Origin of the sequence: Streptomyces sp. NPDC014861, assembly GCF_043081625.1 — a bacterium.
Lineage (GTDB): Bacteria > Actinomycetota > Actinomycetes > Streptomycetales > Streptomycetaceae > Streptomyces.
Genome location: NZ_JBIBWV010000006.1, coordinates 55,595 through 109,213, shown reverse-complemented (window position 1 = coordinate 109,213; position 53,619 = coordinate 55,595). Strand labels below are relative to the sequence as shown.

Here is a 53,619-nt window from a genome sequence, read left to right as displayed (position 1 = left end):
CCAGCATCATGCCCATGGACGGGGCCACCGGCTTCAGCCGCTGGAAGTCCGTCCAGGACAGCACGCCCGGGTTGAGGTGCGGCAGGAGCCCGGTCTCCTCCAGGATCCGCACCGACATGGCCCGTACGTAGGCGAGCGTGTCGTCGTAGCCGTGCGCGTCCAGCCACTCGCGCGCCTCGGGCCACCGGTCCTCCGGCTTGTCGCCGAGGGTGATCAGGGCTTCCTTGCAGCCGAGCGCGGCGCCCTTGCGCGCGATGTCCAGCACCTCGTCCGGCGACAGGAACATGCCGTGGCCCTCGCGCCGCAGCTTCCCCGGCACGGTCACGAAGGTGCAGTAGTGGCACTTGTCCCGGCAGAGACGGGTGAGAGGTATGAACACGCTCTTCGAGTACGTGATCACTCCCGGCCGCCCGGCGGCTTCGAGCCCGGCGTCCCGGACCCGCCCCGCGACGGCCACGAGCTCCGCCAGGTCCTCCCCGCGCGCCCGCAGCAGCACGGCCGCCTCGCCGACGTCGAGCGCGACGCCGTCCCTGGCCCGCCGCAGCGCCCGCCGCATCGCGTTCCTGGTCGGGGCCGCCCCGCTCTGCCCGTCGCCCTGCCCCTGGTCCCGGTCGCCCACCTGCTGGTCCGTCATCCCACGAGCATACGAGCGCGGCCCGCGCGCCGGAGCGGGGTCCCCGCAGCTCGTCGCGGGCCCGTCACCCCAGGTACTCCGCGTAGGCGTCCAGGACGCGCAGGACCTCGGACTCGCCGGAGGGCGGGAGCTGGAGGACGGTCTCCTCGCAGCCGAGTTCGGCGTAGTGGGCGAGCTTGCCGGGGGTGGGGAGGACGGCGTACGGGACGATCTGGAGCGCCTCGGGGTCGCGGCCGGCCTCCTCCCAGGCGGTGCGGAGCGGCGGCAGGGACTCCGAGAGGCCGGCGCCGCCGATCGGCATCCAGCCGTCCGTCTGCTCGGCGATCGCCCCGAAGAGCTTCGGTCCCGCGGCGCCGCCGAGGAGGATCCGCGGGGCGCCGCCGGCCGGCTTGGGCCACACCTCGGAGGGGCGCGCCGAGAACCCGTACCCGCCCTCGTACGCCGTCGGTTCCGGTGCCCACAGGGCCCGCATGAGCGCCAGCCGGTCGCGGACGAGCTCCCGGCGGGTGGGCCAGGCGACCCCGTGGTCGGCGGCCTCCTCGCGGTTCCAGCCGTAGCCGAGACCGAGGGTGAAGCGGCCGCCGGAGAGGTGGTCGAGGGTGGCGATCTGCTTGGCCAGCGCGATCGGGTCGTGCTGCGCGAGCAGCGTGATGCCGGTGCCGAGCGCGAGCCGTTCGGTGACGGCGGCGGCCTGGGCGAGCGCGACGAAGGGGTCCAGCGTGCGCGCGTACTCGCGCGGCAGGTCCCCGCCGGGCGGGTAGGGGGTCTCGCGGGAGACCGGGATGTGGGTGTGCTCGGGCAGGTAGAGGCCCGCGAAGCCGCGCGCCTCCAGCTCGCGGGCGAGCCGCACGGGCGAGATGGTCTCGTCGGTCAGGAAGATCGTGGTCGAGATCCGCATGACGGCACGGTAGGGGCTGCGGCCGCGGATTCCGAGGGGTACGACACCGGCGGGCGCGCGTCCGCCCCGCGCCGGGGCCACCGCCCGCTGCCGCGCCGCCGGTTCCCCGTACCCGCCGTGTCCCCGGACCTTCTCGCGGAAGCGCTGGAGGGTGAGCGGTGCGCGGTCCTCGCCGGGCAGGTCCGTGAGGTGGACCGTGCCGCGGCGGTGGCGGTACCGGCCGTGCGACCGGCTCCCGCTCCGGCGGCCGGGCCGCCGGAGTGCTTGGATGGCGCGCGTGCTGAAGCGAATCGAGTCGTACTACGACGCCGTGCCCCGCTCCTCCGCCCGCGCGGAGGACTTCGGGCCGCTGACCTTCTTCGTGCGCGAGGGGGCCGACGGCTGGCCCTTCTACGCGCGGCCCGCCCTCGGGCGCCCGGACGGGGCGTCGGTGGCGGACGTGGAGCGGGTGCGGGCGCGGCAGCGGGAGCTGGGGCTGCCGGAGGCGTTCGAGTGGGTGGCGGAGACGACGCCGGGGCTGCGGGCGGCCGTGGAGGCGAGCGGGCTCGTGGTGCACGCGCACCCGCTGATGGTCCTGGACGGCGATCCGCTCGCCGTGCCGGAGCCGGAGGGCGCGCGCGTGCGGACCCTCGCGGCGGACGATCCCCGGCTCGCGGACGCCGTCGCCGCCCCGTACGCGGCCTTCGGCGCGACCCCGGGCCCCGGTGACGCGCGGCGGGTCGCCGCCCGGATCACGGCCGGTCTGACCGCCCTCGCCGCCGCCTTCGACGCGACGAGCGGGGAGGCTCTGGCGGGCGGCCAGGCGCAGCCCGTCGGGGACGTGGCGGAGGTCGTGGGGGTCGGCACCCGGCCGGAGGCGCGCCGGCGGGGCCTGGGCCTGGCGGTGACCGCCGAGCTGGTCGCGGCGGCGCGGGCGCGCGGGGCCGGTCTCGTCTTCCTGACGGCCTCGGACGCGGGCGTGGAGCGGCTCTACGCCCGGCTCGGCTTCCGTACGGTCGCGACCGCGCTCATCGCGGAGGCACCGGCCTCCTGACCATGAACACGTCCACCTCGTCCTCGGCCTCCACGGTGAAGCCCGCCCGCTCGTAGAGCCGGCGGGCCGCGCTGCCCCGGAGGACGTCGAGGCGGACGGGGGCGCCGGCCGCGTCGGCGCGGGCGAGCAACCGGTCGAGGACGGCCGTGCCGAGGCCCCGGCCCTGGAGGTCCGGGGAGAGGTAGAAGTGCTCCAGGTGGAGGCCGTCGCCCCCGGTGTCGGGCCGGAGCGTGACGCAGCCGGCGAGCGCTCCGCGGGCGGTCTCGACGATCGAGGTGTACGTGGGCGAGAACCCGTCCCGCAGGCGCTGTCGGACCCGCTCCCCGTCGTACCGTCCGAGGCGCTCCAGGTCGGCGCGCATCACGAGGGCGCGCAGCTCGGCGAGCGGCTCGACGTCCTCGGCCCGTCCCGGCCGCAGGGACCATTCGCTCGTCACGCGCATGGCGCGATGGTACGGACCGGTTCGTAACCGGTCGCGGCCGGCCCCCGTTGGAGCGGGCATGAAGAAGCTCCTCACCGCAGCCGCCCTGACCGCCTTCGCCGCCACCGGCGGCCTCGCCTCGGCGGGTACCGCCGCCGCCGACGCGGGCGGCCTGAACCTGCCGTCGGTCGTGCCCCTCAGCGGCGTCCTGGACCCGAAGCCCCTCCCGCCGCAGGCCGCCGACCTGCCGGCGGCCAATCAGGCCGTGAACCAGCTGCTGCCCGGGCGGCGGTAGTCCCGCGCGGGACGGCGTACGAGAGCGGCGGTACCCCCCACGGGACCGCCGCTCTCGCGTTTCGGGACGACTCAGGCCGAGGTGTGCGCGGTCAGTCGGCGACCACCAGGGACGGGGTCTCCTTCGTCAGGACCTCGCCGCGGAAGAAGGCGGGGCTGCGGCGCTGCATGACGAGCATGATGACGGCGCCGAGGAGGAGGAGGCCGACGGCGATGACGAAGACGGAGCCGACGCCGAAGACGGCGGAGCCGGAGCCGTAGGCCGGGTCCCACATGTCGTAGAGGGTCTTGCCGAAGACCGCCGTGAGCATGACGCCGCCGAGGGCCGGCATGAGGCCCTTGAAGGCGAAGTCGCGGAAGGAGCGGAAGAGCTCGGCGCGGAAGTACCAGACGCAGGCGAAGGCCGTGATGCCGTAGTAGAAGCAGATCATGAGGCCGAGCGCGTAGATGGTGTCGACCAGGACGTGCTCGCTGACCAGGGTCATCACGGTGTAGAAGGCGCCGGTGGCGACGCCCGCGACGACGGTGGCCTTGCCGGGGGTCTTGAAGACCGGGTGGACCTTGGTGAAGGACTTCGGCAGGGCCTCGTAGGTGGACATGGCGAGGACCGTGCGGGCGACCGGGATGAAGGTGGTCTGGAGGCTCGCGGCGGCGGAGGCCAGGACGGCGACGAAGAGGAGGACGCCGAGGGCGGGGCCCATGACCGGGCCGGCGAGGGCGGCGAAGACGTTGTCGGAGGTCTCGGGGTTGGCGAGGCCGAGGCCCTGGTCGCCGGAGCCGACGGCCATCTGGGCGGCGATGCCGGTGGCGAGGTAGGAGCCGACGAGGACGACCATCGCGATGAGCGCGGCGCGGCCGGGGGTCTTGTCGCTGCCGGTGGTCTCCTCGTTGGTCGCCATGCAGGCGTCCCAGCCCCAGTACATGAAGATCGAGAGGGAGAGGCCGGCGGTGAAGGCGGCGAAGGACTGGACCGCGAAGGGGTTCATCCAGGACCAGGAGAAGTCGACCGAGGTCTCGAAGGAGCCGGCCTTGGAGAGGGCCAGGGCGACGAAGACGGCGAGGACGACGAGCTGGAGCCCGACGAGGGTGTACTGGACGCCCTTGGTGGCCGTCATGCCGCGGTAGCTGATCGCGGTGGCGGTGGCGATGAGGGCGAGGCAGGTGAGGATGTGGACGGCCTTGTTGCCGTCGAGGGCGGCGATCGACTCGCTGCCGGTGATCTCGCCCGCGAGGAGCCAGAAGTACGAGGTGGCGACGCCCGCGAGGTTGGAGAGCACGATGATCGTGGCGATCACCAGGCCCCAGCCGCACATCCAGCCGATCTTGGGGCCGAAGGCCTTCACGGTCCAGGTGAAGGAGGTGCCGCAGTCGGGCATGGCCCGGTTGAGCTCCCGGTACGCGAAGGCGACGAGGAGCATCGGGAGGAAGCCCGCGAGGAAGACGGCCGGCATCTGGAGGCCGACCTCGCCGGCGGTGGAGCCGAGCGTGGAGGTCAGGCAGTACACCGGGGCGACGGTGGAGATGCCGATGATCGCGTTGCCGAAGAGGCCGACGGAGTTGCCGCCGAGGCCCTTCTTGCGTACACCGGGGGTGTCGCCGGGGGCGGTGGCGCCCCTTACCGTGTCTCCGGCCTGGGGCCGTGCTTCCACCTGAGTCATGAACAGGACGTTAAGTGCTGCGGTTTCCTTATCCGGAGGGGCGAAGTCCGCTCAGTTGATCGCTTCGTGCCTTGCATTGCGAGGCCAGAGCGGACCATCGGCCAATGATTGAAAGATCGACCACCCCGCCCTACCGACCAACTGGTAGGTCGGCCGCCGGATGTCCGATATGCGGGAACCGCAGCCGAGGGTGAAATGTCCGATTCGAAATTTTCCCGAGGAATTTTCCCGGGCGTCGCCGGGCGGGCCGGAACCCTTGGGAGGACTGGGTTCCGGCCTTTTGTACCGGACGGTCAGCCGGGCCAGACCACCGCCTGGAGCTCGCTGTAGGCATGGAGGGCGTAGGACCCCACGTCCCGGCCCACCCCGCTCTTCTTGAAGCCGCCGAAGGGAGCCTCCATGTTCCGGCCGACGGTGTTGATCCCGACCCCGCCGGCCCGCAGCCGCGCGGCGATCCGGAAGGCGCGGGCGACGTCCCCCGACCAGACGTAGTCGAGCAGGCCGTAGTCGCTGTCGTTGGCCAGCGCGATGCCCTCCTCCTCGTCGTCGAAGGGGACGACCACGACGACCGGGCCGAAGATCTCCTCCCGTACGACCCGCATCTCGTTGGTGCAGTCGGCGAGGAGCGTCGGGGCGACGTAGAAGCCGCGGTCGAGGTCGGGGCGCTCGCCGCCGGCGACCACCCTGGCGCCCTCCTTCCGCCCCAGCTCGACGTAGGACTCGATCCGGTCGCGGTGGGCGGCCGAGATCACCGGGCCCACGACCGTGCCCGGCGCGGCCGGGTCCCCCACCTTCATGAAGGCGAGGTAGCCGGTGAGCTTCTCGACCAGGCGCTCGTAGATCCCGCGCTGGGCGAGCACCCGGGTCGGGGCGGTGCAGATCTGGCCGCTGTAGAAGGAGAAGGTCGTGCCGATGCCCATCACGGCCGAGTCGAGGTCGGCGTCGTCGAGGACGAGCGCGGCGCCCTTGCCGCCCAGCTCCATCAGCTGCCGCTTCATGGTCCGGCCGCAGACCTCGCCGATCGCCTGGCCGACGGCCGTGGAGCCGGTGAAGGAGACCATGTCGACGTCCGGGGAGTCGACGGCCGCCTCGCCGACGGCGGGCGCCGAGCCGGTGACGAGGTTGACCACCCCGGCCGGGACGCCGGCCTCCTCCAGGGCGCGGACCATGGCGAAGACCGACAGCGGGTCCTGCGGGGCGGGCTTCACCACGACCGTGTTGCCCATGGCGAGCGCCGGCGCGATCTTGCCGGCCGGGTTGGCCCAGGGGTTGTTGTACGAGGTGACGCAGGTGACGACGCCGACCGGGCGGCGGACCGCGACCGCGCCGAAGACGCCCGCCCTCCCCATCGGCCCCGCCTCGTTGATCTGCGGCGGCAGGGACTGCTCGACGGGTTCCAGGGCGCCCCTGGCGTACCGCCGGAAGCGCGCGGAGCCGACGGCGACCTGCATGCCGCGCGCGGTGCCGGTGGTGGCGCCGGTCTCGGCGCGGGCGAGGGCGGTGTGCGCGTCGGCGTCCCTGGCCATGATCCCGGCGGCCCGGTCGAGGAGCGCGGCCCGCTCCTCGGGCTTCGTCCGGGACCAGGAGGCGAAGGCCTCGCGGGCGGCGGCGGCCGCCTCGTACACCTGCGCCCGGGAGGCCTCGGGGGCGAGCCCGACGACCCCCTCGGTGGCCGGGTCGATCACCTCGTAGTGGCCTCCGTCCGGCTCGGTCCACTCCCCTCCTATGTACAGCCGCTCGACGATGCCGCTCACCGGGTGCCCACCGTCCTCGTGTCGCGGCCCGAGCGCAGGACGCGCCCGGGTACGGCTCCGGTGACCTCGTCGTCCCTGATCGTCTCCACGCCGTTGACGCGGACGGAGACGATGCCGACCGCCCGCGAGTCGAGGCGGGGGCTGTCGCCGGGCAGGTCGTGGACGAGGGTGGCGGGGCCGGCGTCGATCCGCTCGGGGTCGAAGAGGACCAGGTCGGCGTGGAAGCCCTCGGTGATCCGGCCGCGCTCGCGGAGCCCGAAGAGCCGGGCCGGGTCGTCGCTGAGCATCCGCACGGCCTGCTCCAGCGGCACCAGCCTCCGGCCGCGCAGGCAGTCGCCGAGGAAGCGGGTGGTGTACGGGGCTCCGCACATGCGGTCCAGGTGGGCGCCGGCGTCGGAGCCGCCGAGCATGACGTCCTCGTGCTGCCAGGTCTCGGCGCGCAGCGCCCAGGAGGCCGGGTCGTTGTCGGTGGGCATCGGCCACAGGACGGTCCGCAGGTCGTCGTTGGCGCAGATCTCGACGAGGCACTGGAAGGGGTCCTGGCCGCGCTCGGCGGCGATGTCCTCGACGACCCGGCCGGTCAGGCCCTCGTTCTCGCGGCTGTAGGTGTCGCCGATGACGTACCGGCCGAAGCGGGCGAGGCGGCGGAAGACGCCGGCCTCCCTGGAGTCGGCGCGGCGGAGCAGTTCGGCGCGGACGTCCGGGTCGCGCAGCCGCTCGATCCGCTCCGGGACGGGGAGGCCGAGGACCTCGCCCCAGCCGGGGATGAGGTTGAGGGCGCAGAAGGTGCCGAGGGACATGTTCATGGGGGTGAGGATCGGCATGGTGAGGGCGACGATCCGGCCGCCGGACTTGCGGGCCCGTTCGGAGGCGGTGAGCTGGCGGGGGACGCGTTCGGGGACGGCGGCGTCGATGGTGAGGACGTTCCAATTCAGGGGGCGTCCGGCGGCGGCGGACATCTCGACGAAGAGGTCGATCTCGGCGTCGGAGAACTGGTCGAGGCAGCCGGCGAGGATCGCCTCGATCTGGGTGCCCTCGTGTTCGCCGACCGCCGCGGAGAGGGCGATGAGTTCGTCGGGGGTCGCGTGGCGGGAGGCGACGGGGGCGCCGTCGCCGTCGGAGTGGGTGGCGGACTGGGTGGTGGACAGGCCCCAGGCGCCGGCCTCCATGGCCTCCTTGAGGAGGGCGGTCATGGCCGCGAGCTGTTCGGGGGTGGCCCGGCCGCCGACGGCGTCCTCGCCCATGACGTACCGGCGCAGGGCGCAGTGGCCGACCATGAAGCCGGCGTTGACGGCGATCCGCCCCTCCAGGGCGTCGAGGTACTCGCCGAAGGAGGACCAGCCCCAGTCGACGCCCTCTTCGAGGGCGGCCAGGGCCATGCCCTCGACCTTGGACATCATGCGGCGGGTGTAGTCGGCGTCCTCGGGGCGGTCGGGGTGGAGCGGGGCGAGGGTGAAGCCGCAGTTGCCGCCGGCGACGGTGGTGACGCCGTGGTTCATGGAGGGGGTGGCGTAGGGGTCCCAGAAGAGCTGGGCGTCGTAGTGGGTGTGCGGGTCGACGAAGCCGGGGGCGAGGACGAGTCCGGTGGCGTCCTCGGTGGTGCGGGCGGGTTCGGCGACGGTGCCGGGTTCGGCGATCACGGCGACGCGGCCGTCGCGCAGGCCGACGTCGGCGGTGAAGGCGGGGGCGCCGGTGCCGTCCACGACGGTGGCGCCCGTGATGAGGTGGTCGAGCATGGCGATCCCTTTCTGCGGTTCCGTGGGTGCGGCGGGCGGACGCGGGGGCGCCCCGGCCCGGAGGCCGCCGCGGAAGGGCCTCCGGCCGGGGCCGGTACGGGGCGGCGGTCCGGGAAGACGCCGCCCCGGACCCGCTGTGCGGGCCCTCGGGCAGGCCCGGGGGCCCGTCGGTGTCAGGAGCCGGCCGCCTGGCGGAAGCGGGTGGTGCGGTGGACCGGGTCGGTGTCGATCTCGGGGATCACGTGCTCGCCGATCAGCTTGATCGTGTTCATCGTGTCCTCGTAGGAGATCCCGATCGGCAGGCCGAAGGAGAGCTGGTCGGCGCCGGCCCGCTCCCAGCGGCGGCACTGGGCGAGGACCTCGGAGGGGTCGCCGCAGATCATCAGCTCCTCGGCGATGAGGAGTTCGATGATCTCGGCGGAGTACTCGGGGAGCAGCTCGGGCCACTCGGGGACGCCCTCGGGACGCGGGAAGGTGTCGTGGTAGCGGAAGAGGAGCGACTGGAGGTAGTTGAGGCCGCCGCCGACGGCGATCTCGACGGCCTTCTCGTGGGTCTCGGCGCAGATCGCGGTGGAGGTGACCATGACGTTGTCGTTGACGAAGTCGCCGACGGCCTTGGCCTCCTTGATCGCGTTCTTGTAGGACTCGACGACCCATTCCATGTCGGAGACCTTCTGGACGCTGAAGCCGAGGACGCCGAGGCCCATCTTCCCGGCCATGGCGTACGAGGAGGGGGAGCCGGCGGCGTACCACATGGCGGGGTGGGAGGCGCCGTACGGCTTGGGGAGGATCTTGCGGGGCGGCAGGGACCAGTGCTTGCCCTGGAAGCCGACGTACTCGTCCTGGAGCCACATCTTGGGGAACTCGGCGATGGTCTCCTCCCAGAGTTCCTTGGTGTGGTTCATGTCGGTGATGCCCGGGAAGAAGCCGAGGATCTCGTGGCTGCCCGCGCCGCGTCCGGAGCCGAACTCGAAGCGGCCCTCGGAGAGGTGGTCGAGCATCGCGACCTTCTCGGCGACCTTGACCGGGTGGTTGACCGGGGCGAGCGGGTTGAAGATGCCGGAGCCGAGGTGGATGCGCTCGGTGGCGTGGGCGAGGTAGCCCAGGTAGACGTCGTTGGCCGAGAGGTGCGAGTACTCCTCCAGGAAGTGGTGCTCGGAGGCCCAGGCGTACTTGAAGCGGGACTTGTCCGCCTGGATGACGTACTCGGTCTCCTCCATGAGGGCCTTGTGCTCGGCTTCGGGATCGGTCTCGGCGCGCTTGCCGACGTATCCCTGTACGAAGATCCCGAATTCCACGGAAGTCACCGTCCTCGTGAGTTTCTGACGTGCCGTCAGATTCTTGGATGCACTGCGCCGTGTCAATACCTGACGAGCCGTCAGGTCCTGTCGTGGGGAGCTCGGAAGAGGGCGACCCCGGCCAGCCAGCCGCCGTCGACGACGAAGGGCTGGCCCGTCACGTACGAGGAGTCCTCCGAGGTCAGGAAGAGGGCGAGGGTCGCCACCTCCTCCGGGCGGCCGATCCGGCCGAGCGGCACGAGCGTCCGGTACAGCTCGGCGGTGGCCGCCGGGTCCACGCCCTCCGGATTGCTCATCGGGGTGTCGATCGCGCCCGGGCAGACCGCGTTCACCCGGATGCCCTTCGGCGCCAGCTCCAGGGCCGCCACCCGGGTCAGGCCGACCACCGCGTGCTTGGAGGCCGCGTAGGCTCCGACCCCGGCCATCCCGGTCATCCCGGTGTACGAGGCGGTGTTGACGATCGTGCCGCCGCCGGCCGCCGCGATCTCGGGCGCGACCGCCCTGATCCCCAGGAAGCAGCCGGTCTGGTTGACCTCGACGACCGCCCGGAACTCCTCCAGCGGGGTCTTGAGCAGGGCGTTGAAGCGGAGGATGCCGGCGTTGTTCACCAGCCCGTCGATCTTCCCGAACCGCTCCTTGGCGGCGGCCACCGCGGCCGTCCACTCCTCCTCGCGGGTCACGTCCAGGTGCACGTAGGCGGCCCGCTCCTCCCCCAGCTCCTTGGCCAGGGCCTCCCCGGGGCCGTCCAGCACGTCCGCGAGGACCACCCGGGCCCCCTCGGCGGCGAAGAGCCGCGCCTCCTGCTCGCCCTGCCCGCGCGCCGCCCCCGTGACGATCACGACCCGCCCGTCCAGCTTGCCCATGCCCACACTCCCTACAGCCGCGGGGCGACCTCCGACCCGAAGGCCGCCATCTGGTCGATGAGTTCGCTGCGGCTCCGGCTGCGGAACCGCACCTGGATCTGGCCGACGCCCATCGCCCCGTACTCCCGGAGCGAGGCCGCCAGCTCCTCCGGCCGGCCGGCGAGCGTGCGGCGCCCGACCTCCCAGCCGGGGGTGCCGACGTACAGCGGCTCGGCGATCGCGCCGCAGACGAAGGGCTCCGCGAGCCCGGCCTCCTCGCGCAGCCGCCCGATCCGCTCGATCCGGCGGGCCAGCACCTCCCGGGAATCGCCCTGCGGCAGCCAGCCGTCGCCCCTGAGCGCGGCCCGCCGCACGGCCGCCGGGGAGGAGCCGCCCACCCAGAGCGGGACCCGCTCCTGCGCGGGCCGGGGCCGCTGCCCCAGGTCCTTGAAGGCGAAGCGCTCCCCCAGGTGCTCCGGGTACTCCTCCGGGCCCAGCGCCGCCCGCAGCGCGTCGATCGTCTCGTCGAGGACCCCGCCCCGGCCCGCGAAGTCCGCCCCGACCGCCTCGAACTCCTCCTGCACGTGCCCGGCGCCCACCCCGAGGACCAGCCGGCCGCCGGAGAGGTGGTCGACGGTCGCGTACGCCTTGGCGGTGACCAGCGGATGCCGCAGCCCGACGACGGCGACGTGCGAGAGCAGCCGGACCCGCTCGGTGGCGGCGGCGAGGAAGGAGAGCGTGGCGACCGGGTCGTACCAGACCGTGCTCATCCCGGTGGCGAGCCGGCGCGGGATGGCGACGTGGTCGCAGCAGGCGACGTAGTCGAAGCCGTGCGCGTCCGCCGCGCGGGCGACGGCGAGCAGGTCCGCGGGGCCCGCGGTGGCCTCCCAGGGCTCGGCGTAGATCACGGACTGGGACTGGACCGGCAGTTGCATGCCGTAGACCACCATGGGAACCCCCTTTTTTCTGACGCTTCGTCAGTTCTGGTGCCGGGGCCATGCTGGACCCTGACGGGTCGTCAGGCAAGAGGGTGCGAGCGCGGCGTGTCCGCGTACATCGAGTCCCTCATCCAGCGCCGGCTGGAGCGGGAGCGGCTGCGTGAACCGATCGGGGACGCCGAGGCGGAGATCGGCCCCGCCGCCGCCGCCGTCGAGGCGAAGCGCGCCTTCCTCCGCCGTGGGGCCGCGACGTCGGCGGACGCCGTGTGAGCGGGACCCTCGTCCTGGACCGCGAGGGCCTTTCGCTGCTCGTACGGCGCTCCGCCGACCTCCTCGAATGGCTGGTGGCGGCCGAGGCCGTGAACATCCGGGTCGTCACCGGCTCCGTCCCTCCGGTGGCGGCCCGGGATCCCCGAGCACCCCAGGCCCGCTTCGACCACGCCGTGTCGCGGCTGAACGTCATCCCGCCGAGCGAGGCGATCGCCCGCTCGGCCTGCGCACTGCCGGCGGACGCCGGACTGCACGGCCACACGTACGCCTTGGACGCCCTGGACGCCCTGGACGCCTTGGACGCCCTCGTGGCCGCGACCGCGTCGGCATCTCCGGCCCCGGTGACGGTCCTGACCTCGGATCCGGAAGACCTGACCGTGCTCTGCGGGCCCGGTGTCCGGGTGGTCGAGGTCCGAGCGGACCGCCGCCCGCCCCGCACCTCACGGCCGCCAGAGCCCCTCCGGGCTGAGGCCCAGCAGGTCGATGGCGTTGCCGCGCACGATCCGGTCGACGACGTCCGGGGCCAGGTGGCCCATCTGCGCCTCCCCGACCTCCTTCGACTTCGGCCAGGTCGAGTCGGAGTGCGGGTAGTCCGTCTCGTAGAGGACGTTCGCCGCGCCGATCGCGTCGAGGTTGCGCAGCCCGAAGGCGTCGTCGAAGAAGCAGCCGAAGACGTGCCCGGCGAAGAGCTCCGACGGCGGCCGGGTGACCTTGTCCGCCACCCCGCCCCAGGCGCGGTTCTCCTCCCAGACCACGTCCGCCCGCTCCAGGATGTACGGGATCCAGCCGATCTGGCCCTCCGCGTACATGATCCGCAGGTTCGGGAAGCGCTCGAACTTGCCGCTCATCAGCCAGTCGACCATCGAGAAGCAGCAGTTGGCGAAGGTGATCGTGGAGCCGACCGCCGGCGGGGCGTCCGCCGAGGTCGACGGCATCCGGCTGGACGAGCCGATGTGCATCGCGATGACCGTGCCGGTCTCGTCGCAGGCCCGGAAGAAGGGGTCCCAGTGGTCGGTGTGCACCGACGGCAGGCCCAGGTGCGGCGGGATCTCGGAGAAGGCGACCGCCCGCACCCCGCGCGCGGCGTTCCGCCGCACCTCGGCGGCGGCCAGCTCCGGGTCCCAGAGCGGGATGAGGGTCAGCGGGATCAGCCGCCCGCGCGCCTCCGGCCCGCACCACTCCTCCACCATCCAGTCGTTGTACGCACGCACGCACAGCAGACCGAGCTCGCGGTCGGCCGCCTCCGTGAAGGTCTGGCCGCAGAAGCGCGGGAAGGTCGGGAAGCAGAGCGCGGACTGCACGTGGTTGACGTCCATGTCGGCGAGCCGGTCGGGGACGGAGAAGGAGCCCGGCCGCATCTGCTCGTAGGTGATGACTTCGAGGCGTATCTCGTCGCGGTCGTAGCCGACGGCGGTGTCGAGGCGGGTGAGGGGCCTGTGCAGATCCTCGTAGACCCACCAGTCGCCGATCGGCCCGTCGTCGCCCCGGGCGCCCATGACGGGCGCGAACCTGCCGCCGAGGAAGGTCATCTCCTTCAGCGGGGCGCGGACGATCCGGGGGCCGGTGTCGTGGTACCGGGACGGGAGCCGGTCCCGCCAGACGTGCGGGGGCTCCACGGTGTGGTCGTCCACCGAGATGATCCTGGGGAAGGTCTCCTGGGTCTCCATGCCTTTCACGGTAGCGCTGATCTGACGAACCGTCAGCTATGGCGGCGGCGGGATCGCGACACGGACGGGGAGCCCCGGTCACAGCTCTTCCACAACCGCGCCCCGATGCTGACGCGCTCCCTCCGGACAAGGCAGACTGTCCGGGGCGATACCACCGGTAGGGCAGGGGGAGCCATGGGGCAGGAGAACGGGCCGCGCGTCCCGGCGCGGGGCCCCGGCGGGGACGAGGCCGGGCCGGACTTCGGCGTACCCCGGCAGCGGGCGCGCACCGCGGGGGCCGACGGCTCCCGGACGACGGAGGGCGGCGGCTGCCGGACGACGGAACGGGCATCCGCGGCCGACGGGGCGGGAGTCGGCGCGGAGGCCGGTACGGGCGCGGAGGCCGGTACGGGCGCGGGAGTCGGTACGGGCGCGGCCGGAGGCGTGAGTACGGGCGTGGGCACCGCCGGCACCACCGCCACCACCACCGGTCTGCGGTTCGGCGTGCTCGGGCCCGTGCGGGCCTGGCGGGACGGGGAGGCGCTGGCCACCGGCTCGCCGCAGCAGCGGGCGCTGCTCGCCGCGCTGCTGCTGCGCGGCGGACGTACCGCCACCGCCGCCGAGCTCATCGACGCCCTCTGGGGCGAGGAGCCCCCCTCGCAGGCGCTCGCCGCGCTCCGTACGTACGCCTCCCGGCTCCGCAAGGTCCTCGGCGCCGAGGTGCTGGTCAGCGAGTCCGGCGGCTACGCCCTGCGGGCCACGGGACTGGACCTCACGCGCGCCCGGGAGCTCGCCGCCGAGGCCGAGAAGCTGCGGGCGGGCGGCGAGCGCGCGGCGGCCCGCGACCGGCTCGCCGAAGCCCTCGACCTGTGGGACGGCGAGGTCCTGGCCTCCGTCCCCGGGCCGTACGCCGACACCCAGCGCACCCGTCTGGAGGAGTGGCGGCTCACCCTCCTGGAGACCCGCGTCGACGTCGACCTGGAGATCGGCGCGCACGCCGAGGCCGTCTCCGAACTGACCGCGCTCACCGCCGCGCACCCACTGCGCGAACGCCTGCGCGAACTGCTGATGCTCGCGCTCTACCGGGGCGGGCGGCAGGCGGAGGCGCTCGCCGTGTACGCCGACACCCGCCGGCTCCTCGCCGACGAGCTCGGCGTCGACCCCACCCCCGAACTCTCCCGGCTCCAGCAGCGCATCCTCCAGGGCGACGCCGAACTGGCCCGCCCCGTCGAGGAGCAGGCCCCGGCCGCCGCGCCGGTCGCCCGGCCCGCCCAACTCCCGGCCACCGTCGCGGACTTCACGGGGCGGGCCGCCTTCGTACGGGAGCTGGGCGCCCGGCTCTCCACCGCGGAGGGCTCCGTCATGGCGGTCTCCGCGCTCGCCGGCATCGGCGGCGTCGGCAAGACCACGCTCGCCGTCCACGTGGCCCACGAGGCCCGCCCGCACTTCCCCGACGGCCAGCTGTACGTCGACCTCCAAGGCGCCGGGGCGCGCGCCGCGGCCCCCGAGACCGTCCTCGGGTCCTTCCTCCGCGCGCTCGGCACGCCCGACTCGGCCATCCCCGACGCACTGGAGGACCGGGCCGCCCTCTACCGCTCGACGCTGGACGGCCGCCGGGTCCTGATCCTCCTCGACAACGCGCGGGACGCGGCCCAGATCCGGCCCCTGCTGCCCGGTACGCCAGGGTGCGCGGCGCTCGTCACCAGCCGCATCCGCATGGTGGACCTGGCGGGCGCGCATCTGGTGGACCTCGACGTGATGTCCCCGGAGGAGGCCCTCCAGCTCTTCACCCGGATCGTCGGCGAGGAGCGGGTACGGGCGGAGCGGGAGGCGGCGCTCGACGTGGTCGCCGCCTGCGGCTTCCTGCCGCTGGCGATCCGCATCGCGGCCTCCCGCCTGGCCGCCCGGCGCACCTGGACGGTGTCGGTCCTCGCCGCCAAGCTGGGCGACGAGCGGCGGCGCCTCGACGAGCTCCAGGCGGGCGACCTCGCGGTCAAGGCCACCTTCGAGCTGGGCTACGGCCAGCTGGAGCCCGCCCAGGCGAGGGCCTTCCGCCTGCTGGGCCTCGCCGACGGCCCGGACATCTCCCTGGGGGCGGCCGCGGCCGTCCTGGACCTCCCCCTGTGGGACACCGAGGACCTCCTGGAGGCCCTGGTGGACACCTCGCTCCTCGAATCGGCCGCCCCCGGCCGCTACCGCTACCACGACCTGCTGCGCCTGTACGCCCGCGCCTGCGCCGACCGCGACGAGCACCCGCCCACGGAGAAGGAGGCGGCCCTCTCGCGCCTGCTCGACTTCTACCTCTCGACGGCGGCCCGGGTGTACGCCATCGAGCGCCCCGGCGACCGCCTCGTCGACCACCTGGAGCCGACGACGTACGAGGGCCTGTCCTTCACAGACCGCCACGAGGCCCAGGACTGGCTCTACGCCGAGTCCCACTGCCTCCTCGCCTGCGTCCGCCAGTCCGCCGGCACCCCGCCCACCCTCCGCCGCGCGGTCGACCTCCTCTGGGCCTCCCTCGACCTGGCCGAGTCGGGCGCCAACTCCAAGGAGTACGAGGCGGTGGCGACGGTGCTGCGGGGCGCGGCGGCGGGCACGGGCGACGTGCGGGCGGAGGGGCGGGCGGCCAATGTGCTGGCCTACGTCCACCACTACCAGGGCCGTTTCGACCAGGCGGAGCGCGAGGCGGCGGAGGTGACCGGCCTCTCCGGGTCGGTGGACGACCGCCTGCCCATCTGCTGGGCGCTGAACGCCAGGGGGGCCATCGCCCACTACCAGGCGCGGTTCGGCGATGCCGACGAGCACCTGACCCACGCCATCGCGGGGTTCCGCGCGGCGGAGGACCGTGCCGGCGAGGCCGCCGCCCTGTGCAACCTCTCCCGCATCCGGCTGGCGACCGGGCACACGGAGGACGCCATCCGCATGTCCCAGCAGGGGGCCGACATGTACGAGCAGATGGGCCACGCGCTCAAGGGCGCCAACGGCCGCTACGCGCTCGGGCTGGCCCTGACCGAGGGCGGGCGCCTGGACGAGGCGCGCACCCAGCTGCACGAGGCGCTGTGCGTCTTCGTCGACAGTCGTCAGCGGCTGTGGGAGGGCATGACCCTGTTCCGGATCGCGGAGGTCGACATCGTCGACGGGCGCCACGGAGTGGCGGCGGCCGGAGCGGAGAAGTCCCTGACCGTCCTCCGGGGCATCGGGGGCGAGTGGCGGCGCGGCAACGTCCTCACCGTCCTCGGCAGGGCCCTCCAGGGACTCGGCCAGTCGGGCCGGGCCCAGGTCTGCTGGCAGGAGGCCCTGGACATCTACGAGGAGCTGAACGCGCCGGAGACCGCCGAGGTGAAGGCCCTCCTGTCCCCGCGGCTGGCGGCCTGACCTCGGGGTTCGCGCGCGTTCATCATTCGTTTATCGCGGCCCGGCAGAGTCTTCCTCAACGATCCGCCGTGTCGGGGGGCAGACGGGTCGGGAAGAGATCGTCAGCCCCGCGCACTAGGGTGAGCGATTCCGAGGGGCCCGCCCACCTGTCCATGGGGGAAAGGCTGGACGGGCCCCGTCACGACCGACGTCATTCATCTGGAGGGGACCGTCATGGGCGACATCAACGCCACCGACCCGATCGTCAAGCCCGAGAACCTGCACATCACGGGCGAGGGCGCCGAGACCGTCGGCACCAAGAACCTGCACATCACCTCCGAGCCCGCCGACGCCATCGCGGACAAGGTGCTCGGCGAGGGCGGCGCTTCGACGGACAACCTCCACATCACGTCGGAGCCGGCCAAGTAGACCACTCCCCACGGGGATGACGGCAGCGGCAGGTTCGGGGGAACCGCCGTTGCCACCCGAAGGAGGCCCGGTCGACGGGGGAGCACACGGTCCCGGGGGACTCCGGGCGGAACCAGGGGGGATCCGTCCGGCAGGGACCGCGCGCGACGCGATCGGACCGCCGAAGGAAGGGGCCGGGCATCTGCCCGGCCCCTTCCGCCTGTTCCGGTCACCTGACGAAGTAGAACCTTCCGCTTCGCGGCCGGTGAAGCTCCGCCACGAGGATCGATCCGCCCGATTCCCACCACTTCACGAGGAGTCCGCCATGAGCCGTACGAAACGTCTCGTCGCCCTCGCGGTCATCGCCACCGCGCTCTCCTTCGGCGCGGCCGTCCCGGCCTCGGCGAACATGCACATCACCGGCACCACCGCCTACGAAGCCCTCCCCACCGACTGACCCCCGGCCGACCGGCGGGAGGAGTCGGCGTCCTCCCGGGTCGTGGCCGGTGGGCGGTCAGCCGCGGGCGTAGGAGCCGAGGCCGACCAGGCAGTAGACGTACTCGCTGATGGTGGCGCCGTTCATGGTGTAGCGGTGCGAGAAGGCGTACTGGGTCTTGGGGTTGGCGTTGCAGCGGTTCATGTCGGAGGTGAGGGGGAAGGTCTGGATGACCTTGTAGTGGGCGTCCGACGCCGAGCAGGGGACCTCCTCGACGCCGCTGACGGACTGGGCGGTCTCCGAGTCCGGGAGGGTGCCGTTGAGGCAGGTGCCCTTGTCGTACGGGTCGGGCTCCTCCTCCGTGGGGGTCGCGGTGGGCGTGGGGTCCAGGTCCAGGGTGGGGAAGGGCGAGACCGAGAAGGTCGGGAAAGTGGGCCGGGAGTCGGCCGGCTCGTCCTTGTCGTTGGCGTCGAGGAGGTACGCGCCGCCGACGATCGCGCCGATGACGAGCAGCGGGACGAGGCAGCCGGCGACGCCGGACCTCCGCTGCCGGGGGGTCGGGCCGGGGGCGACGGTGATGCGGAGGAGGACGGTCGTGCCCGCGAACGGGACGGGGATGACGTCGCCGTGGCGGCAGGGCGGGACGTGGAGCCGGGTCGGGCCGCCGACGTTGCCGGGCAGGGTGACCGGGATGACGACGCCGGTGGCGGCCTGCTGCGGGGTGAGGGTGAGCGGGAACTCCTGCATGGACACCTGGTACTCCTCGGGTCGGAGGGAGGGGGAGGTGGGGTGCGCCCGTATGACGTGCACACGCCGCAGTCCGGTTGCCGCTCCCCCTTCATTTCCATAAACGGATTCCAATCCTCCGGAGGACTGGGCGGGTTGGCCCCCGCATCACCGCCCGCGCCACCCCGCATCACCGCCCGCGCCGCCCCCGCGTCAGCCTCGTTCGCGCAGCTCCCCCTTGACCACCTTCCCGCTGGCGTTCCTGGGCAGTTCGGTCACGAACTCGACCTGCCGGGGCACCTTGTAGTTCGCCATCTCCCGCCGTGACCAGGCGATCAGGTCGTCGGCGGTGACCCGTGCGCCCGGCCGCCGCACCGCGAACGCCTTGCCGACCTCGCCGAGCCGGGCGTCGGGGACGCCGATGACGGCGACGTCGGCGATGTCCGGGTGGAGGCCCAGGAGCTGCTCGATCTCGGCGGGGTAGGCGTTGAAGCCGCCGACGATGAACATGTCCTTCAGCCGGTCGGTGATCCGCAGGTTCCCGGCCCCGTCGAGGACGCCGATGTCGCCGGTGCGCAGCCAGCCGTCCGCGTCGATCGCGGCGGCCGTCGCCTCCTCGTCCTCGAAGTAGCCGCGCATCACGTTGTGCCCCCGGACCAGCACCTCGCCCGCGCCGGAGATCCGGACCTCGGTGCCGGGGACGGCCCGCCCCGAGGTGGTGGCGATCGTCCCGTCGGGGTCGTCGCGGCGGCACATGGTGACGAGGCCGCTCGCCTCGGAGAGGCCGTACGCCGTGAGGACGGTGCCGATGCCCAGCTCGGAGCGGAGGCGCTCGACGAGCAGCAGCGGGACGACGGCGGCGCCCGTGACCACGAGGCGGAGGCTGGAGAGGTCGTGGGCGGCGCGGGCCGGGTGGTCGAGGAGCGACTGGTGGAGGGTGGGCGGGCCGGGGAGCACGCTGATCCGCTCGGCGGCGATGTTGGCGAGGACGGTGTCGACGGTGAAGACGGGCTGCGGCACGATCACCGCGCCGCGCATCAGGCAGGCGAGGACGCCCGCCTTGTAGCCGAAGGTGTGGAAGAAGGGGTTCACCACCAGGTACCGGTCGCCCTCCGCGAGTCCGGCGAGCGCGGCCCACTCCTCGTAGCAGCGCAGGGTCTGGGCGTGGCTGATGACGGCGCCCTTGGGGCGGCCGGTGGTGCCGGAGGTGTAGACGATGTCCGAGGGGCTGTCGGGGTCGATGGTGCCGGCCCGGGCCCGGACGCGGGCGGCGGGGATCCGGTCGCCCTCGGCGAGGAACGCCTTCCAGGTGGTCCACTCGGCCTCGTCGGGCGCGGTGTCGCCGAGGACGACGACCCGCTCCAGGTCGGGCAGGGGGATCCCGGCGCGGCGCAGCGAGGCGACGTACGAGGTGCCGAGGAAGGTGCCGGTGACGAAGAGGAGCCGGGCGCGGGAGCGGGCGAGGACGTCGGCGGCCTCGGTGCCCTTGAAGCGGGTGTTGAGCGGGACGAGGACGGCGCCGGCGGTGACGGCGCCGAGGGCGGCGACGATCCAGTCGAGGCTGTTGGGGGCCCAGATCGCGACCCGGTCCCCGGTCCGCACCCCGGTGGCCAGGCAGGCCGCGGCGGACCGCTCGACGCGGGATGCGAGTTCGGCGTAGGAGACCCGGGTGCGCCCGTCGGCGACCGCCTCCCGCTCGCCGTACCGCTCCCCCGCCGACCGGACGAGTCCCGGGATCGTGCCCCACTCCAGGTCACCGCGCATCTGATGCCTCCACCGTTCCGGTGCCACACCGTAGCTGACTATCCGTCAGATTAGTTGTAGCCTGACGCGCTGTCAGCAGTGCTGCCCCATGAGGAGGTCCGGTGCTCAAGGACGCCACCGCCATCGTCGGCATAGGCCAGACGGCCTTCGCGAAACAGCTCCCCGAGACCGAGAGGACGCTCGCCTGCCGAGCGATCCTCGCCGCCCTCGACGACGCCGGCATCGCCCCGTCCGAGGTCGACGCCTTCGCCTCCTACACCATGGAGGAGACCGACGAGGTCGAGGTCGCCAAGGCGATCGGCGCCGGCGACGTCACCTTCTTCTCCAAGGTCGGCTACGGCGGCGGCGGCTCCTGCGCCACCGTCGGCCACCTCGCCGCCGCGATCGCCACCGGCCAGGCGAGCGTCGGCGTCGCCTGGCGCTCCCGCAAACGCGGCTCGGGCCCCCGCCCCTGGAAGAACACCGCCGTCCAGCTCCCCACCCCCGGCCAGTGGACCCGCCCCTACGGGCTGCTCCGCCCCGCCGACGAGATCGGCATGCTCGCCCGCCGCTACATGCACGAGTACGGCGCCACCCGCGACCACCTCTTCAACGTCGCCCTCGCCTGCCGCAACCGCGCCAACCAGAACCCCGCCGCGATCATGTACGAGCGCCCGCTGACCCGGGAGATGTACATGACCTCCCGCTGGATCAGCGAACCCCTCTGCCTCTTCGACAACTGCCTGGAGACCGACGGCGCCCTCGCCTGCGTCGTCGTCTCCGCCGAACGCGCCCGCGACTGCCGCCGGAAGCCCGTCTACGTCCACTCCGCCGCCCAGGGCCTGCCCGCCCAGCACCACGGCATGGTCAACTACTGGAACGACGACCCGCTCTCCGGCCCCGCCTGGACCGCCGCCCGCCACCTGTGGAAGACCGCCGACTTCGGCCCCCAGGACGTCGACGTCGCCCAGATCTACGACGCCTTCACCCCCCTCGTCCCGCTCTCCCTGGAGGGGTACGGCTTCTGCGGCCGCGGCGAGGGCGCCGCATTCACCGAGGGCGGCGCCCTCGAACTCGGCGGCCGGCTCCCCCTCAACACCGGCGGCGGCGGCCTCTCCGAGGCGTACGTCCACGGCTTCAACCTCATCAACGAAGGCGTGAAACAGCTCCGCGGCACCTCCACCGCCCAGGTCCCCGACGCCGCCACCTGCCTCGTCACCGCGGGCGAGGGCGTCCCCACCTCCGCCATCCTGCTGCGCGCCTGAGTCCGAGGAGCTGGTCCCCGTGCTGAACCCCGTCATCGACGAAGACGGCGCCCCCTTCTGGGAGTTCACCGCCCGCGGCGAACTCAGGATCCAGGCGTGCGCCGAGCGGGAGTGCGGCGAGCTGCGCTTCCCGCCCCGCCCCTGCTGCCCCCACTGCCAGTCCTTCGCCACCGAGTGGCGGCTCATGTCCGGGCGCGGCCGGATCTGGTCGTACGTGCTCCCGCACCCGCCGCTCCTGCCCGACTACGCCGAACAGGCCCCCTACAACGCCGTCCTCGTCGAACTCGCCGACGCGCCCCGCATCCGCCTCGCCGGGAACGTCGTCGCCGAACCCGGCGCCCGCCTCGACTCCGTCGACCCCGCCCGCCTCCGCATCGGCGCCGCCGTCCGCGTCGCCTTCGCCGAGATCGACGGCGTCGCCGTCCCCCGCTGGATCCTGGAGCGCGGATGAGCGCCCCCGGGATCTCCGTGGCGCGCGACAAGGAGACCGGCGTCGCCGTCGTCACCCTCGACCGGCCCGGACGGCTCAACGCGATCACCCTCGCGATGGCCCGCGAACTCGCCGCGATCTGGAGGGGGTTCCGGTACGAGGACGACGTCCGGGCGATCGTCCTCACCGGCGCCGGCGGACGCGCCTTCTGCACCGGTATCGACCGCGACGACGCCGGCCGGGTGCCGCAGCCCTCCTCCCCGTACACGATCGACGACCCGCTGCTCACGATCGGCCCCAAGGCCAACGACCTGTGGAAACCGGTGATCGCCGCGGTCGAGGGGATGGCCTGCGGCGGCGCCTTCTACCTGCTCGGCGAGACCGAGTTCCTGATCGCCGGCGAGACCGCGACCTTCTTCGACCCGCACACCACCTACGGCATGGTCAGCGCCTTCGAGACCATCCACATGGCCCAGCGGATGCCGTTCGGCGAGGTCGCCCGGATGGCCCTCATGGGCTCCGCCGAGCGGGTCTCCGCCCGGCGGGCGTACGAGACGGGACTGGTCAGCGAGGTGACGGCGGCCGGCGGCGCGCTGGCCGCCGCGCGGGAGGCGGCGGCCGTCGTCGCCGCCTGCCCCACGGCCGCCGTCCAGGGCACCGTACGGGCCCTGTGGACCGCGAAGGAGGCTGTCAGGTCCCAGGCGCTCGCCCAGGCCCCGCATCTGGTCAGCCTCGGCAACCTGCCGGCGGAGCGGCAGGCGGCGCTGTTCACGGGGAGGGCTACGGGGTACCGGACGCGGTAGGCACCACGAGCTCGACGGCGTCGCGGATCACGCACTTCCTCACCTTGTCGACGAGCCGGGGCTTCGCCATTTTCACCTCGAAGTCCTTCCGCTGCCCGCCCTCGACCGTCACGGTCGTCTCCGCCGTGTCCACGACCGAACCGGCGGCGTTCCTGAACTCCAGGGTCACCCGGCGGGTCTCGCTGGTGCTGTACAGCCCCTCGTTGACGATCCGCAGCGTGGCCGTGGTGTCCGCCTTGCGGGCGGGCCTGCCCTTCCGCTTCTTCTGCGCGGGCTTCACGCAGTCGACCACGAGCACGTCGACACCGGGGCCGTACGTGGCCGTGGCGGTGGCCGTCGGCTCGGCGGTGTACTCGCCGCCGCTGCCGCTGCCGCCGTCGCCGTTCGACCCGGAGCCCTGGTGGTCGTCGTTGTCCTTCTTGTCACTGGAACAGCCGCCGCTGCTCCTGCTCTTGCTCTTCCCGCTGCCGCCCTTGCCGCCCGAGCTCGTCTGGAAGCCCGTCAGCGCCAGCACCACCACCGTCAGCGTGGCCGCCATCTTCAACCGGGTCCGTACCACCGTCACCGTCTCCCCGTCCCGTCCGTCATGTGCGCGCCACACCCTAGCGGGGCCCCTCATCCCGCATGGCGGGTCCACGCCACCGGGCGTAGCGTCGACAGCGAGAGAGCCGGACCGCGAACGCCCCCGAGGAGGCCGATCGATGATCCGCAACGTCGTCGGCTCGGTCCTGGCCCTCGCCGGAGCGACGGCCGCCGTCTGGAGCCCCTTCCGTGCCTGGTACGACGGCCGTCACGGCAGCGACTATCCGGTCGGGGACCTCTTCACCGGCATCACCGACACCGGGTCCGGGGTCATCGGCTCGATCCTGCTGCCGTTCCTCTTCGCCGCCCTCGTCACCGTCCTCGGGGTGGTCCTGCGCTCCCGGCTGCTCGTCGCCGCCGCCGGCCTCGTCGTGCTCGGCTTCACGGTCCTGTGGATGGTCCGGGTCGGGCAGGCCGAGGGCAGCCTGGTGGTCTCCGGGGACGGGCGCGGCCTCGGCGACGGTGTCGCCAACGCCTTCGGCGGCGGGGTGCTGCTCCTGCTCGGCGCCCTCGTCATGTCCGGCCGCCCGAAGGCCCACCGGCTGTCGCCCGCCGCACCGCGCCCCACGCACCCGACGCTCGACGGGCCCCCGCCCGACGGCCCGCCGCAGGACGGTCCGCCGCAGGCGGGACAGCAGCCGTACGACACCGAGACCCGCTCGATGCCGTACGCCGCCCCCGGCCACTTCGACGTCCCGGTCGACCCCCCGCGCGACCGCGACGACCGGCCCCGGTACTAGCCGTCCCTACGACCGACCGGCCCGGGCCACCGGCCCGCCTTAAGACCGGTCGGCCCCGGTACCGGCCGTCCCTACGGCCTCCCCCGGCCGGTGGCCGTGCCCTTCGCCGCGTCCAGCGCGTACACGCACCGGTCCTTGCTGCACGCGTACACGACCCCGCCCCGCACCACCGGCGAACCGGTGATCTCGCCGCCCGTCGCGAGCTTCCAGCGCAGCTGCCCGCCGGTCGCGTCCAGGGTGTAGAGGACGTGGTCGGCCGAGCCGAAGTGGACCCGCCCGTCAGCCACGACGGGGGTGCCGACCAGCTCGCCGCCGGCCGCGAACCGCCACCGCGGGGTGCCGGTGACCGCGTCCAGGGTGTACAGCGCGCTGCCGCTGCCGACGTGCACGTTGCCGTCCGCGACCAGCACCGGCTCGGACGACTGGCGCTGCTCGGTCGCGATCCGCCAGCGGTCCTGGCCGGTGGTGGCGTCGAGGGCGTACACCGTGCCGAGGTGGTCGGCGAGGTACACACCGCCGCCCGTCACGGCCGGGCCGGGCGCGAAGGCGGGCGGCGAGAGGAAGACGGCGGGCGCCTCGAAGTGCCAGCGGACGTGCCCGCCGGCGATGTCGATCGACAGGACGCGGGTGCCGGCGGCGACGTACACGCAGCCGTCCTCGGCCGGGGCGACCCGGACCGGCACGTGCCCGCAGGAGGCGGCGTCGCCGATCGGGTACGACCAGCGCTCGGTGCCCGTCCGGGCGTCGAGGGCCTGGAGCCGGGCGTCCCGCCACACGTACACGGTGTCGCCGTGCACGGCCGGGCCCGCCTCCGGGGTCTCGAAGTCCGTCTGACAGCCGGAGATCTCCCACAGCTTGGCGCCGTTGGACGCCTCCCAGCCCTGCACGCCGCCGCCCCGGGTGCCGGTGACGACGGTGCCCCGGTCCACCTGGAGGGAGTACACCCAGGCGTCGCTGCGCAGCCGCCAGCGCTCGCCGCCGTCGGCGGCGTCCAGCGCGTACAGCGTCGGCCCGTCGGAGGCGTGGATGCGGCCCTGCGCCACCGTCATCGACCAGGCGACGTCCCTGGTCTTGAACTGGCGCCGGCCGGAGCCGGTGTCCAGCGCGTGCACCTCGAAGGAGGTGACGTAGAGCAGGTCGCCGGCGACCACCGGCGTCCCCCACACGTCGTTCGACATGCGGAACCGCCACGGCCGCCACGGACCGGGCTCGGGCACCTCCTGCGACCGCCCCTGCGGCTGCTGCGGTACGGGCGCGGGCGCGGGCTCGCCGCCGGGCGGGCGGACCCAGCCGGTGGCGTGCGGGTCGGAGGCCTGGCCGAGGGCGAGGGCCGCGCGGGTGTCGGCGACCCGGGGTCCGGGACCGATCGGCACGGTGGCGCCGCCGAGCCGCACCGGCCCGCCGGAGTCCTCCGCCGGCCCCGCGTGCCGGCCGCCCGCGTGGGCGGGCTCCGGGTCGCGCGGATCGCGCCCGTCGTACGGGACGGGCGGGCGCGGCGGCATCGGCGGCGGGGTGACCGGCGGCGGGGTCGGCCGACCGCCGCGCCGGGTCTCGATCATGGTGACGGCGCTCTCCGGCAGCCACGCGGAGGCGGTGCCGCTGTCGTCGCTGCCCGGACCGAAGAGGTGCGGGGCGAGCATGGCCTGGAGGTCGGCCGGGGTCGGCCGCTGCGCCACGTCCATCTCCATGCACGCGTCGATGAGCGGCCGCAGCTCGTCCGGCAGGCCCTCCAGGTCCGGCCCGTCGCGGAGCAGCATGAAGACGGTCTCCACCGGGTTGGCGCCGTGGAAGGGCGCGTGCCCGGTCGCGGCGAACACCAGCATGGAGCCCAGCGAGAAGACGTCGCTGGCGCCGGTGACGCTGCGCGAGTCGCGGGCCTGCTCGGGCGACATGTAGGCGGGGGTGCCCACGGCGACGTTGGTCATCGTCAGCCGCGTGTTGGAGACGCCGGACGCGATGCCGAAGTCGATCACCCGGGGGCCGTCCTCGACGACGAGGACGTTGGACGGCTTGAGGTCGCGGTGGACGAGACCGGCGCCGTGGATGGACTGGAGGGCCTCGGCGACTCCGGCGGCGAGCCAGCGGACGGCCTGGGCCGGGAGCGGCCCGCACTCGTTCACTATCTCTTCCAGCGAGGGCGCCGGCACGTACGCGGTCGCCAGCCACGGCACGGCCGCGCGCGGGTCGGCGTCGACGACGGCGGCCGTGTAGAACCCGGACACCGCCCGGGCGGCCTCGACCTCCCGGGTGAAGCGGACCCGGAACAGCTGGTCCTCAGCGAGCTCCGTGCGCACGGTCTTGATCGCCACGCGCCGGCCGGACGCCGAGCGCGCGAGATAGACCAGCCCCATGCCGCCCGCGCCGAGCCGGCCCAGCACCTCGAAGGGCCCGATGCGTCTCGGGTCGTGCTGCGTCAGCTGTTCCACTTGCCTGCCACCTCCCCGTACGGGCCATGACGGTACGGCCCGGGCCCCTGATTCTTCCTGTCCGGAGCCCTGGTTGCGAACCCGGGGGCGGATCGGAGTGGCGAACCGTACATGTCGGCAGAGGAGTAGGACCTTCCGGCAGGGATGGTCGGCCCTGCGGGCCTCTGGCATCTTGGCGCCACAAAGGGGAGAACGAAGGTTCTGACCTCGAATGCGCACCCTTTCAAGCCCCTGCTCGTTGCCGTACTGACGGACGGGGAGTGCGTGCACAGTCGGTGGGGGTGAGGGGGGATGGGTGACCTGCGGAAGGTGTCGCCGTCGTTCACTCTGCCGCGCCCTTCGGGAGTCGCGGTGCGCACCGGTCTCAAGCAGCTGACCGAACGAGACTGTGCCGTACTGGGCCTCGTCGGCGCCCACCTCGGCTCGCTGGCCTCTCGTGACCTCAGGCGTCGATGTGCCGAGGGGCTGGAGCACTCCGCGGCATCGTGGGCGGAGCGGAAGCGGGCGTTGACCGGGGCGTCGTCGTCGCGGTGGGCGGGAGCGGTGACAAAGGCCACACATGAGCAGTGGGCGCTCTCCCGACGCTGCCAGTGGGCACGGATCGAGAATCTGGAAGCGGGTGTACGGACCCTCGCCTACCGGTTGTCGCTACCGCTGGGCGCGAAGGGCACGAAACGGGCTCCGGGCGGATACCTCTCCCGTCAGGAGTGGCACGCGAAGGCCCGCCGCCTGCGTGTACTGGAGGACCGCCTCGCTCGCGAGTGGGCCGACCACCGTGCGGGGCGGACCCGGGTCGTACGAGGCGGGAGGAAGCTTGCCGGGAACCGCCACCATCTCGCCGCCGCGGGGCTCACCGCCGAGCAATGGCGTCAGCGATGGGAGGCCGAGCGGGCGTTTCTCCAGGCGGACGGGGAGTCCGGAAAGCGGTTCGGGAACGAAACCATCCGCGTCACGCCCGACGGCGAGGTGTCGATCAAGTTGCCGGCCCCCCTGTCCGGACTCGCGAACGCTCCGCGCGGCCGGTACGTCCTCGCCTCTCGTGCGGCCTTCCGCCACCGTGGCGATGAATGGAGCGACCGCGTCAGCGGCAACCGGGCGGTGGCCTACCGCATCCACCACGACACCGCGCGCGGACGCTGGTACCTCACGGCCTCCTGGCAGGTCCCTCCCACCAGGGTCGTCCCGGTCGAGACCGCCGTCGCGCGCGGGGTGATCGGGGTCGACATGAACGCCGACCACCTCGCCGCCTGGCGACTCGACCGCCACGGCAACCCCACGGGGGAGCCCCGGACCTTCGCCTACGACCTGTCCGGCTCGGCCGGCCATCGCGACGCCCAGATCCGCCACGCCCTGACCCGCCTCCTGCGCTGGGCGCGCCGGCACGGTCTCACGATCGCCGTCGAGAACCTCGGCTTCCAGGCCGAGAAGACCCGCGAGAAGCACGGCCGCCGCAGATCCTTCCGCAAACTGATCTCCGGTTTGCCGGTGGCTCGCCTCCGTGCCCGGCTCGTGGCGATGGCCGGTGAACTCGGCATGGCGATCGTCGCTGTCGACCCCGCCTACACCAGCAAGTGGGGCGCCCAGCACTGGCAGGAACCCCTCACCACCACCACTCGCAGGACCACCCGCCACCAAGCGGCGTCGGTGGCCATCGGCAGACGCGCCCTGGGACACCCGATCAGGCGTCGGACGGCACCGCCCCCTGCCCACCAGAGCGATGAGCAGAGGCATCGGACCGTCCAGGCCCGGGCAGGTACCCCAGGGCGTGAGGAGACCCGCCCCCGCGTTCCCGGACCACGCACACGATGCGTGCCGCCGGACACGGAGCGAAAGCGGGCGACCAGGGCACCCACAACCGTTCGGGGTGTCCGCGGTGAACGGGAGTGGGTCCAGGAACCTCTCCTGAACACCGGGTAGGAACGGTGTCACAGGTCATATCGAGCGGAAGGCTCACCTGTCCGGGGAGGGCTCCGAGAGGGTGGAACCCGGGGGTGCGGGGACGCTCAGGGGGGCGGTGTCGGTGGAGAGGGCGGCGGGCTCGGGGGTGGAGAGGAGGGGGTCGGTGGGGGTGGGTTCGGCGAGGACGGCGAAGCGGGCGCCCTGGTTGTCGTGGAGGACGGCGATCCGGCCGTAGGGGGTGTCGGCGGGGGGCTCGGCGACCCGGCCGCCGAGGCGGACGGTGATGGCGCAGGCCTCGTCGCAGTCGTGGACCGCGAAGTAGACGAGGACGTGGCCGGGCATCTCGGCGGGGAAGGCGTCGGTGATGACGGCCCGGCCGCCGAAGGCGGTGTCGTCGTCGGGGCGGGAGCCGGGCGGGGACCAGACGCGGTAGTCGAAGCCCGGTTCCTTGCCCTCCTCGGCGGGGTCGGCCTGGCGGCCGAGCCAGCCGAAGACGGAGGCGTAGAAGGTGTCCACGGGCCCGGGGCGGCGGGTGTAGACCTCCATCCAGCAGAAGGTGCCGGGTTCGTTGATCACCTCGAAGCCGTCGTCCTCGCCGGACTGGCGCAGGCCGACGACGGCGCCGCCGGGGTCGGCGGCCAGGGCGAGGACGCCGAAGGGGCCGACGGGGTACGGCTCCATGACCATCTGCCCGCCGGCGGCCTTGACCCGGGCGGCGACCGTGCCGGCGTCCTTGGTGGCGAGGTAGACGGTCCAGGTGGTGGGCATGCGGCCGTCCCGCTTGGGGAGGAGCCCGGCGACCCGGCGCCCGCCGAGCAGGGCCTCGTCGCGGTCGTCGTCGAAGGTCCAGCCGAAGAGCTCGCCGTAGAAGCGCTTGCCCGCCTCCAGGTCCGGGAGCTGCGCGTCCACCCAGCAGGGGGTGCCCTCTGTGTATACGGCCATGACTCCACGCTAGGACGGCGGGGGCGGCGGCGCGCTCCGGTGTGCGCCGTCCGGGGCGGCGGCGGGGCGGAGGACGGCCGGAGACAGGGCGGAGGACGGGACGGACGGCGGGAAGGAGGGCGGGGAGGACGGCGGGGAGGAGGGCGGGGAGAGGGCGGAGGGGGTGGGGGCGGTGGGGTCCGTGGGGGCGGTGGGGTTGTCCACGGAAGTTGCCCACAGGCTGTGCACAAGGCGGGCGGGGTGCGGCGGGTCCGGGCATCTGGCGCGATCCGGCTCCCGCGACGCGCCGAGGACACCCCTGCCGACCTCGGGGAACGGTGTGCACCCCATTTGCAGTCGGCCGAATCGCGCGCTGATCCCCCCTCGGTAAGCTGACGGCATGACAGGACAAGTACGCACCGTCGACGGCCGCGTGGCCGGACGACGCGGCCAGGCGACGCGGCAGAAGCTGCTCGACTGCCTCGGTGAGATGCTCAGCTCCTCGCCGTACCGGGACGTCAAGGTGATCGACGTGGCCCGGAAGGCGGGTACTTCACCCGCGACGTTCTATCAGTACTTCCCGGACGTCGAAGGCGCCGTCCTGGAGCTCGCGGAGGAAATGGCGAAGGAGGGCGCCGGGTTGACCGAGCTGGTCTCCGGCCGTTCCTGGGTCGGCAAGGCGGCCTGGCAGACCTCCGAGGAACTCGTCGACGGCTTCCTCGACTTCTGGCGGAAGCACGACGCCATCCTGCGCGTGGTGGACCTCGGCGCCGCGGAGGGCGACAAGCGGTTCTACAAGATCCGCATGAAGATCCTGAACTCGGTCACCAACTCCCTGACGGACGCGGTGAAGGAGCTCCAGGCCAAGGGCAAGGTCGACAAGGAGGTCAGCGCCGCCGCGATGGCGGGCTCGCTCGTGGCGATGCTGGCCTCGGTCGCCGGCCACCAGAAGGGCTTCACCACCTGGGGTGTGAAGCAGGCCGAACTCAAGCCGAACCTGGCCCTGTTGGTGCATCTGGGCATCACCGGCAAGAAGCCGGTCAGATAGCCCGGAGACCTGCCGGCCGGACCCGGCCGGAGCCTCTTCCTTCACCCGTCCTGTCGTCGACGCCGACGCCGGTCGCCGCCCCTCGCGGGGCGTGACCGCCGTCGGCGTCGCCGTGTCCGGGGCAGGCACAGGCACAGGCACAGGCACAGGACGATGCCGTGCCCCGATCCGGCCCAGGACGATGCCGTGTCCGGATCCGGCACTGGACGACGCCGTGTCCGGGACCGGATCACCTGCGGGTGAGGCGGAAGAGCCGGATCTCGCGCTCGATCCTGGCCTGGTAGGCGGCGTACGGGGGCCAGAAGGCGAGGGCCGCCTCCCAGGCGGCGGCCCGCTCCTGACCCGTCAGCCGTTCGGCCCGTACGGGGATCGATTCGCCCTTCCAGCTGATCCGGACGTCCGGGTGGGCGAGCAGGTTGGCCGTCCAGGCGGGGTGGCCGGGGCGGCCGAAGTTGGAGCCGATGAGCAGCCAGGTGCCCTGTTCCGGCTCCGGCATGCAGGCGAGCGGGGTGGTCCGCTCGCGTCCGGTCCTCGCGCCCTTCGCGGTGAGCACGACGCCGGGCAGCATCTGGGTGCTGAGCAGCGCTTTTCCCCCGCTGATCCGGTGGACGGCCTTGTCGAGGGCGGGGATGACACGGGGGGCGACGCGGGCGAAGGTCCGGGTCGAGGAGACCTTCTGGACGAGTTTCACTCCGATGCGCATCAGGCGGCCGCCTCTCCGAGGAGTCCGGTGCGTTCGGCCGCGCGGGCGCGGAGGCGTCCGGCGGGTCCGAAGAGGAGTTCGTCGGCGGCCGCGCGGCGGAAGTAGGGGTGGGCGTCGTAGGCCGGTACGGCTTCGCCCGCGGCGGCACGGAGGGCTTCGAGGGCCTGGGCGAGGGCGAGGGGGCCGCTGTCGGGGCCGGGTCCCGGCTCGCGGGCGGCGCAGTAGGTGAGCGTCCGGGCGGCCTCGATCTGGACGTACAGGTCGGCGAGGCGGTACCGGCCGCTCGGCCGGGCTTCGTCGGCGGTGCCGGTGCCCAGGTGTCCGCGGGTGCGTTCCAGGGCGCCGCGGGCGGCTCCGACGGCCTCGGCGGCGAGGAGGACGGCGGCGGTGCGGCCGGCGGCGGCGAGGGCGCGGGTGATGTCGGCGGGGTCGGCGGGGTCCTCGCCGAGGAGGGTGGCGGGGACGTCGCGGAACTGGACGCGGGCCGGGGAGCGGGTGGGGTCGAGGCCGGCGCGGCGGGTGCGGACCAGTCCGGGGCCGGCGTCGTCGGGGCGGACGAGGAGGAGGAGCGTACGGCTGCGGGCGAAGCCGCCGGTGTGGGCGGCGACGAGGAGGAGTCCGGCGCTGTGTCCGTCGAGGACCTGCTCGGCCTCGCCGTACAGGAGCCAGCCTTCGCCGCCGTCGGGGGCGGGGCGGGCCTGGACGCCGCCGGCCCTGCCGTCGCCGGACCAGGCGCCGGTGGTGTTGTCGCCGGTGAGTCCGAGGGCGTGGCCGAGGGAGCCGCCGGGGACGGCGAGCGCGCAGGTGAGGGTGGCGTCGGCGATGCGGGGCAGCAGCTCGGCGCGCTGTTCGGGGGTGCCGAGGGCGGCGACGAGGGGGGCCGTGAGGACGCTGGTGGCGAGGAGCGGGGAGGGGGCGAGGGCGCGGCCGGTCTCCTCGCAGGCGAGGGCGAGTTCCGGGGTGCCGCGGCCGGTGCCGCCGTACTCCTCGGGGAGGGCGAGCCGGCTGAGGCCGAGTTCGCCCGCCATGCGGGCCCAGAGGTCGGGGTCGTACCCCTGGGGGGTGGGGGTGGCCGGGGGTCCGGTGTGCCGGTCGAGCAGGTCCCGCAGGGTGCGGCGGATCTCCCGCTGTTCCTCGGTGAGCGCGGGGTCCGCGCCTTCGGCGGTGTCCATGGGGCTCCCTCCGTATCTGACGGTGCGTCATGCTAGGGCGGAGGGAGGGTGGTTGCCCAGAGCGACGCGGGTCACGATCGAACGGATCTGATGTACCGTCAGATTCATGACCGCTTCCACGCGCACCGCTCCCCCCGGCCGCCGCCGGGTCGCCGTCGCCGGCGTCGCGCTCTCCGACTGCGGCCGGGTCGACGAGGCCACCCCGTACGCCCTGCACGCCCAGGCCGCCCGCCGCGCCCTCGCCGACAGCGGCCTCGACCGCTCCCTCGTCGACGGACTCGCCTCCGCGGGACTCGGCACGCTCGCCCCCGTCGAGGTCGCCGAGTACCTGGGCCTGCGCCCCACCTGGGTGGACTCCACCACCGTCGGCGGAGCCACCTGGGAGGTCATGGCCGCCCACGCCGCCGACGCCATCTCCGCCGGCCACGCCAACGCGGTGCTGCTGGTGTACGGCTCCACCGCCCGCGCCGACATCAAGGCCCGCCGCCGCACCTCGAACCTGTCCTTCGGCGCCCGCGGCCCGCTCCAGTTCGAGGTCCCCTACGGGCACACCCTCGTCGCCAAGTACGCGATGGCTGCCCGCCGCCACATGCACCGGTACGGCACCACCCTGGAACAGCTCGCCGAGGTCGCCGTCCGGGCCCGCGCCCACGCCTCCCGCAACCCCGAGGCCATGTTCCGGGAGCCGGTCACCACCGACGACGTCCTCTCCGGCCCGATGATCGCCGACCCCTTCACCAAACTGCACTGCTGCATCCGCAGCGACGGCGGCTGCGCGGTGCTCCTCGTCGCCGAGGAGTACGTCCCCGACACCGCGAAGGCCCCCGTCTGGGTCCTCGGCACCGGCACCCACGTCTCGCACACCACCATGTCCGAGTGGGAGGACTTCACCGTCTCCCCCGCCGCCGTCAGCGGCCGCCTCGCCCTCGGCCGCGCCGGCGTCACCCCGGCCGACATCGACGTCGCCGAGCTCTACGACGCCTTCACCTACATGACCCTGGTGACCCTGGAGGACCTCGGCTTCTGCCCCAAGGGCGAGGGCGGCGCCTACTTCGCCGAGAAGGACGCGGTGCCGGTCAACACCGACGGCGGCGGCCTCTCCGCCTGCCACCCCGGCATGCGCGGCCTCTTCCTCCTCGTCGAAGCCGTCCGCCAGCTCCGCGGCGAGGCCCCCGGCCTCCAGGTCCGCCGCCGCGACGGCTCCCTCCCCCGTCTGGCCCTCGCCTCCGGCACCGGCGGCTGGTTCTGCTCCTCGGGCACGGTCGTCCTGGGCCGCGACTAGGCCCGCCCCCACCGGCGGTCCGGCAGGCGGCCCGGCAGGCGGCCCGGCAGGCGGCCCGGCAGGCGGCCCGGCAGGCGGCCCGGCCCTGGCGGAGGCCGCCCGCCAGGACCAACGCCCCACCGCCCCGCCGCGTCCGACAAGACCGGACCGGACCGGACCGCCGAGCCCACCGCCGTCCCAACGCCCCCACCGACCCCAGCCGACCACAGCGACCCAGCGCCCCGCCGACCCCAGCCGAGCCCGGCCGAGGCAAGCCGGCGGAGGCACACCCGGCCGAAGCACGCCCGGCGGAGGCGCGCCCGGCCGCCCGCCCTACCCTCGCCCCATGAGCGACTTCCACCACGCCCTGCGCTCGCTGCGCGTCTGGGACACCGAGCTGCCCGCGTTCGACCCGGACACCGCGCCGGCCGAACCGCTGCCCCTCTTCCACACCTGGTTCCTCGCCGCCGTGGCCGCCGGGCAGACCGAGCCGCACACGCTGTCGCTCGCCACCGCCGGCGAGGACGGCCGGCCCGACGTCCGGACGGTGATGCTGCACGACGCCGACGCCCGCGGCTGGCACTTCGCCACGCACGCGACCAGCGCCAAGGGCCGCCAGCTCGCCGCCCGCCCCGAGGCCGCGCTCGGCTTCTACTGGCCGGTCCAGGGCCGCCAGGTCCGGATCCGGGGCCACGTCACCCCCGCGAGCCACGAGGAGGCGTACGCGGACCTGCACGCGCGTACCACCGGCGCCCTCGCCGCCGCCCTCACCGGCCGCCAGAGCGAAGTCCTCGAATCACCGGAGACCCTCGCGGAGGCGAGCGAGGCGGCCTGGCGCCGCGCCGAGGCCGAGCCGGACGCCGACGCCCCCACCTGGACCCTGTACGTCGTCGAACCGGCCGAGCTCGAGTTCTTCCAGGGCGACGCCCGCCGCCGCCACCTCCGCCTCCGCTACCGCCGCGACCCCGCCGCCCCCGCCGGCTGGGCCAGGGAGCTGCTCTGGCCCTGAGGGCGCACCATGGAAAGGGAGGTGTGAGAACCATGGCCACCTACATGGACGTGCACCGCGGCATGGTCGGGATCACGGAGGACCAGCTCCTCGAAGCCCACCGCGCCGACCTCGCCATCGAGAAGGAGGAAGGGGTCCACTTCCAGAAGGCGTGGGCGGACCCGGCGTCGGGCACCGTCTACTGCCTGTCGACCGGCCCCTCCGCCGAGGCCGTGCAGCGGATCCACCAGCGGACCGGGCACGCGGCCGACGAGATCCACGAGGTGTCGCTCAGGGTGTGAGAGCGGTGCGGGAGCGGTGCGGGAGCCGGGGTGCCGGGCGGGACGACCCGGCACCCCTCACTCGTACTCCTCCGCGTACTCCGGCCCGTACATCTCCTCGATCTCCCGCGCGAAGTCCCGCAGCACCGCGCGCCGCCGCAGCTTCAGCGACGGCGTGAGGTGCCCCGAGGTCTCGGAGAACTCGGTGGTCAGCACGCGGAAGGCGCGGATCGACTCGGCCCGCGAGACCAGCCGGTTCGCGTCGTCCACCGCCTTCTGCACCACCGCGAGCAGCTCCTCGTCCCGGGTCAGCTCCCACAGCGCCAGATGGTCCTTCTGGCGCATCCGCCGCCAGTGGACGAGCCCCTCGTGGTCCAGGGTGATCAGCGCGGAGACGTACGGCCGGTCGTCGCCGACCACCATGCACTGGGCGACCAGAGGATGGGCCCGCAGCCAGTCCTCCAGCGGCGCGGGCGCCACGTTCTTGCCCGCCGAGGTGATCAGGAGGTCCTTCTTGCGGCCGGTGATGGTGAGGTAGCCGTCCTCGTCGAGCGAGCCGAGGTCCCCCGTGGGGAACCAGCCGCCGTCCGTGTACGGCACGGCCGAGCCGCGCTGCGCGTCCCAGTAGCCGGCGAAGACGTGCGCGCCGCGCAGCCACACCTCCCCGTCGTCCGCGATCCGCACCCCCGTGCCCGGCAGCGGCAGCCCGACCGTGCCGGTGCGCGGTGCGAGCGGCGGGGTGACCGTGGACGCCGCCGTGGTCTCCGTCAGGCCGTACCCCTCGAAGACCTCGACGCCCGCGCCCCGGAAGAACTCCGCGAGCCGCGCCCCCAGCGGCGAGCCGCCGCAGATCACGTACCGCACCCGCCCGCCCAGCGCGGCCCGGATCCGCCGGTAGACCAGCGGGTCGTACAGGGCGCGTGCGGCCCGCACCGACAGCGAGGGCGCGTCGGTCCGCCCGAAGCGGCGGGCGGCCCGCGCGGCCCGGTCGAAGGCGGCGCCCTTCCCGGCGCGTTCGGCGGCGGCCCGGGCCCGGTCGTGGACCTTCTCCATCACGTACGGGATGGCCAGGAGGAAGGTCGGCCGGAAGGAGGCCAGGTCGTCGAGGAGTGCGTCGCCCTCCACCGACGGCGCGTGCCCCACCCGGACCCGCGCCCGGACGCAGCCGATCGCCACCATCCGCCCGAAGACGTGCGAGAGCGGCAGGAAGAGCAGGGTGGACGGCGGCTCGCCGCCCTCGGGGGCGAAGACCGGGTGGAGGAGCTTCACCGCGTTGTCGACCTCGGCGAAGAAGTTGGCGTGGGTGAGGGCGCAGCCCTTGGGCCGGCCGGTGGTGCCGGAGGTGTAGACGAGGGTGGCGAGCGCGTCCGGGGTGAGCAGCCCCCGCCGGGCGGTCACCGTCTCGTCCGGCACCCGCGCCCCCGCCTTGCGCAGCTGCTCCACCGCCCCCGCGTCGAGGACCCACAGATGGGTGAGGCCGGGGAGCCGGCGGCGCTCGGCGGAGACCATGCGCGCCTGCCCGGCGTCCTCGACGACGCAGGCGACGGCACCGGAGTCCTGGAGGATCCAGCGGGTCTGGAAGGCGGAGGAGGTGGGGTAGACGGGGACGGTGACGAGCCCGGCGGCCCAGGCGGCGAAGTCGAGGAGCGTCCACTCGTAGGTCGTCCGGGCCATCAGCGCGAGCCGGTCGCCGGGGCGCAGCCCGTGGGCGATCAGCCCCTTGGCGACGGCGTGCACCTCGGCGGCGAACCGGGCGGCGGTGACGTCCCGCCAGCCGCCGTCCTCCTCGTCCTTCCGGGAGAAGACGACGTCGTCGGGGGCCTGGCGGGCGTTGTCGTACGGGAGGTCGGCGAGCGAGCCGCGGTCCACCCGCGGCACGAGGGCCGGGGCGGAGACCTCCCGCACCCGGCCGTCGACGCGGATGAGGGCGAGGTCGGTCGGCACGGGCGGCTCCTCGGTCTGCGCGATGGACGAGAGGTCGTACGTCGTGGAGCAGGGGTGCGGCCGTCGTGGAGCGAGAGGTCGTACGTCGTGGAGCGGGGGTGCGGCCGTCGTGGATCGGGCGTGTGTACGTCGTGGAGCGGGCGTGCGGCCGTCGTAGAGCGAGAGGTCGTACGTCGTGGAGCGGGAGTGCGTACGTCGTGGAGCGAGGTCGTACGTCGTAGAGCGGGGGTGCGGCACGTGCGGAGGTGCGTCGGGCATGCGGAGCCACGGAAGACCGGCGACCACGACCGGCGACCATGACCGGCGAGTAACCTTACTGCGCGGTAAGGCTCAACGGGGAGACCAGCGTTCGTTTTTCATGAGGTTCCCGAGACCGGACCAGGCGAAGTTCATCAGCGTGGCCGCCGCCTCCCGCGCCGTCACCCCGGGCGTCTCGTTGGCCCAGGTCGCCAGCGACTCCGCCGACCCCACCAGGGCCTGCGCCAGCGCGGCCACGTCCCGCTCGCCGATGACGGCCGGCCCCCGCGCGGCCCGCGCCGCCTCGCCGATCAGGCCGGTCACGAAGTCGGCGATCTCCTCCCGCATCCGCGCCGCCTCGGTCGCGAACGGCTCGCCCTGCGTCCGCGCGTGCCGGCTGAGCACCGCCCAGGCGTCCGGATGGTCGGCGGCGTGCCCGAAGAAGGCGAGCAGGCCCGCCCACAGCCGCTCGTCCGGCGGCGCCGACGCGTCGGCGACGACCTCGGCGACCGCCGCGAGCAGCGCCTGGGCCTCCCGCCGGATGCACGCGGTGAAGAGCTCCTCCTTGGAGTGCAGGTAGAGGTACACCAGCGGCTTCGACACCCCGGCCAGCTCGGCGATCTCGTCCATCGACGCCGCCTGGTACCCCTGCCGGGCGAAGCACGCCACGGCGGCGTCCATCATCTGGCGCTCCCGCACGGCCCGCGGCAGCCTCCTGGTCCCCGCCACGCCTGTTCCCGCCCCGCTTCCAAGATCCACTGTGTCGCCCGTGAAAAGCCTACGTGCCCCCCGCCCGGACGGGGGCGAGGGGCACGGCGGGGTACCGCGGAGGGGTCAGGCCGCGGCCGCGACCGTCTTCTCCGGAGCGGCCTCGCGGGTGTCCTCGGGGCCGTCGATCGGGGACGCCGAGGCGTTCTCGTACGCGGTGAGGTCGAGGATCTTCTCGCGGGCGGAGACGATCACCGGGACCAGCGCCTGGCCGGCGACGTTGGTGGCGGTCCGGATCATGTCGAGGATCGGGTCGATCGCCATGAGGAGGCCGACGCCCTCCAGCGGGAGGCCCAGGGTGGAGAGCGTCAGCGTCAGCATGACCGTCGCGCCGGTCAGACCGGCGGTGGCCGCCGAGCCGATCACCGAGACGAAGGCGATGAGCAGGTACTCCTTGATGCCCAGCTGGACGTCGAAGATCTGCGCGATGAAGATCGCGGCGAGCGCCGGGTAGATCGCGGCGCAGCCGTCCATCTTGGTGGTGGCGCCGAACGGGACGGCGAAGGAGGCGTACTCCTTCGGGACGCCGAGGCGCTCGGTGACCTTCTGGGTGACCGGCATGGTGCCGACTGAGGAGCGGGAGACGAAGGCGAGCTGGATGGCGGGCCAGGCGCCCTTGAAGAACTGGAGCGGGTTGACCTTGGCGACCGTGGCGAGCAGCAGCGGGTAGACGCCGAAGAGGACCAGGGCGCAGCCGATGTAGACGTCGGCGGTGAAGGTCGCGTACTTGCCGAGCAGGTCCCAGCCGTAGTTGACGATGGCCTTGCCGATGAGGCCGGCGGTGCCGATCGGGGCGAGGCGGATGACCCACCACAGGGCCTTCTGGAGCAGCTCCAGGATCGACTCGGAGAGGGAGAGGATCGGCTGGGCCTTCTCGCCGAGCTGGAGGGCGGCGATGCCGGCGACGGCGGCCATGAAGACGATCTGGAGGACGTTCAGCTCGGTGAAGGGCGTGATGACGTCGGTCGGGATGATGCCGGTGAGGAAGTCGATCCAGCTGCCCTGGCCCTCGGGGGCCTTGCCGTCGGCGGGGGTGAGGCCGGTGCCGGCGCCGGGGTTGGTGAGCAGGCCGATCGTGATGCCGATGGCCACGGCGACGAGCGAGGTGATCATGAACCAGAGGAGGGTCTGCGCGGCGAGGCGGGCCGCGTTGTTGACCTTCCGGAGGTTGGTGATCGAGACCAGGATCGCGAAGAAGACGAGCGGTGCGACGGCCAGCTTGAGCAGCTGGACGAAGATGCCGCCGACCTGGATCAGCGTCTCCTTGAGCCAGGAGACGTCCTGGCTGCGGGCGATCCAGCCGAGCAGGACGCCCAGCACGAGACCGGCGACGATCTGGGCCCAGAAGGGGAACTTGGGTATCCGGGACGAGGGCTTGGCCTCGGTGGCGGACGCGGACACGGGCACTCCACAGGTACGTATCGGGGAATACGGGGACGGGGGTGCGGCACACACGCGTTCTCACGCGGGCCGCTGCATGATGCCGGATCAGAGCACGCGACAACAGGCCGCGGACATACAGCGGCAGAGATCGACGTGCAGGCGCGCCACGAGCGGGATGCCCGGGGCGTGAGAGAGGCGCACTGCTGTCGTCATGGCCGACACGTTAACACTTGAACTTTGAGAACCTCAAAGCTGTTCTTTGAGATCGACTTCCGGCCACCCCCGCCCGGAACGCGAAACACCCCTGGTGGGAGCAGTGAAGCTCTCACCAGGGGTGCGTGATCTGTGAGGAACCTTACGCGGTTCCTACATGACCGGAAGCCGGTAGCGCATCCGATACCGGTGCGCCGCCTTCGTCATCAGCGTGGCCTCGATCGGGCGCCCGCCGTCGGAGTAGACCACCCGGAAGGCGACGAGGACGGGCATGTCCTTCGGAAGCTCCAGCGCGACGACCTCCTCTTCCGTCGGGATCTCGGACGACAGCTCGTCCACGAACTCCCTCGGCGGAAAGCCCATGGACGCGAGCAACGCCGGCGTACCGCCCCGGATCCGCTTCTCCTCCAGCACAGCCGTGCCCTCGACCAGACCCAGCGGGTAGTACGACCGCGTGAGTTCGGTCGGCTCCTCGTCGAGCAGAAGGAGCTGACGACGGAGAACGGCCCGTTCACCGGCCTCCAGCCGCAGGGCGTCGGTCACCTCGGCCGGAGGAACGACGATCTCGACGCCGAGCAGCCGGATCTCGCCGACCTGCCGCCGCTTCGCGGCCTCGGACACCCAGGGATAGGGCTCGTCCGGCCCGGCGGGGCGCATGTACGCGATCGGCTCGACCGACTCCTGCGCGTGCGGCCGCACATACACACCCTTGCCCGGCAGCCCTTCGAGCAGCCCCTCGGCCTTCAGCATCTGGAGCGCCTTCTGAACGGTCGTGTTGGCCACGCCGCCGTACCGCTCCATCAATTCGGCCGTCGAGCCGAGCTTGCTTCCCGGAGGAAGGTCGCCACGCGTGATCGCCCGCCGGAGCTCCGCCGCGATCTTCTGGTGCGGCGACCTTTGGTCCTTGAACCCCTTCGCCATCACACGCCCCGCCCTCCGAGCCGGTACGTGAGGTGCCTGCCGGCCGGCATGGTCATCAGAGCCGCCTCCACCGGCGTCCCGTCGGCGGTCTCCGTCAACCTGAGCAGCCGGAGGACAGCGCTCCCCTCGGCCAGCCCCAGGTGTTCGCGCTCCTCCGGGGTGGCCAGACCGGCACTCACGTCCTCGACCACCTCGGCGCCGACGTATCCCAGCCGGTCGAGGAGGGTGACGGCCCCGCCGGGCACCTTGCGGGGTTCGGCGAGGGCCGTACCACCGGCCACAGTGACGGGGTAGTACGAGTCCGCCAACTCCACAGGGTGGTCGTCCAGCAGGATCAGCCGCCGCCTGACGACCACCCGCTCGCCCGCAGGCAGGCGCAGGGCCGAGCGGACCTCCTCGGGTGCCTCGACCTCGCCCGCCTGAAGCAGTCTCTGCCCACCCTTGCGGCCACGACGAGCGGCCTCGCCGGTCCACGCGTCGCTCTGACCGGGCGCACGCGGGGCCAGGTACGGCGCGGTCTCACTGATCCACGCATCGCCCGCCATGTTCCTACCTCCAGCTCACCGTTGCCAGCGACCCTACTTTCCCGCACGCATGTCGGAGCCGGGAAACAACCTTAAGCACTTGCCGCTTTAAGTCGCTAGCGCTTAAGGTTGTACGCATGGAGATGACGGATCCCGATGAATCACAGCACGGCGTTCCCGTTCCGCCATCGGGCCTGAGCCCGGCCCTCAGGGCCCGTTCCGAGGCCGGCTGGCGAGAGTTCCTCGACCGATGGTTCGAAAACCGGGACGAGCCCGACCAGTGAACGACCAGGGCGACGGAGACGAAGAAGCCCACCCGCTCCTCCATCGACACGTCCGCGACATCGCGAGCGGCGGCGAGGGGGTGCTGACGGCGGTCGTGCGCGAGCGGCACGGCGGCCGACTCCTCCGCATCGCCCACGTCCGACCCTCCATCGGAGTCGAGTGGACCACGGCGGCCGACAACATCAGGCCGGACCCGCGCGCCCCCTCCGACTGGCGGGTCGCCCTAGAGCGCGTCCTCGCGGGTGCGGTTCTCGTGGAGGCGGTCCTTGGCGCGGTCGACCTTGCCGACGATGTCGGCGCTCAGGCTGTCGCGCTGCTTGCGGAGCAGGACGAAGCTCAGGGGGGCCGAGACGACGATGGAGAGGAGGAGGACCCACAGGAGGTTCGAGTCGCCGAGGCCGCGCGGCAGCGCGCCGACGTAGACGAGACCCCACAGGGCGAGGAAGCACCCGGCGAAGATGCCGAGCCGCATCAGCGAGTAGCGGAGCATGACCCACTCTTTCGTTCCGAGGTTCCGAACCTTCCCATTACGGGACGAGCGTCCCCCAGTGAAGCACGGCGGCGGGAGCGCGCCGGAGGCGGGGCCGGTCCGGGCGCGGCCGAAATCCCTTGAACCTCACCAGGGGTAATAGTTACTATCGACCTATGACCCTTACCTTTGAGGCCGACCCCGCTGTCGACCAGGCTCTGACCGACGGGATCCTCGCCCTCTGGACCGACGTCTCCAACGCGGGCGGCGCCGTCGGGTTCGTCCCGCCCGTCACCTCCGAGGAGATCCGCCCCGCCCTCCTCCAGCACCTCGCCAACATGGCCAAGGGCACCCAGCGGCTGGTCGTCGGCCGGAGCGAGGACGGCGAGGTCGCCGCCACCGCCTTCATCAGCTTCAACAGCCACCGCCTGATGACCCACTGGGTGTGGCTGTACACCGTGATGGTCCACCCGAAGCACCAGGGCAAGGGGTACGGCCGCGACCTGATGGCGGCCGTCGAGCACACCGCCCGTACCGCCCCCGGCTTCGAGGCGGTCGAGGCCATCCGGCTCGGCGTCCGCGGCGGCACCGGCGTCGACGGCTTCTACGCCAAGGCCGGCTACAAGGAGGTCGGCCGCGTCCCCGCCGCCATCCGCGTGGCCCCCGGCGACGACCGCGACGACATCACCATGCTGCTGCCGCTCACCTGAACGCCACGCGAGGAGGCCCGGCGGGGACATCCCCCACCGGGCCTCCTCGTCGTACCGGACCCCTACGGGACCGGGACCACGGGACTCAGACCCGCATCGCCTGCGGCGTCTCGCGCCGGTCCGCGTCGGGGCCCGGGTACTCGCGGATGATCTCGTACCGGGTGTTCCGCTCGACCGGCCGGAAGCCGGCGTCGCGGATCAGCTCCAGCAGGTCGTCGCGGGTGAGCTTGTTCGGCGTGCCGTAGTTGTCGGCGTCGTGGGTGATCTTGTACTCGACCACCGAGCCGTCCATGTCGTCGGCGCCGTGCTGGAGCGCGAGCTGGGCGGTCTGGACGCCGTGCATGACCCAGAAGACCTTGACGTGCGGCACGTTGTCGAAGAGGAGCCGGGAGACCGCGAAGGTCTTCAGGGCCTCGGCGCCGGTGGCCATCGTCGTCCGCGCCTGGAGCTTGTTGCGGACCTTGCCGTCCTGCATGTCCACGAAGTCGTGCTGGTAGCGCAGCGGGATGAAGACCTGGAAGCCGCCGGTCTCGTCCTGGAGCTCCCGCAGCCGCAGCACGTGGTCGACGCGGTGGCGCGGCTCCTCGATGTGCCCGTACAGCATCGTCGAGGGGGTCTTCAGGCCCTTGGAGTGGGCGAGGCGGTGGATCCGGGACCAGTCCTCCCAGTGGGTGCGGTGGTCCACGATGTGCTGCCGGACCTCCCAGTCGAAGATCTCGGCGCCGCCGCCGGTCAGCGACTCCAGACCGGCCTCGATCAGCTCGTCGAGGATGTCGGAGGCCGACATCCCCGAGATGGTCTCGAAGTGGTGGATCTCGGTCGCGGTGAAGGCCTTCAGCGAGACGTTCGGCAGCGCCTTCTTCAGCTCGGAGAGCGAGCGCGGGTAGTACCGCCAGGGCAGGTTGGGGTGGAGCCCGTTGACGATGTGCAGCTCGGTGAGGTTCTCGCCCTCCATCGCCTTGGCGAGGCGGACGGCCTCCTCGATGCGCATCGTGTACGCGTCCTTCTCGCCCGGCTTGCGCTGGAAGGAGCAGTAGGCGCAGGAGGCGGTGCAGACGTTGGTCATGTTCAGATGCCGGTTGACATTGAAGTGGACCACGTCGCCGTTCTTGCGGGTCCTGACCTCGTGGGCCAGCCCGCCGAGCCAGGCGAGGTCGTCGGAGTCGTAGAGGGCGATGCCGTCCTCGCGGCTCAGCCGCTCACCGGCGAGCACCTTCTGCTCCAGCTCCCGCTTGAGCCCAGCGTCCATCTCCGGCCGCCTCCCATATCTCCGTGAATCAGGCTCCGCCCACCGTACTCCCCCGCCCTCCGGGCGGGGGGACCGCCATTGCCGCTCCGCGTCAGTCCTCCTCGGGCAGGTCCCCGACCCGGTTCTCCCACTTGGTGGAGAGCACGATCGTGGTGCGCGTGCGGGAGACGCCCTTGGTGCCGGAGAGGCGGCGGATCGTCTTCTCCAGGCCGTCGACGTCGTTGACGCGGACCTTGAGCATGAAGGAGTCGTCGCCGGCGATGAACCAGCAGTCCTCGATCTCGGCGAGGTCCTTCAGCCGGCGGGCCACGTCCTCGTGGTCGGCGGCGTCGGAGAGCGAGATGCCGATGAGGGCGGTGACGCCCAGACCGAGCGAGGCGGCGTCCACGGTGGCGCGGTAGCCCGTGATGACCCCGGCCGCCTCCAGGCGGTTGATGCGGTCGGTGACGGAGGGGCCCGAGAGTCCGACCAGCCGGCCCAGCTCGGCGTACGAGGCGCGGCCGTTCTCGCGCAGGGCCTGGATGAGCTGCCTGTCCACGGCGTCCATAGGTATACGACCTTCCATTGTCCAGCGATACCGCAAGTTTAGGTGTAGAATCTAAGGCATGCAGGGCCATCACCCTGCGAATCTTTCAGCAGATCAAAGACGATCTTTCAGGAGTGAGAACACCGTGTACACGATCGAGATGGCCTACGCCCGTATGCGCGAGCTGCAGGACCTGGCCAACCGCTCGCGTGCCCACCAGCCCACCGACGCCTCGAAGCGCGCCCGCAAGAAGGCCGCGAAGAAGCGCTAACCGGCACGGGGAACCCCCGGAGCTCCTCCTCCGAGTTCCCCCCGCCACCGGCGGTACAGCTCGTGCGGCACCCCTGCCGCGTCGAGCACCCGCCCCGCGACGAAGTCCACCAGATCCTGGATGTGCGTCGCCCCCGCGTAGAACGCCGGAGAGGCGGGCAGCACCACGGCGCCCGCCTCGTCCAGCGCCACCATCTGCTTCAGCGTCTGCCCGCTCAGCGGGGTCTCCCGCACCGCGACCACCAGCGGACGCCGCTCCTTGAGCGTCACGCTCGCCACCCGCTGCAAGAGGTCCTTCGACAGACCGAGCGCCACTCCCGCCACCGCGGCGGTCGAGGCCGGCACGATCAGCATCCCCTTCGCCGGGTACGACCCCGAGGACGGCCCCGCCGCCAGGTCGCCGGCCGCCCAGTACCGCACGTCGCTCACGTCCACGGCGCCGTACGCGTCGGGCTTTCCGTCCGCCCCCCGCGCCAGCCACGCCGCCAGGTCCTCCCGCCAGTGCGCGTCCCGGAAGGCGAGCCCCGTCTCGTCGAGCAGCGTGAGCCGCGAGGCCCGCGACACCACCAGATCGACGCTCTCCCCCGCGGCCAGCAGCCCCCTGAGCACGGAAGCGGCGTACGGCGTCCCCGACGCCCCGGACACCCCTACCACCCAGGGTCGACGCTGCTCACTGTTGTTCGGCTCCACGCCGCCGAGCCTATCCGGCGGGGCGGGCGGGGCCGTCGGTAAGGTGCCCCCGGCGTCCGCCGCGGGAAGCCCGCGCCGCCCGCGGGCGTCCGCGCCGACCTGGAACGGAACCGCGGCCGGCGACCGCTAGCGGCACCCGAGCCCGGTCGGGCCGACCGGGCGAAGGCCGCCCGGGCGAAGGCGACCGGGCGAAGGCGACCGGGCGAAGGCGACCGGGCGAAGGCGACCGGGCTGAGGCCGCCCGTCGGACCGATGGCCGCGCGGGGCGCGCCGCCGAGGGTCCCGCCGCGCCGCCGGACCGGCCGCACGGGCCCGGGCCAGGCGGAGCCGGCCCCCGCCGAGCCCCGGGATCAGACCGTCAGCCCGCGGACCAGCAGGTCGAGCAGGGCGCAGACGAAGAGCGAGATCCCGATGAAGCCGTTGGTCGTGAAGAACGCCCGGTTCAGCCGCGACAGGTCGTGCGGCTTCACGATCGAGTGCTCGTAGCAGAAGGCCGCGACCACGATCACGAGGCCGGCCCAGAAGAAGATCCCCGCGTCGGTGGCCAGCGCGTACCAGACCAGCAGCCCGGTGGTGACGACCGCGGAGGCGCGGGCGCCCCACAGCGCCGCCGGGATGCCGAAGCGGGCGGGCACCGACATCACGCCGTGCGCCCGGTCCGCCTGCACGTCCTGGCAGGCGAAGATCAGGTCGAAGCCGCCGATCCAGACGCCGACCGCGAGGCCCAGGATCACCGCGTCCCAGGACCACTCCCCGGTGACCGCGAGCCAGGCGCCGATCGGGCCGATCGCCTGGGCGAGGCCGAGGATCGCGTGCGGGAAGTTCGTGAACCGCTTGCCGTACGGGTAGACGACCATCGGGATGACGGCCAGCGGCGCGAGCGCCAGGCAGAGCGGGTTCAGCAGCGCGGCCGCGCCGAGGAAGACGACGACCGCGATCCCGGCCCCGGTCCACGCCGACCGCACCGACACCGCGCCCGTGACCAGCTCCCGGCCGGCGGTGCGCGGGTTCCGGGCGTCGATCTCCCGGTCGATGATCCGGTTGCAGGCCATCGCGAAGGTCCGCAGCCCCACCATGCACACCGTCACCAGGAACAGCGTCCACCAGTCGATCGTCCGGTCCAGCCGGAACATCGCGGTGAGCGAGGCGATGTAGGCGAAGGGCAGCGCGAAGACCGAGTGCTCGATCATCACGAGCCGCAGGAAGGCCTTGGTACGTCCCGGCTGCGCGCCCGGTACGGCCGCGGTGGTCACAGCCCGTACTCCTTCCAGCGGCGGTCCACCAGGGCCGCCGTCGCCGGGTCCGACTCCACCATGTCCGGCCAGCCGCCGTCCCGGGTGTAGCCCTCCTCCGGCAGCTTCTTCGTGGCGTCGATGCCCGCCTTGCCGCCCCAGAACTGCTGGTACGAGGCGTGGTCCAGGTGGTCCACCGGGCCCTCGACGACCGTCAGGTCGCGGGCGTAGTCCGTGTTGCCGAGGGCCCGCCAGGACACCTCGTGCAGGTCGTGCACGTCGCAGTCCTTGTCGACCACGATGATCAGCTTGGTCAGCGACATCATGTGCGCGCCCCAGATGGCGTGCATGACCTTCTGCGCGTGCTTCGGGTACTTCTTGTCGATCGAGACGATCGCGCAGTTGTGGAAGCCGCCCGACTCCGGCAGGTGGTAGTCGACGATGTCCGGCACGATGATCTTGAGGAGCGGCAGGAAGAAGCGCTCCGTGGCCCGGCCCAGCGGACCGTCCTCGGTCGGCGGCCGGCCGACCACGATCGACTGCAGCAGCGGGCGCTTCCGCATCGTGACGCAGTCGATCTTCAACGCGGGGAACGGTTCCTGCGGGGTGTAGAAGCCGGTGTGGTCGCCGAAGGGGCCCTCCGGCAGCATCTCGCCCGGCTCCAGCCAGCCCTCGATGACGACCTCGGCGTTGGCCGGGACCTGGAGCGGCACGGTCTTGCAGTCGACCATCTCGATCCGCTTGCCCTGCACGAAGCCGGCGAAGAGGTACTCGTCGATGTCGCCGGGGAGCGGGGCGGTGGAGGCGTAGGTGACGGCCGGCGGGCAGCCGAAGGCGATCGCGACCGGCAGCCGCTCGCCGCGCTCGGCGGCGACCGCGTAGTGGTTCCGGCTGTCCTTGTGGATCTGCCAGTGCATGCCGATGGTGCGCTTGTCGTGCCGCTGGAGCCGGTAGAGCCCCAGGTTCCGCACGCCGGTCTCCGGGTGCTTGGTGTGGGTGAGGCCCAGGTTGAAGAAGGAGCCGCCGTCCTTGGGCCAGGTGAAGAGCGCGGGCAGCCTGTCCAGGTCGACGTCGTCGCCGGTGAGGACGACCTCCTGCACGGGCGCGTCCGAGGACTTCACCTTCTTCGGCGGCACGTGGACCATCGAGCCGAGCTTGCCGAAGGCCTCCCGGACACCGACGAAGCCGTGCGGCAGCTCGGGCTTGAGCAGCCCGCCGATCTTCTCGCTGATCTCCTCGTACGACTTCAGGCCGAGGGCCTTGAGGAGCCGGCGGTCGGTGCCGAACACGTTCATCGCGAGCGGCATGGCGGAGCCCTTCACGTTCTCGAAGAGAAGCGCGGGCCCTCCTGCCTTGTTCACCCGGTCGACGATCTCCCCGACCTCCAGGTACGGATCGACTTCGGCCTTGATGCGCTTGAGGTCGCCTTCGCGCTCCAGCGCCCTGAGCAGCGAGCGGAGATCGTCGTGAGCCATACGGGCAAGTATCGGTCACCGGCTACGCTGGAGGTGTCACCGGGGCCGACTCGACGCGCCCCCGCCACCGTTTCCAGGGGGCCGCTCCACATGCTCAGGGCACTGATGATCCTTCTGCCGCTGGCACTGACGATCTATGCCTTCATCGACTGCCTGAACACCCCCGAGGACGAGGTCAAGCACCTGCCCAAGGTCGTCTGGGTCATCATCATCCTGCTGTTCTGGGTGGTCGGCCCGGTGGTGTGGCTCTTCGCGGGCAAGAAGCGGCAGGCCGCCGGCGGCGGACCGGGCGGCCGGGGCGGCCGGGGCGGCTGGGTGGCGCCGGACGACAATCCGGAGTTCCTGAAGTCCCTCTCCGAGGACAAGAAGGAGCGGGACGACGCCCTCTTCGAGGACTGGGAGGCGGACCTGCGCCGCCGCGAGGACGAGCTGAAGCGCCGCGAGGACGGCGACGAGGAGAAGGACGCGTGATCCCCTCCCCGCACGGCCCCTCCGGGACGGGCGCCTGATGGAGCTGCGGCTCCTCGCCACCTTCGAGAAGGTCGCCGAGGTCCTCTCCTTCACCCGCGCCGCCGCCGAGCTCGGCTACGCCCAGTCCAGCGTGACCTCACAGGTCAAAGCCCTGGAGAGCGCGCTCGGCACCGAGCTGTTCGAGCGGCTGGGCGGCCGGATCCGGCTCACCGAGGCCGGCGAGCGCCTGCTGCCGTACGCGCACCGCATGGCGGAGCTGGCCGAGGAGGCGCGGGCGGCGGTGGCCGCCGGGGAACCGGCCGGGACCGTCACCATCGGGACGATGGAGTCCCTCACCACCTACCGGCTCCCGCCGCTCCTGGAGTACGTCCACCACCGCCACCCGGCCGTCCGGCTCGCGCTGCGCCCCACGCTCGGCGACGCGACCCGGCAGGCGCTGCGGCAGGGCACGTACGACCTCGGCTTCCTCATGGAGGCCGGCACCGAGCACGAGGGCCTGGAGTCCGAGGTGCTGGCCCCCGAGCCGCTGGCCCTGGTCGCCGCCCCCGGGCACCCGCTCGCGGGCCGCGCCGGACTGACCGCCGCCGACCTCGCCCCCACCGGCCTGATCGGCACCGAGCCGGGCTGCGCCTACCGGGACCTCTTCGAGCGGGAGCTGGCGCCGTGGCGGCCGGAGTTCCTGGAGTTCGGCACCATCGAGGCGAGCAAGCGGGCGGTCGCCTCGGGGCTCGGGATCGCGCTGCTGCCCCGGATCGCCGTCCAGGAGGAGCTGGCGTCCGGGGCGCTCACGGCGCTGGACTGGGAGGCGCCGTTCACCCTCTTCACGCAGCTCGCGTGGCGGCGGGGGAAGCGGCTTCCGGCCCATGTGCGGCTGTTCGTGGAGCAGGCGCGGCGGCTCGCGCGAGAGTGACCTTCAGGCCGGCGAGGACGATCAGCGGGACGCCGACGGCCTGCACGAGCCCGATGTGGTGTCCGTACACCGCCCAGTCGACCAGCATGGCGACCGCCGGGTAGGTGAAGGCGAGCACCGCGATCTTCGGGGTGGGCAGCTTGGCGTAGGCCGCGTACATGAGGACGTACATCAGCCCGGTGTGGATCAGCCCGAGCCCGGCCAGCCACGCCCAGCCCGCGCCGAGGCCGGAGACCGCGCCGAGGTCGGTGAAGGGCAGGAGCAGCGGCACTCCGGCGGCGACCTGCACGAGGGCGACGAGGTGGGGCCGTACGCCGGTGATCCGCTTCGTCACGAAGGTGGCGAGGGCGTAGAGGACGGCGGCGGCGAGCGCGTACCCGAGGCCCGCGAGGGAGGCGGTGTCGCCCGGCCGCACCCCGGAGACGAGGACGAGCCCGGCGAAGGCGACCGCGAGCCAGCCCAGCGTCCCGGCGGTGATCCGCTCCCGCGCGAGGACCGCGCCGAGCAGCACCAGGAAGAACGGCTGCGTGTGGTAGACGACGGTGGCCAGCGAGATCGAGGTGGCGGCGTACGCCTCGAACAGGAACACCCAGTTGAAGACGATGAACACGCCGCCGAGCAGGGCGAGTCCGAACGACCGCCCGGTGAAGCCGTGCCCGGTGAGGTAGCCCCGGGCCAGGCTGTACAGGCCGAGCGCGACCGCCCCGAAGAGGCACCGGAAGAACACCACCTCGAAGGGCGACGCCCCCGACTCCACGACGAAGACGCCCAGCGTGCCCGACAGCACCATGGCGAGGGTCAGTTCGAGGGTTCCCCTGGTCTCGTTTCTCATGGTCAGGACGCTACGGACGGGGGCGGGCACCGGTCCACGGGCCGCTGGGGCGTCCTTCCGATGGGGCCCATCGGAGAAATCGATGGGCGGAGGCGGAATACCCGCGTGCGAGGGCTAGTTAGCACGGGGGCAGGCCCGCCCGTGCGCACCCACGAGACAGGAGCACACCCCATGTCCCTCGACGCGACCCCCGGCCCGGACCGCTCGTTCCTCTTCGTCCTCGGCAGCTCCCGCGCCGACGGCAACTCCGAACTGCTGGCCCGCGAGGCCGCCGCGCACCTTCCGGCCGGCGTCCGGCAGCGCTGGGTGGACCTCAACCGGCTGGACCTGCCGGACTTCCAGGACGGCCGGCACGAGGCCGACCACCGGCCCGCCGGGGTCGAGGAGGAGCTGCTGCGGGCCACGGTGGAGGCCACCGACGTCGTGATCGTCTCCCCCCTCTACTGGTACAGCCTCTCCGCGCAGACCAAGCGCTACCTCGACTACTGGTCGGGCTGGCTGAACGTGCCGGACTCGGACTTCAAGGAGCGCATGGCGGGCGGCACCCTGTGGGGCGTCACGGCCATGGCCGACGACGACCACGCGGTGGCGGACGGCCTGGTCACCGGCCTGAGCCTGTCGGCGGCCTACCTCCGGATGCGCTTCGGCGGCGTCCTCACCGGCACGGGCTCCCGCCCCGGCCGCGTCCGCGCCGACACCCGCGCGCTGACCGCCGCCCAGACCTTCTTCGCCCGCGAGGCCCCCTTCGCCCGCTTCCCGTACGAGGAGCCGGTGGGCGCGGGGGTGTGAGACGCGCGGCAGGAGAGACGCGGGGCGGGCCCCGTGCGCGCAATTCCGCGCAATCCGATCCCGTCCCGCCGCGCTCCCGCGCATCCTGGACTCCCACCACCTGCCCAGGGAGGCCCGGACATGCCCCTCAGGTTCCTCGGTACGACGAGTGAGGACGGCGACTGCCCCACCCTGTACGAGGTCGAGTCCACGGGCGACATCCTCGTACAGGGGGAACGCGTCACGGATCCCGCGCAGCTCGCCGCGTTGCGCGATGTCAAGGAGTCCGAGACCTTCGTGACCGTCCCGCGCGAGCTGCTGACCCGCTTCGCCCGGCGCGCCGAGGCCCGCGCCATGGTCCCGTTCGCGGACGTCAGCGGTCTCTTCGCCGACTTCGCGCACACCGCGTGGCGCCTGGAGACCCGTCGCGGTTACGCGACGGACCGCCGCGGCGCGAAGTGGGAACGCTGGAAGGCGGGCGCCGACATCACCGCCGAGCCCCCCAACGCCTGGCGCGAGAACGTCCGGAGTCAGGTGGCGGCGGGAAAGCGCTTCGAGCGCGTACGCCTGGTGGACGAACCCCTCACGGAGGGACAGGAGTTCCTCCTCGCCACCGCCCCCGGAAACATCGCGGCGGGCGAGGACATCCGCACCCTGACCCGCTCCCAGGCAAAGCGACTACGCCTGCCGGAGGACGACTTCTGGCTCTTCGACTCCCGCACCCTCGTCCGCTTCGTCTTCGACGAGCACGACACCACCCTCGGCGTCGTCGTCTCGGAGGACCCGGCCGAGGTCGCCACCGCCTGCCAGGCACGGGACGCCGCCTGGCACCACGCGGTCCCCACCGCCGACTGCACGAGGCGGGTACGTTCCGCATGTGAGCAGCACTGACTTCCAGTCCGGCCGCGAAGCCCTCGCCGCCCGCCTCCGCGAGCTGCGCGCCGAGGCGGGCCTGAACGGAAAGGAGCTCGCCCGGCGCCTCGGCTGGCACCCGTCCAAAGTGTCACGACTCCAGTCCGGCAAGCGGTGGGACTACGAGCCCGCCACCTGGGCGGAACTTCTCCGGCACGCCGGATTCTCGGACGTCACGGCCGAGGTGATCGCACCCCCGGCGGGAAAGCGCACGGGGACCCTGCTCGTCCGGGGCGTCAGGGCGCGATAGGCCACGCCGGAAGCGGCGGAGCAGCCGCTCGGGAGCGGCGATGGCGAGGGCCGCCCGCAGTGCGGCGGGAGCCCGCTCGGGGAGCGGGATGAACCGTCGGCTCCTGCCACCCCTCATGCCCGGCCGCCGGCACGGCAGGCGCACCCGCACACCAGGTACTGCACCCCCGGTACGCCGCTGTCGCGGGGGGCGTGGTCGCGGCAGCGGTCGTGGCGGCCGACGATGCAACGGGGCGAGCGGAACTCGGGTTCGGGCTCCGGGGCGAGGGCTCCGGCCAGCAGGGACACGCTCACCGCGTCGGCGATCTCCGGCGTCACCCACCAGCCGTCGCCCGCGCGGTCGCGGTGCAGGCCGTCGTGGCCCGCGTCGAGCACGCAGACCGAGCCGCCCCACACCGGCCGGACCGTCTCGGCGACGGCGCACACGGACCGCCGGGCCCCGCAGCGGCTCATCGGGCGGCCCCGGCGTGGATGTTCCGGCGGTCGACGTCCACCCCGACCGTGGCCAGCCACAAGGTCCACCGACGGCGCCGTTGGGCCGCCGGCACGAGCAGGTGGAGGAAGAGAGGAAGGAAGGGGATCAGCGCGTGCACGATAAGGTTCCGCACGTCATCAACTCCGTTGGTAGTTGGTGGCCATGCCCCGGGAGGTCTAGCCACCTCGCCGGGGTCTTTGTGTGTCGCACGAGCCTATAAGGCATGTATAGCTCTGCATAGCTCACCAGGGGTTCGCACAGGTCTTCGATGCTTACGTTGGTCGTGTGACCGACAGCAGCCAGATCCCCGAGTTCAACCCCCAGGGCCCCCAGCTGGTCTACGTCGCGGTGGCCGATCACATCGCCGCCCGCATCGCGGCCGGTGAGCTCGTCGCGGGCGCCCGGCTGCCCGCTGAGCGGGATCTCGCCACGGAGTACGGGGTCGCCTACCTCACCGTCCGCCGCGCGGCCGGCGTCCTGCGGGAGCGGGGACTGATCGTCACCGTGCACGGCAAGGGCACGTTCGTCGTCGATCCCCTCCCGGAGGGATGGGCCGCGCCCCGGGCGTGACACTCGCGTCGCCACGGGGAAGGCTCCCCGCATGGATCACGAACTGGCGCGCCAGTGGCTCGCCACCGCGCTCGACGAGGCGCGGGCCGGGCTCGGTGAGGGCGGGGTTCCGATCGGTGCCGCGCTCTACGGGGCCGACGGGACGCCGCTCGGGCGCGGGCGCAACCGGCGCGTGCAGGACGGGGACCCGTCGGCGCACGCGGAGACCGACGCCTTCCGGAGGGCCGGACGGCAGCGGTCGTACCGGGGGACGACCATGGTCACCACCCTGTCGCCGTGCTGGTACTGCTCCGGGCTCGTGCGGCAGTTCGGGATCTCGCGGGTCGTCGTCGGTGAGGCCAGGACCTTCCACGGCGGGCACGACTGGCTGGCCGGGCACGGCGTCGAGGTCGTCGTGCTGGACGATCCCGCGTGCGTCGAGCTGATGCGGACGTTCGTCGCGCGCCACCCCGACCTGTGGAACGAGGACATCGGCCATGACTGAGGCCCGGCTCCCGACCATCGACCTGGCCCGCGACCCCGGCCCGCAGCTGCCCGCCGTGGACCGCGCCCTGCGCGAGGCCGGGTTCCTGCTCGTCGCCGGACACGGGGTGGACCCCGCGCTGCGGGACGCCATCCGGAGGACGGCGCGGACCTTCTTCCACCTGCCGGCCGCCGTCAAGGAGCCGTACGCCGTGCGGGTCGGCGGGCGCGGCTGGCTCGGACCGGGCGCGGAGGCCAACGGCCACGCGGAGGGCACGGCGACGCCGCCGGACCTGAAGGAGTCGCTGTCCTTCGCGGCGGAGGAGCCGACCGGCGACCCGGCGGTGGACGCCGAGTGGTTCCTTCCGAACACCTGGCCCGCCGAGGTGCCGGGGCTGCGGGCGCTGGTGGAGACGTACCTGGCGGAGATGAAGGCGCTGTCGGACCGGGTGCTCGACCTGCTCGG

The 53,619-nt window shown here is 73.0% G+C and carries 57 protein-coding genes (2 of these 57 only partly in view); 26 read left to right on the top strand and 31 right to left on the bottom strand.

The window, feature by feature from the left end; genetic code table 11:
* Window positions 1-634 carry the start of a bifunctional FO biosynthesis protein CofGH gene (locus tag ACF1BN_RS14895; RefSeq protein WP_392332024.1) on the bottom strand. Its footprint begins 1,988 nt before the window's first position, so only the first 634 of its 2,622 coding nucleotides appear in the window; the start codon lies at window positions 632-634; its stop codon lies off the left edge, out of view.
* A gap of 64 nt (window positions 635-698) precedes the next feature.
* Window positions 699-1,532, bottom strand: coding sequence for an LLM class F420-dependent oxidoreductase (locus ACF1BN_RS14890; RefSeq protein WP_392332023.1), 834 nt, complete (start codon window positions 1,530-1,532; stop codon window positions 699-701).
* Window positions 1,533-1,800: 268 nt separating this feature from the next.
* On the opposite strand from ACF1BN_RS14890, the gene ACF1BN_RS14885 reads away from it, so the two are divergent.
* A complete protein-coding gene (locus ACF1BN_RS14885) occupies window positions 1,801-2,565 on the top strand; it encodes a GNAT family N-acetyltransferase (RefSeq protein WP_392332022.1) in 765 nt (254 codons plus the stop codon).
* Here ACF1BN_RS14885 and ACF1BN_RS14880 read toward each other — a convergent pair.
* A complete protein-coding gene (locus ACF1BN_RS14880; protein ID WP_392332021.1) occupies window positions 2,540-3,007 on the bottom strand; it encodes a GNAT family N-acetyltransferase in 468 nt (155 codons plus the stop codon). The genes ACF1BN_RS14885 and ACF1BN_RS14880 overlap by 26 nt on opposite strands.
* A 58-nt stretch (window positions 3,008-3,065) precedes the next feature.
* Here ACF1BN_RS14880 and ACF1BN_RS14875 point away from each other — a divergent pair, with 58 nt between their 5' ends.
* Entirely contained in the window at window positions 3,066-3,281 is a 216-nt protein-coding gene (locus ACF1BN_RS14875) for a hypothetical protein (protein WP_392332020.1), read from the top strand.
* Between the two features lie 91 nt (window positions 3,282-3,372).
* Here the strand turns inward: ACF1BN_RS14875 and ACF1BN_RS14870 are convergent, their stop codons facing one another.
* From ACF1BN_RS14870 to ACF1BN_RS14845, 6 genes are all read right to left on the bottom strand, one after another.
* Window positions 3,373-4,938 (bottom strand): APC family permease, encoded by a 1,566-nt coding sequence (locus ACF1BN_RS14870; RefSeq protein ID WP_392332019.1) that lies wholly within the window; start codon window positions 4,936-4,938, stop codon window positions 3,373-3,375.
* Window positions 4,939-5,231: 293 nt separating this feature from the next.
* A complete protein-coding gene (locus ACF1BN_RS14865) occupies window positions 5,232-6,692 on the bottom strand; it encodes an aldehyde dehydrogenase family protein (RefSeq protein WP_392332018.1) in 1,461 nt (486 codons plus the stop codon).
* A complete protein-coding gene (locus tag ACF1BN_RS14860; protein WP_392332017.1) occupies window positions 6,689-8,428 on the bottom strand; it encodes an amidohydrolase family protein in 1,740 nt (579 codons plus the stop codon). The genes ACF1BN_RS14865 and ACF1BN_RS14860 overlap by 4 nt, the downstream gene beginning before the upstream one ends.
* Before the next feature lie 173 nt (window positions 8,429-8,601).
* The gene (locus ACF1BN_RS14855; RefSeq protein WP_392332016.1) at window positions 8,602-9,726 is read right to left on the bottom strand and encodes an LLM class flavin-dependent oxidoreductase; all 1,125 of its coding nucleotides are present in this window, start codon (window positions 9,724-9,726) and stop codon (window positions 8,602-8,604) included.
* An 80-nt stretch (window positions 9,727-9,806) separates the two neighbouring features.
* Complete coding sequence (locus tag ACF1BN_RS14850) at window positions 9,807-10,589, bottom strand: SDR family NAD(P)-dependent oxidoreductase (RefSeq protein ID WP_392332015.1); 783 nt, start codon at window positions 10,587-10,589, stop codon at window positions 9,807-9,809.
* A gap of 11 nt (window positions 10,590-10,600) precedes the next feature.
* Window positions 10,601-11,518: a TIGR03619 family F420-dependent LLM class oxidoreductase gene (locus ACF1BN_RS14845; RefSeq protein ID WP_392332014.1), complete on the bottom strand. Its 918-nt coding sequence runs from the start codon at window positions 11,516-11,518 to the stop codon at window positions 10,601-10,603.
* Window positions 11,519-11,611: 93 nt separating this feature from the next.
* Between ACF1BN_RS14845 and ACF1BN_RS14840 the strand changes: the two genes are divergently transcribed.
* The gene (locus tag ACF1BN_RS14840) at window positions 11,612-11,776 is read left to right on the top strand and encodes a hypothetical protein (protein ID WP_392332013.1); all 165 of its coding nucleotides are present in this window, start codon (window positions 11,612-11,614) and stop codon (window positions 11,774-11,776) included.
* Window positions 11,777-12,216: 440 nt separating this feature from the next.
* Here ACF1BN_RS14840 and ACF1BN_RS14835 read toward each other — a convergent pair whose 3' ends face one another.
* The gene (locus tag ACF1BN_RS14835; protein WP_392332012.1) at window positions 12,217-13,443 is read right to left on the bottom strand and encodes an amidohydrolase family protein; all 1,227 of its coding nucleotides are present in this window, start codon (window positions 13,441-13,443) and stop codon (window positions 12,217-12,219) included.
* Window positions 13,444-13,617: 174 nt separating this feature from the next.
* Between ACF1BN_RS14835 and ACF1BN_RS14830 the strand changes: the two genes are divergently transcribed.
* The 3 genes from ACF1BN_RS14830 to ACF1BN_RS14820 all read left to right on the top strand — a co-directional run bounded on the left by ACF1BN_RS14830 (window position 13,618) and on the right by ACF1BN_RS14820 (window position 17,641).
* Window positions 13,618-16,797 carry a BTAD domain-containing putative transcriptional regulator gene (locus ACF1BN_RS14830; RefSeq protein WP_392332011.1) on the top strand — a complete coding sequence of 1,060 codons (3,180 nt, stop codon included), beginning with the start codon at window positions 13,618-13,620 and terminating at the stop codon, window positions 16,795-16,797.
* A 213-nt stretch (window positions 16,798-17,010) separates the two neighbouring features.
* Window positions 17,011-17,205, top strand: coding sequence for a hypothetical protein (locus ACF1BN_RS14825; protein WP_392332010.1), 195 nt, complete (start codon window positions 17,011-17,013; stop codon window positions 17,203-17,205).
* A gap of 304 nt (window positions 17,206-17,509) precedes the next feature.
* Complete coding sequence (locus tag ACF1BN_RS14820) at window positions 17,510-17,641, top strand: hypothetical protein (protein WP_392332009.1); 132 nt, start codon at window positions 17,510-17,512, stop codon at window positions 17,639-17,641.
* 57 nt (window positions 17,642-17,698) lie between these two features.
* Here the strand turns inward: ACF1BN_RS14820 and ACF1BN_RS14815 are convergent, their stop codons facing one another.
* Window positions 17,699-18,367 carry a hypothetical protein gene (locus tag ACF1BN_RS14815; RefSeq protein ID WP_392332296.1) on the bottom strand — a complete coding sequence of 223 codons (669 nt, stop codon included), beginning with the start codon at window positions 18,365-18,367 and terminating at the stop codon, window positions 17,699-17,701.
* Window positions 18,368-18,559: 192 nt separating this feature from the next.
* Window positions 18,560-20,110, bottom strand: a complete 1,551-nt coding sequence (locus tag ACF1BN_RS14810; RefSeq protein ID WP_392332008.1) for a FadD3 family acyl-CoA ligase — start codon at window positions 20,108-20,110, stop codon at window positions 18,560-18,562.
* Window positions 20,111-20,211: 101 nt separating this feature from the next.
* Between ACF1BN_RS14810 and ACF1BN_RS14805 the strand changes: the two genes are divergently transcribed.
* From ACF1BN_RS14805 to ACF1BN_RS14795, 3 genes are read left to right on the top strand one after another with little or no spacing between them, the layout of a single operon-like run.
* Window positions 20,212-21,354: a lipid-transfer protein gene (locus tag ACF1BN_RS14805; protein ID WP_392332007.1), complete on the top strand. Its 1,143-nt coding sequence runs from the start codon at window positions 20,212-20,214 to the stop codon at window positions 21,352-21,354.
* Window positions 21,355-21,373: 19 nt separating this feature from the next.
* Complete coding sequence (locus ACF1BN_RS14800; RefSeq protein WP_392332006.1) at window positions 21,374-21,805, top strand: Zn-ribbon domain-containing OB-fold protein; 432 nt, start codon at window positions 21,374-21,376, stop codon at window positions 21,803-21,805.
* A complete protein-coding gene (locus ACF1BN_RS14795; protein ID WP_392332005.1) occupies window positions 21,802-22,587 on the top strand; it encodes an enoyl-CoA hydratase/isomerase family protein in 786 nt (261 codons plus the stop codon). Before ACF1BN_RS14800 ends, ACF1BN_RS14795 begins: the two co-directional genes overlap by 4 nt.
* Here the strand turns inward: ACF1BN_RS14795 and ACF1BN_RS14790 are convergent.
* The gene (locus tag ACF1BN_RS14790; protein WP_392332004.1) at window positions 22,565-23,125 is read right to left on the bottom strand and encodes a hypothetical protein; all 561 of its coding nucleotides are present in this window, start codon (window positions 23,123-23,125) and stop codon (window positions 22,565-22,567) included. The genes ACF1BN_RS14795 and ACF1BN_RS14790 overlap by 23 nt on opposite strands.
* A gap of 163 nt (window positions 23,126-23,288) precedes the next feature.
* Here ACF1BN_RS14790 and ACF1BN_RS14785 point away from each other — a divergent pair, with 163 nt between their 5' ends.
* Window positions 23,289-23,909, top strand: a complete 621-nt coding sequence (locus ACF1BN_RS14785) for a hypothetical protein (protein ID WP_392332003.1) — start codon at window positions 23,289-23,291, stop codon at window positions 23,907-23,909.
* Window positions 23,910-23,980: 71 nt separating this feature from the next.
* On the opposite strand, the gene ACF1BN_RS14780 is transcribed toward ACF1BN_RS14785, so the two are convergent.
* On the bottom strand, window positions 23,981-26,335 hold the full coding sequence (locus ACF1BN_RS14780; protein ID WP_392332002.1) for a PQQ-binding-like beta-propeller repeat protein: 2,355 nt from the start codon (window positions 26,333-26,335) through the stop codon (window positions 23,981-23,983).
* A gap of 291 nt (window positions 26,336-26,626) precedes the next feature.
* Here ACF1BN_RS14780 and ACF1BN_RS14775 point away from each other — a divergent pair, with 291 nt between their 5' ends.
* Entirely contained in the window at window positions 26,627-28,252 is a 1,626-nt protein-coding gene (locus tag ACF1BN_RS14775; RefSeq protein WP_392332001.1) for an IS200/IS605 family accessory protein TnpB-related protein, read from the top strand.
* 33 nt (window positions 28,253-28,285) lie between these two features.
* On the opposite strand, the gene ACF1BN_RS14770 is transcribed toward ACF1BN_RS14775, so the two are convergent.
* Window positions 28,286-29,176: a VOC family protein gene (locus ACF1BN_RS14770; RefSeq protein ID WP_392332000.1), complete on the bottom strand. Its 891-nt coding sequence runs from the start codon at window positions 29,174-29,176 to the stop codon at window positions 28,286-28,288.
* 9 nt (window positions 29,177-29,185) lie between these two features.
* On the bottom strand, window positions 29,186-29,380 hold the full coding sequence (locus ACF1BN_RS14765; protein ID WP_392331999.1) for a hypothetical protein: 195 nt from the start codon (window positions 29,378-29,380) through the stop codon (window positions 29,186-29,188).
* 175 nt (window positions 29,381-29,555) lie between these two features.
* Between ACF1BN_RS14765 and ACF1BN_RS14760 the strand changes: the two genes are divergently transcribed.
* Window positions 29,556-30,203 carry a TetR family transcriptional regulator gene (locus ACF1BN_RS14760; RefSeq protein ID WP_360313073.1) on the top strand — a complete coding sequence of 216 codons (648 nt, stop codon included), beginning with the start codon at window positions 29,556-29,558 and terminating at the stop codon, window positions 30,201-30,203.
* Window positions 30,204-30,432: 229 nt separating this feature from the next.
* Here ACF1BN_RS14760 and ACF1BN_RS14755 read toward each other — a convergent pair whose 3' ends face one another.
* Together ACF1BN_RS14755 and ACF1BN_RS14750 are read right to left on the bottom strand one after the other, a co-directional pair.
* Window positions 30,433-30,906 carry a nitroreductase/quinone reductase family protein gene (locus ACF1BN_RS14755; RefSeq protein WP_392331998.1) on the bottom strand — a complete coding sequence of 158 codons (474 nt, stop codon included), beginning with the start codon at window positions 30,904-30,906 and terminating at the stop codon, window positions 30,433-30,435.
* The gene (locus tag ACF1BN_RS14750; protein ID WP_392331997.1) at window positions 30,906-32,078 is read right to left on the bottom strand and encodes an acyl-CoA dehydrogenase family protein; all 1,173 of its coding nucleotides are present in this window, start codon (window positions 32,076-32,078) and stop codon (window positions 30,906-30,908) included. The genes ACF1BN_RS14755 and ACF1BN_RS14750 overlap by 1 nt, the downstream gene beginning before the upstream one ends.
* A 106-nt stretch (window positions 32,079-32,184) precedes the next feature.
* Here ACF1BN_RS14750 and ACF1BN_RS14745 point away from each other — a divergent pair, with 106 nt between their 5' ends.
* From ACF1BN_RS14745 to ACF1BN_RS14735, 3 genes are all read left to right on the top strand, one after another.
* The gene (locus ACF1BN_RS14745) at window positions 32,185-33,360 is read left to right on the top strand and encodes an acetyl-CoA acetyltransferase (protein ID WP_392331996.1); all 1,176 of its coding nucleotides are present in this window, start codon (window positions 32,185-32,187) and stop codon (window positions 33,358-33,360) included.
* Between the two features lie 325 nt (window positions 33,361-33,685).
* Complete coding sequence (locus tag ACF1BN_RS14740; RefSeq protein WP_392331995.1) at window positions 33,686-34,348, top strand: pyridoxal 5'-phosphate synthase; 663 nt, start codon at window positions 33,686-33,688, stop codon at window positions 34,346-34,348.
* Between the two features lie 32 nt (window positions 34,349-34,380).
* Complete coding sequence (locus ACF1BN_RS14735) at window positions 34,381-34,629, top strand: SCO4226 family nickel-binding protein (RefSeq protein ID WP_392331994.1); 249 nt, start codon at window positions 34,381-34,383, stop codon at window positions 34,627-34,629.
* A gap of 57 nt (window positions 34,630-34,686) precedes the next feature.
* Here ACF1BN_RS14735 and ACF1BN_RS14730 read toward each other — a convergent pair whose 3' ends face one another.
* The 5 genes from ACF1BN_RS14730 to ACF1BN_RS14710 form a co-directional block, all read right to left on the bottom strand.
* Entirely contained in the window at window positions 34,687-36,810 is a 2,124-nt protein-coding gene (locus ACF1BN_RS14730; RefSeq protein WP_392331993.1) for an AMP-dependent synthetase/ligase, read from the bottom strand.
* Between the two features lie 72 nt (window positions 36,811-36,882).
* Window positions 36,883-37,500, bottom strand: a complete 618-nt coding sequence (locus ACF1BN_RS14725) for a TetR/AcrR family transcriptional regulator (protein ID WP_392332295.1) — start codon at window positions 37,498-37,500, stop codon at window positions 36,883-36,885.
* Between the two features lie 123 nt (window positions 37,501-37,623).
* A complete protein-coding gene (locus tag ACF1BN_RS14720; RefSeq protein ID WP_392331992.1) occupies window positions 37,624-38,958 on the bottom strand; it encodes a dicarboxylate/amino acid:cation symporter in 1,335 nt (444 codons plus the stop codon).
* A gap of 348 nt (window positions 38,959-39,306) precedes the next feature.
* Complete coding sequence (locus tag ACF1BN_RS14715) at window positions 39,307-40,074, bottom strand: GntR family transcriptional regulator (RefSeq protein ID WP_392331991.1); 768 nt, start codon at window positions 40,072-40,074, stop codon at window positions 39,307-39,309.
* Window positions 40,074-40,619, bottom strand: a complete 546-nt coding sequence (locus ACF1BN_RS14710; protein ID WP_392331990.1) for a GntR family transcriptional regulator — start codon at window positions 40,617-40,619, stop codon at window positions 40,074-40,076. The genes ACF1BN_RS14715 and ACF1BN_RS14710 overlap by 1 nt, the downstream gene beginning before the upstream one ends.
* A 116-nt stretch (window positions 40,620-40,735) precedes the next feature.
* On the opposite strand from ACF1BN_RS14710, the gene ACF1BN_RS14705 reads away from it, so the two are divergent.
* Window positions 40,736-40,882: a hypothetical protein gene (locus ACF1BN_RS14705; protein ID WP_392331989.1), complete on the top strand. Its 147-nt coding sequence runs from the start codon at window positions 40,736-40,738 to the stop codon at window positions 40,880-40,882.
* Window positions 40,883-41,106: 224 nt separating this feature from the next.
* On the opposite strand, the gene ACF1BN_RS14700 is transcribed toward ACF1BN_RS14705, so the two are convergent.
* Window positions 41,107-41,373 carry a DUF4229 domain-containing protein gene (locus ACF1BN_RS14700; protein WP_392331988.1) on the bottom strand — a complete coding sequence of 89 codons (267 nt, stop codon included), beginning with the start codon at window positions 41,371-41,373 and terminating at the stop codon, window positions 41,107-41,109.
* Window positions 41,374-41,528: 155 nt separating this feature from the next.
* Between ACF1BN_RS14700 and ACF1BN_RS14695 the strand changes: the two genes are divergently transcribed.
* Window positions 41,529-42,062, top strand: coding sequence for a GNAT family N-acetyltransferase (locus ACF1BN_RS14695; protein ID WP_392331987.1), 534 nt, complete (start codon window positions 41,529-41,531; stop codon window positions 42,060-42,062).
* Window positions 42,063-42,147: 85 nt separating this feature from the next.
* Here the strand turns inward: ACF1BN_RS14695 and mqnE are convergent, their stop codons facing one another.
* Entirely contained in the window at window positions 42,148-43,311 is a 1,164-nt protein-coding gene (gene mqnE, locus ACF1BN_RS14690) for an aminofutalosine synthase MqnE (protein WP_392331986.1), read from the bottom strand.
* A 91-nt stretch (window positions 43,312-43,402) separates the two neighbouring features.
* Window positions 43,403-43,858 (bottom strand): Lrp/AsnC family transcriptional regulator, encoded by a 456-nt coding sequence (locus tag ACF1BN_RS14685; RefSeq protein ID WP_392331985.1) that lies wholly within the window; start codon window positions 43,856-43,858, stop codon window positions 43,403-43,405.
* 124 nt (window positions 43,859-43,982) lie between these two features.
* Between ACF1BN_RS14685 and ACF1BN_RS14680 the strand changes: the two genes are divergently transcribed.
* Window positions 43,983-44,108 (top strand): hypothetical protein, encoded by a 126-nt coding sequence (locus ACF1BN_RS14680; RefSeq protein WP_360313107.1) that lies wholly within the window; start codon window positions 43,983-43,985, stop codon window positions 44,106-44,108.
* Here ACF1BN_RS14680 and ACF1BN_RS14675 read toward each other — a convergent pair.
* The 3 genes from ACF1BN_RS14675 to ACF1BN_RS14665 form a co-directional block, all read right to left on the bottom strand.
* A complete protein-coding gene (locus ACF1BN_RS14675) occupies window positions 44,105-44,797 on the bottom strand; it encodes a UbiX family flavin prenyltransferase (protein ID WP_392331984.1) in 693 nt (230 codons plus the stop codon). The two genes, ACF1BN_RS14680 and ACF1BN_RS14675, sit on opposite strands and share 4 nt — an antisense overlap.
* A 350-nt stretch (window positions 44,798-45,147) precedes the next feature.
* On the bottom strand, window positions 45,148-46,050 hold the full coding sequence (mqnP, locus tag ACF1BN_RS14670; protein WP_392331983.1) for a menaquinone biosynthesis prenyltransferase MqnP: 903 nt from the start codon (window positions 46,048-46,050) through the stop codon (window positions 45,148-45,150).
* Window positions 46,047-47,504: a menaquinone biosynthesis decarboxylase gene (locus ACF1BN_RS14665; protein WP_392331982.1), complete on the bottom strand. Its 1,458-nt coding sequence runs from the start codon at window positions 47,502-47,504 to the stop codon at window positions 46,047-46,049. Before ACF1BN_RS14665 ends, mqnP begins: the two co-directional genes overlap by 4 nt.
* A 90-nt stretch (window positions 47,505-47,594) precedes the next feature.
* Here ACF1BN_RS14665 and ACF1BN_RS14660 point away from each other — a divergent pair, with 90 nt between their 5' ends.
* Window positions 47,595-47,975 (top strand): PLD nuclease N-terminal domain-containing protein, encoded by a 381-nt coding sequence (locus tag ACF1BN_RS14660; RefSeq protein ID WP_392331981.1) that lies wholly within the window; start codon window positions 47,595-47,597, stop codon window positions 47,973-47,975.
* A gap of 37 nt (window positions 47,976-48,012) precedes the next feature.
* Complete coding sequence (locus ACF1BN_RS14655) at window positions 48,013-48,885, top strand: LysR family transcriptional regulator (protein ID WP_392331980.1); 873 nt, start codon at window positions 48,013-48,015, stop codon at window positions 48,883-48,885.
* Here ACF1BN_RS14655 and ACF1BN_RS14650 read toward each other — a convergent pair.
* The gene (locus ACF1BN_RS14650; RefSeq protein ID WP_392331979.1) at window positions 48,797-49,717 is read right to left on the bottom strand and encodes a DMT family transporter; all 921 of its coding nucleotides are present in this window, start codon (window positions 49,715-49,717) and stop codon (window positions 48,797-48,799) included. The two genes, ACF1BN_RS14655 and ACF1BN_RS14650, sit on opposite strands and share 89 nt — an antisense overlap.
* A gap of 171 nt (window positions 49,718-49,888) precedes the next feature.
* Between ACF1BN_RS14650 and ACF1BN_RS14645 the strand changes: the two genes are divergently transcribed.
* The 3 genes from ACF1BN_RS14645 to ACF1BN_RS14635 all read left to right on the top strand — a co-directional run bounded on the left by ACF1BN_RS14645 (window position 49,889) and on the right by ACF1BN_RS14635 (window position 51,647).
* Window positions 49,889-50,506 (top strand): flavodoxin family protein, encoded by a 618-nt coding sequence (locus ACF1BN_RS14645; protein WP_392331978.1) that lies wholly within the window; start codon window positions 49,889-49,891, stop codon window positions 50,504-50,506.
* Between the two features lie 120 nt (window positions 50,507-50,626).
* A complete protein-coding gene (locus ACF1BN_RS14640) occupies window positions 50,627-51,376 on the top strand; it encodes a DUF6879 family protein (RefSeq protein WP_392331977.1) in 750 nt (249 codons plus the stop codon).
* Window positions 51,363-51,647, top strand: coding sequence for a helix-turn-helix domain-containing protein (locus tag ACF1BN_RS14635; protein ID WP_392331976.1), 285 nt, complete (start codon window positions 51,363-51,365; stop codon window positions 51,645-51,647). Before ACF1BN_RS14640 ends, ACF1BN_RS14635 begins: the two co-directional genes overlap by 14 nt.
* A gap of 113 nt (window positions 51,648-51,760) precedes the next feature.
* Here ACF1BN_RS14635 and ACF1BN_RS14630 read toward each other — a convergent pair whose 3' ends face one another.
* The gene (locus tag ACF1BN_RS14630; protein ID WP_392331975.1) at window positions 51,761-52,099 is read right to left on the bottom strand and encodes a hypothetical protein; all 339 of its coding nucleotides are present in this window, start codon (window positions 52,097-52,099) and stop codon (window positions 51,761-51,763) included.
* Window positions 52,100-52,406: 307 nt separating this feature from the next.
* Between ACF1BN_RS14630 and ACF1BN_RS14625 the strand changes: the two genes are divergently transcribed.
* The 3 genes in view from ACF1BN_RS14625 to ACF1BN_RS14615 are tightly spaced (at most 31 nt apart) and all read left to right on the top strand, a layout consistent with a single transcriptional unit that may run on beyond the window.
* Window positions 52,407-52,691, top strand: a complete 285-nt coding sequence (locus tag ACF1BN_RS14625) for a GntR family transcriptional regulator (RefSeq protein ID WP_392331974.1) — start codon at window positions 52,407-52,409, stop codon at window positions 52,689-52,691.
* Window positions 52,692-52,722: 31 nt separating this feature from the next.
* Window positions 52,723-53,175: a nucleoside deaminase gene (locus tag ACF1BN_RS14620; RefSeq protein ID WP_392331973.1), complete on the top strand. Its 453-nt coding sequence runs from the start codon at window positions 52,723-52,725 to the stop codon at window positions 53,173-53,175.
* Window positions 53,168-53,619, top strand: partial view of an isopenicillin N synthase family dioxygenase gene (locus ACF1BN_RS14615; RefSeq protein ID WP_392331972.1) — the 5' end (the start) only. It continues 457 nt past the right edge of the window; only the first 452 of its 909 coding nucleotides appear in the window; the start codon lies at window positions 53,168-53,170; its stop codon lies beyond the right edge, outside the window. Before ACF1BN_RS14620 ends, ACF1BN_RS14615 begins: the two co-directional genes overlap by 8 nt.

Bases quoted from the DNA above. Each gene is read 5' to 3' on its own strand.
- ACF1BN_RS14775 (WP_392332001.1), top strand. From the start codon at position 26,627: ATGGGTGACCTGCGGAAGGTGTCGCCGTCGTTCACTCTGCCGCGCCCT.
- ACF1BN_RS14880 (WP_392332021.1), bottom strand. From the start codon at position 3,007: ATGCGCGTGACGAGCGAATGGTCCCTGCGGCCGGGACGGGCCGAGGAC.
- ACF1BN_RS14685 (WP_392331985.1), bottom strand. From the start codon at position 43,858: ATGGACGCCGTGGACAGGCAGCTCATCCAGGCCCTGCGCGAGAACGGC.
- ACF1BN_RS14665 (WP_392331982.1), bottom strand. From the start codon at position 47,504: ATGGCTCACGACGATCTCCGCTCGCTGCTCAGGGCGCTGGAGCGCGAA.
- ACF1BN_RS14655 (WP_392331980.1), top strand. From the start codon at position 48,013: ATGGAGCTGCGGCTCCTCGCCACCTTCGAGAAGGTCGCCGAGGTCCTC.
- ACF1BN_RS14820 (WP_392332009.1), top strand. From the start codon at position 17,510: ATGAGCCGTACGAAACGTCTCGTCGCCCTCGCGGTCATCGCCACCGCG.
- ACF1BN_RS14845 (WP_392332014.1), bottom strand. From the start codon at position 11,518: ATGGTGGTCTACGGCATGCAACTGCCGGTCCAGTCCCAGTCCGTGATC.
- ACF1BN_RS14790 (WP_392332004.1), bottom strand. From the start codon at position 23,125: ATGGCGGCCACGCTGACGGTGGTGGTGCTGGCGCTGACGGGCTTCCAG.
- ACF1BN_RS14755 (WP_392331998.1), bottom strand. From the start codon at position 30,906: ATGCGCATCGGAGTGAAACTCGTCCAGAAGGTCTCCTCGACCCGGACC.
- ACF1BN_RS14745 (WP_392331996.1), top strand. From the start codon at position 32,185: ATGACCGCTTCCACGCGCACCGCTCCCCCCGGCCGCCGCCGGGTCGCC.
- ACF1BN_RS14815 (WP_392332296.1), bottom strand. From the start codon at position 18,367: ATGCAGGAGTTCCCGCTCACCCTCACCCCGCAGCAGGCCGCCACCGGC.
- ACF1BN_RS14715 (WP_392331991.1), bottom strand. From the start codon at position 40,074: ATGGCGAAGGGGTTCAAGGACCAAAGGTCGCCGCACCAGAAGATCGCG.
- ACF1BN_RS14860 (WP_392332017.1), bottom strand. From the start codon at position 8,428: ATGCTCGACCACCTCATCACGGGCGCCACCGTCGTGGACGGCACCGGC.
- ACF1BN_RS14695 (WP_392331987.1), top strand. From the start codon at position 41,529: ATGACCCTTACCTTTGAGGCCGACCCCGCTGTCGACCAGGCTCTGACC.
- ACF1BN_RS14760 (WP_360313073.1), top strand. From the start codon at position 29,556: ATGACAGGACAAGTACGCACCGTCGACGGCCGCGTGGCCGGACGACGC.
- mqnE (WP_392331986.1), bottom strand. From the start codon at position 43,311: ATGGACGCTGGGCTCAAGCGGGAGCTGGAGCAGAAGGTGCTCGCCGGT.
- ACF1BN_RS14630 (WP_392331975.1), bottom strand. From the start codon at position 52,099: ATGAGCCGCTGCGGGGCCCGGCGGTCCGTGTGCGCCGTCGCCGAGACG.
- ACF1BN_RS14750 (WP_392331997.1), bottom strand. From the start codon at position 32,078: ATGGACACCGCCGAAGGCGCGGACCCCGCGCTCACCGAGGAACAGCGG.
- ACF1BN_RS14710 (WP_392331990.1), bottom strand. From the start codon at position 40,619: ATGGCGGGCGATGCGTGGATCAGTGAGACCGCGCCGTACCTGGCCCCG.
- ACF1BN_RS14875 (WP_392332020.1), top strand. From the start codon at position 3,066: ATGAAGAAGCTCCTCACCGCAGCCGCCCTGACCGCCTTCGCCGCCACC.
- ACF1BN_RS14870 (WP_392332019.1), bottom strand. From the start codon at position 4,938: ATGACTCAGGTGGAAGCACGGCCCCAGGCCGGAGACACGGTAAGGGGC.
- ACF1BN_RS14830 (WP_392332011.1), top strand. From the start codon at position 13,618: ATGGGGCAGGAGAACGGGCCGCGCGTCCCGGCGCGGGGCCCCGGCGGG.
- ACF1BN_RS14850 (WP_392332015.1), bottom strand. From the start codon at position 10,589: ATGGGCAAGCTGGACGGGCGGGTCGTGATCGTCACGGGGGCGGCGCGC.
- ACF1BN_RS14640 (WP_392331977.1), top strand. From the start codon at position 50,627: ATGCCCCTCAGGTTCCTCGGTACGACGAGTGAGGACGGCGACTGCCCC.
- ACF1BN_RS14660 (WP_392331981.1), top strand. From the start codon at position 47,595: ATGCTCAGGGCACTGATGATCCTTCTGCCGCTGGCACTGACGATCTAT.
- ACF1BN_RS14740 (WP_392331995.1), top strand. From the start codon at position 33,686: ATGAGCGACTTCCACCACGCCCTGCGCTCGCTGCGCGTCTGGGACACC.
- ACF1BN_RS14770 (WP_392332000.1), bottom strand. From the start codon at position 29,176: ATGGCCGTATACACAGAGGGCACCCCCTGCTGGGTGGACGCGCAGCTC.
- ACF1BN_RS14645 (WP_392331978.1), top strand. From the start codon at position 49,889: ATGTCCCTCGACGCGACCCCCGGCCCGGACCGCTCGTTCCTCTTCGTC.
- ACF1BN_RS14730 (WP_392331993.1), bottom strand. From the start codon at position 36,810: ATGCCCGACGCACCTCCGCACGTGCCGCACCCCCGCTCTACGACGTAC.
- ACF1BN_RS14810 (WP_392332008.1), bottom strand. From the start codon at position 20,110: ATGCGCGGTGACCTGGAGTGGGGCACGATCCCGGGACTCGTCCGGTCG.
- ACF1BN_RS14835 (WP_392332012.1), bottom strand. From the start codon at position 13,443: ATGGAGACCCAGGAGACCTTCCCCAGGATCATCTCGGTGGACGACCAC.
- ACF1BN_RS14705 (WP_392331989.1), top strand. From the start codon at position 40,736: ATGGAGATGACGGATCCCGATGAATCACAGCACGGCGTTCCCGTTCCG.
- ACF1BN_RS14825 (WP_392332010.1), top strand. From the start codon at position 17,011: ATGGGCGACATCAACGCCACCGACCCGATCGTCAAGCCCGAGAACCTG.
- ACF1BN_RS14700 (WP_392331988.1), bottom strand. From the start codon at position 41,373: ATGCTCCGCTACTCGCTGATGCGGCTCGGCATCTTCGCCGGGTGCTTC.
- ACF1BN_RS14650 (WP_392331979.1), bottom strand. From the start codon at position 49,717: ATGAGAAACGAGACCAGGGGAACCCTCGAACTGACCCTCGCCATGGTG.
- ACF1BN_RS14735 (WP_392331994.1), top strand. From the start codon at position 34,381: ATGGCCACCTACATGGACGTGCACCGCGGCATGGTCGGGATCACGGAG.
- ACF1BN_RS14885 (WP_392332022.1), top strand. From the start codon at position 1,801: ATGGCGCGCGTGCTGAAGCGAATCGAGTCGTACTACGACGCCGTGCCC.
- ACF1BN_RS14795 (WP_392332005.1), top strand. From the start codon at position 21,802: ATGAGCGCCCCCGGGATCTCCGTGGCGCGCGACAAGGAGACCGGCGTC.
- ACF1BN_RS14620 (WP_392331973.1), top strand. From the start codon at position 52,723: ATGGATCACGAACTGGCGCGCCAGTGGCTCGCCACCGCGCTCGACGAG.
- ACF1BN_RS14785 (WP_392332003.1), top strand. From the start codon at position 23,289: ATGATCCGCAACGTCGTCGGCTCGGTCCTGGCCCTCGCCGGAGCGACG.
- ACF1BN_RS14890 (WP_392332023.1), bottom strand. From the start codon at position 1,532: ATGCGGATCTCGACCACGATCTTCCTGACCGACGAGACCATCTCGCCC.